Source organism: Dapis purpurea BLCC-M126 (genome assembly GCF_050015975.1).
Lineage (GTDB): Bacteria > Cyanobacteriota > Cyanobacteriia > Cyanobacteriales > Microcoleaceae > Trichodesmium.
This window is the reverse complement of record NZ_JBNHER010000272.1, coordinates 17705-75375: the sequence shown is the minus strand read 5'-3', so window position 1 is coordinate 75375 and position 57671 is coordinate 17705. Positions and strand designations below refer to the sequence as shown.

Here is a 57671-nt window from a genome sequence, read left to right as displayed (position 1 = left end):
GGAAAAATCTTAATATATTCTAAAACTTACCCACATGACAGAGCTTTTTCCTGTTTTTCAGTAATATTACAGATATATTAACTAATTGGGTACATAACTACTATTCAGATCGATCATTTTATTGTTCAATCCAATAGGAGACTCTGTAAAGTATGCTTTCTAAGTTTTTATTGAATACTTTCTACCAGTTGAACAAATTTAGCTTCAATTCATTTTTCCGGGAAAAAAAGAGGAAAATACAAAATTGGACGGCAAGTTTGAAAAAAAGAACTGTAGGTATCATTTCGTTAGGAACGGAAACTGAAACCCAACTCCCCTTATCACAGTCAAACTCAAAACTTCACAGCTAAGTCTAATAACAAAAACTGTTAGGATCAGCCAACCTTTTTGGTTCTCACTTATAATATCAAATCTGCTGAATTTAGTATCAAAAAATGTTTCATTCTCAGCTATTTGCAAATTTTTCTAAATTCTTTTCCCTCCTGACTTCTGACTCTTAATTAACTATCTACCGGATTTGATCTAATTAGGTTCATAGTTGTGCTTGAGCACGAGAAATATATTTGCTGCTAAAGTTTAACTACAAGGAAAGAGTATAGTAGGAATATTCCAGAGAATATCCCTACTCAACTAAATATCTACTTAAGTGACAACATCTGAGCCAATTCTGGATGACGACCAAATAAACCAGTCATCACCCGCAAAGACAAAGACTTAAGCATCGGAATAATTCCCATACCCCATAAACCTAAACGACGAACCGCCACTATCGGCAATAAAGTACCAGAAAACATTCTATCCAGAAAATCAGTAACTCCTAAAATTACTAAATTCTCCTTCCTTCGCCAACTTTCATAACGTTTCAATACCCTAATATCCCCAATATCCTCACCTTGTTGATGAGCAGCTTTAAGAATTTCAGCGATCGCCCCCACATCTCGAATACCCATATTCAAACCTTGACCACCCACCGGATGACAACAGTGAGCAGCATCCCCTATCAAAGCTAGACGATGTTGAACATAGCGATCGCTCTGCATCAACTGTACAGGAAAAACGTAGCGATCGCTCAACAACTCCACTTTACCCAATAAACCAGCAGTGCGATACTCCAATTTTGCCAAAAATTCGTCTTTATCCAACGCCTGTAAAGCCTTCGCCTCAGCGTGAGGAGCTGTCCACACTACCTGACATCGATTTCCCGGCAATGGCAAAACCCCCATTGGACCACTTGGCCAAAATCTCTCAAAGGCAATATTATTGTGAGACTTTTCTGTTTTTATTGTCATTGCCACGCAAGACTGCCAATATTTCCAACCATGAGTACCAATACCAGCAGTTTCACGAATGGGAGACCTAGCTCCATCTGCTCCTACCACTAATTTAGACCGAACAGTAAAAGTTTCTTTTTCCTTGCCTCTTAGTTCAACTTCGACAAAATCTGATTGATAATTTACCTGCAAAACTTCTGCCGGACATAACCAGGTAAGTTGCTCAGAGTCCGCCAAAAATTCTTGCATTGCTGTCAGTATAACTTGATGTTCTCCCACATAACCCAGTCCTTCTTTTGAGGTTGGTTTTTTACCAGTAATAGCCAAATCATCAGGATAAAATTGGACAGTGCGGGGATAGTTACCATCAGAAAGACTAATTTGCCGATATGTAGTGATTTTGGGCAAAATTTCTTGCCAGACTCCAATTCCATCTAATATTCTGCCAGATATTAGGGAAAGATTATAAGCAAGTTTTTTAGCTGCAACTACAGATTTAGGCTTGGTTTCCACTAATGCCACTTTTAAGCCAGAATTTTTTAGGGTGCAAGCTAAGGCAGTTCCAGCGATACCCCCACCAACAATAACTAAGTCATAATCCAATTTTCGGGTAGTGGTTGTTTCAGACAGAGAATTTTGGGAAAGTTGTTCCATTACCATATTTATCAAAAATAGTCAAGTATTTGCCTAGTAATTTGTACTCTCTTATATTGTGGCGCAACTTTTCAGAAAAATCTGAGCGATTAGTGACTGAAGAAGGAGTCAGGAGGACTGAATCAGAATATTAACTAAAAAAATGTTTTCTAATTGTTTATCTATTTATGACTTATTAAAATGCTAGTGCTATATTATAGTAAAAAGTCGTAAAAACTCAAATATAAATGCCGTATTCAATAATGCTGTCTAGAATTTCCCAATTAGAATTTTTTACTATCAACTTAGTTAATAAATCAAATATTAGCAAAGCTCAAAAAATCAGTTAATTATATACAAGCGTTAATACAAAATGATAGGTAAGTTTATAGTATTTGAAGGTGTAGAAGGAGGGGGTAAAACCACTCAAATTCAACTTTTAAGAAATTGGTTATTAGAAAAATTGCAGTCCGGTCAACCTTTATCAAAATCTCCAGATTTAGAAGTAATTATCACACGAGAACCTGGAGGAACAAAAGTTGGTAAGACTATACGAGAGTTACTTTTAAATGCAGATTTATCTGGAGAACAAATTCAAGAAAGGGCTGAGTTATTATTATATGCAGCAGACAGAGCACAGCACATTGAAACTTTAGTTAAGCCCTGTTTAGAAAGAGGTGCTATAGTTTTGTGCGATCGCTTTATTGACTCGACTATTGCTTATCAAGGATATGGCCGTGGTTTAGATTTGGCATTAATTCAACAACTTAATCATATCGCAACAGGTGGTTTAAAAAGTGATTTGACTTTCTGGTTAGATATTGATGTAGAAATTGGTTTAACTAGAGCTAAAAATAGAGGCAAAATTGACAGAATGGAACAAGCTGATATTCAGTTTCATCAACGGGTAAAAAAAGGTTATCAAGAATTAGCTAAAAATAATCCTTTAATAGTACAAATAGACGCTAATTTAACTATAGAAAAAGTGCAACAGCAAATCCAAGAAATTATCATACAAAAATTAGTAAAATGGAAGTATATTTGATTGTAATAAAGATTAAAAATTGCTCCAAAAGATTGACGACTTGATTTAAGTATCCAAACGCAATTCAATACCATTATCTGATGGTGAAGTGGTACTGAACGGTATAAAAAAAGAATATTCCGTATTTCAAGCCTCCCTATTACGCAGGTACTGTTCCGCTCCACGACATGAAAAACGAAGTTCCGACCTAGTAAACTAACTGATAATTGATAACTGAAATGTTCAAACTATACGAATTTTCCTCCTCTGGTAACTGTTATAAAATACGTCTACTATTAACCCAGTTAGAAATACCCTTTGCCAGAATAGAAATTGATATAACAAAGGGAGAAAGTCGCAGCTCAGAATTTTTACAAAAAAATCCTAACGGTAGAATTCCTGTATTAGAAATAGAACCAGATAAATTTTTATCTGAATCCAATGCAATTCTTTTTTATCTCAGTGCCGGAACAAAATTTTTTCCCACTAATCAATGGGAACAAGCCCAAGTAATGCAGTGGTTATTCTTTGAACAATATAGCCATGAACCCTATATTGCTACCTCTCGTTATTGGATAAGTATTTTGGGAAAAGCAGAGGAATATAAAGCAGAAATAAAACAAAAACAATCAGGAGGTTATGCAGCTTTGGGTGTAATGGAAAAACACTTAGAAAAACATCAATTTTTTGTAGGGGATCGCTATACTATTGCTGATATTTGTTTGTTTGCTTATACTCATGTTGCTGATGAAGGAGGATTTGATTTAAACCAGTTTTCAGCCATCCAAAATTGGATAGAAAGAGTCAAAAATCAACCTCTCTATTTGAAAATTAGGGACTATAGAGTAGGGAGTATAATTTAGATATAATAGCAATTATCAATAATTTATTGAAATTTTAACTTAAAAATTCTAACTTTTGACTTTTGACTTTTGAATTTTGAATTTATTCACCCCTATTATTGGACAAAACCAAGCCATAGAATTATTAACCCAAGCAGTAGCGCATCAACGCATTGCCCCCGCTTATCTATTTGCAGGACCTTCAGGAATAGGGCGAGGTTTAACTGCCCAATGTTTTATCGAACTCCTATTCTCTAATACCCCCTCCCCCAAAACTAACAGTTCATCCCTACAAAGTCGCATCCACAAAAGAAACCATCCAGACTTATTGTGGGTAGAACCAACATATTTACATCAAGGAAAACTACTATCAGCAGCAGAAGCAACAGAAGCAGGAGTCAAACGGAAGTCACCGCCTCAAATACGTTTGGAACAAGTACGCGATATTAGTCAATTTCTCGGTCGCCCTCCCCTAGAAGCAGCAAGGTCAGTTGTAGTATTGCAGCAAGCCGAAACAATGAGAGAAAGTGCAGCAAATGGTTTATTGAAGACTTTGGAAGAACCAGGGAAACGAGCGACTTTAATTTTAATTGCTCCTGGGGTTGACTCCTTGTTGCCAACTTTGGTGTCGCGCTGTCAACGTATTCCCTTTTATCGGTTGACTCAGGAGAATATGCAGTTAGTATTAGAAAAGGCTGGTTATGGGGAAATTTTGACTAACCCAGAAGTAATGTCAATGGCTCAAGGAAGTCCGGGAGAGGCGATCGCTTGTTGGCAGCAACTCCAACAAATTCCGGCGGATATTCTGGAAGTTGCAACTCAGGGTATTCGGGATACTCGTCAAGCATTGACAGTGGCGCGGGATATTAGTAAAAGTATGGATACAGAAGCACAGTTATGGTTGATAGATTATTTACAGCATTATTATTGGAGGGAACAGCAACTTTACGGAGCAGAGTTTCTCCAGCATTTGGAGGCAGCAAGAAAATATTTGCTTTCCTATGTACAACCGAGGTTAGTTTGGGAATGTACGTTGATGGCTATTATAGATGAAGTCAGAAATCAGAAGTCAGAAGTCAGAAGTTAAATTTGCAGCACGAACTAAATTTGAGAGTAGCGAAAATGTCTTGATATTCATGATTAGGAGAGGCGGTTTTCATTTCAGGAGACGACAGTAGGGGCGATTCGCGTTTGCGGAGCATTCCGTAGGAAATCGCCCCTACAGAGTTTTGGTTATGACGATGTGCTTTATCGATCTGAAAAGCGCTGTAATTAATTATCAATTATCCATTGCTTAAAGAAATGAGATAATAACAAATATTCTGAGTTTTAACTTTTGACTTTTGATCTCGTGTCCGTTTGTATCGTTTATGTAAAAGTTGGGGAAATATCTACCGCCATATATATAAGGCTTTTCCTTCTCTTAAAACTTCTTCCTTATTCCTTCTTACTTCTTCCTTACCTTTAACTTTTGACTTAATCAATGATATTATACTAAATGGCCAAAAAATAGAAAAATAAATGACAGCAGTAAACACCCAAAAATTAGACGTATTTGGTGTCGGTAACGCCCTAGTTGACATCCTCGCACTTGTAGAAGAAGACTTTATCACGAAATATTCTCTGCAAAAAAGTGGAATGACTCTGATGGATGCTCCAACACAAGGAGGAATTTTGGCAGGACTCGAAAACATCTCCTTAAAAAAGCGTTCCGGAGGTTCCGCTGCAAATTCCATGATAGCGATCGCTCAAAGTGGAGGAACTGGTATTTTTGTGGCAAAAGTTGCCAGTGATCCTAATGGAGAACTCTATCGCCAAGATATGCTCGACTTGAAAATAGAGTTTAATGTAGCTCCTGCACCTACAGCAGATAACCCCACTGGTACCTGTGTCGTACTGACAACCCCTGATGCTGAACGTACCATGTGTACAAACTTGGGAGTATCTGTAAATCTCAGTGCTAGTGATATTGATGCAGAGCAAATTAGGCGTTGCAAATATAGTTATGTAGAAGGTTATTTGTGGACTGGAGATAGTACAAAGCAAGCTTGTATTCAAGCTATGGAAGATTCTAAGCGCCAAGAAGTGGGAGTTTGTTTTACCTTCTCAGACCAGTTTTTAGTAGATATGTTCGCTGATGACTTCCGCCAGGTACTTTCAAATTATTGTGATGTATTATTCTGCAATGCTGATGAAGCGCGTAATTTTTGTGGAATAGAGTCTTTAGAAGAATCTGCAATGAAAATTGGGGAGTTAGTAGAAACAGCCTTTATTACTGATGGAAAGGAAGGTTGTTTAGTAGTTAAGGATAAACAAATTATTTCTGTACCTGGGTTTCCTGTAACAGCGATCGATACTGTTGGTGCTGGAGACGCTTTTGCTGGAGGTGTGTTATATGGTCTTACCCATGGTTATCAGCCTGCTCAAGCTGCACGTTGGGGAAATTATCTAGCTTCTAATGTTGTACAAATTCAAGGTCCCCGTTTAGAAGGATCTTGGGCAGATAAAGTTGAGCAAATAATTAAGTAGTTATTAGGAGTTCAGTAGGGTGCGTTAATGAAATGTAACGCACTGCTGGACTACTAGATAACTGATTCAAGGACTGCTTATCCCAAATATTTCTACTGGACTACTGATAACTGAATTTATTTAGGGTTTGCGCTCAAAAGTCTTATGCGTGGGGGTAGGAGTCAGGAGTCAGGAGTCAGGAGACAGGAGACAGGAGACAGGAGGAGTAAGGAATTTAGAAAAGATAGGAGGAAGAATTATCCCTCAATTTCTCTGTCCAAATCTTGCTGTTAATACTAACTTTTTGAGGCTTTTCAACTCAAATAAGTGCACTTTTTCCAGATTTAAAAATGCCAAAAGCTTTATCTGTAAACACTTTCATTCTTTTTCAGCAAACCCTATTTAGCCACCTGGAGAATAGTAATGACAACGATCATATTCAATTGTGTAATCCCTCGGTTGAGAATTTTTGATGTTGATAAGGCTAAGGAATTTTACCTCAAATTTCTTGGCTTTGAACTCCAATGGGAATATCGTCACGATGAAAAAAGCCCTGTATATATGGAAGTCTCAAGAGGAAACTTTGCTATACATCTTACAGAACACCATGGTGATTGTTGTCCTGGAGCATCAATTTTTGTTTGGATGAAAGGGATAGATAATTATTATCAAGAAATCTCAAATTGTGACTATCCCTTTATGAATCCTCGTATAGAAAATGCTTTCTGGGACTCTCGGTTAATGACTGTAATCGATCCATTTGGAAATACAATATTGTTTAATGAACCAATCAATGAAGAACAAGATAACTAACTAAAAAGTGTCTCTGAGATTCCCTGTGGAAATGCTCCCCCCTTACAAAAGATTTCTATACCACTCAAGCTTGTATATAAGCTGACACCTAAACTTATACAACATATTTCGGAGTAATGATGTACAAGTTGAAATGGTAAAATTCTCGTAGGACAGGTATCTTGTCTGTTAGTTGTATACCTCAGAACGACATGAAGTGATGTAAAATCCACAATCAGCAATTGCAATTGCTAGTTTATGATTTTTGACCATTCCACTCACATTCAAATCTTCAATTACTATAGTGCTATGTTCTGAGCTGATTATTTACTAAAACAATCTTATAGGGTGCATTAATGAGATGTAGCGCACCCTACTGGACTTTTTTCGCCTACTCCCGTGCTCCTGACGAACTAGGGCTTGATAACGAAATCCCTACGAAATAAGCTTAGGCATCAATACTTCCGCGATCATTGATTTACAGAGAAAAAGCTCAAGTGATAAATCTCAGATTTATAGGGATGATATTGAACTTCCCTAATAACAGTTTTACCATTCCAGGAAATCTCAGGAACTTTAAGGTCAATAATTGTCTTATTAGCAGAGGCATTTTTTAACAACTGCTTTGCTTCTTTAACATTAATTGTTAATTCAACTGATTCTGTAACCTGATGACCATATAATACTGCAGGAATTAATCCTTCCCGTCGTAGCGCTTTAGTTTTGCTACCTTCAGGTCTTTTTTGACATTCTACTGTAACTTCCATCTTGACTTTTTTCTCTTAATTTGCTTATTGATTATATCATGTCCAGTTGAACACTTTAGAGGAAGGAAGGCAGAAGCAGGGCAAAAAGGAATAAAACGCAGAAATGTAAAATTGTACTAGGCAAGATACCCGCCCTACAAAGGTTTTATCACTGCAAAAACTTAACTTCTAACTTCTGAATTCTAAATTCTAAATTCAATTTAGCTTCTGACTTCTAAGAAGATAACAACCCCCGCTTTGGTCCATGAATTGGGTCTTCCACCACAATAGTCTGGTCACGACTTGCCCCAAGAGACACAATAGCAATAGGTACATTCATCAACTCTGCCAAAAACCTTAAATAATCCAAAGCCTGTTGTGGTAAATCTTCTAAAGTTCGACAATCCACAGTTGATTGCTCCCAACCAGGCAATGTTTCATAAATCGGCTTACACTTAGCTAATTGTATAGAACTACTGGGAAAATGTTCGCAACGCTTACCTTCCATATCATAAGCCACACAAACCTTAATCTCTGCCAACTCATCCAAAACATCCAACTTAGTAATCGCCATACAGTCCATACCATTAATTCGCACTGCATAACGTCCAATAACTGCATCAAACCATCCACAACGACGTTTACGACCAGTTGTTGTCCCAAACTCCGCTCCGCGATCGCCCAATAATTCCCCAATATCATCTTTAGCTTCTGTCGGAAATGGTCCTTCTCCGACTCTAGTCGTATAAGCCTTAGCTACCCCAATCACTCGGTCAATCATTGTCGGTCCAACTCCAGTACCTACACAAGCTCCTCCTGCTACTGGATTTGAGGAAGTAACATAAGGATAAGTACCGTGGTCTAAATCTAATAAAGTACCTTGTGCTCCCTCAAATAAAATATTCCGTCGATCATGAATGGCATTGTAGATATTCAAAGACGCATCTATAACATGAGGTCTCAAGCGATCGGCAAACTCCAAATATTCACTTATAACCTGGTCTGGATCTAAGGGCGATAGATTATAAAGCTTCTCTAGAATTACATTCTTATAATTAACAGTCCAATGTACCTGCTCTTTCAATCTCTCTGGACTAATTAAATCAATCATCCGAATCCCTGTCCGCTCAGACTTATCGGCATAAGTTGGACCAATACCCCTGCCTGTCGTCCCAATTTTTTGATTGCCCCGACGTTCTTCCGATGCCTTGTCTATCAGTCGATGATAAGGCATTGTTACATGAGCAGCCTCAGAAATCATCAACTTTGCCGTGGAAATGCCTAAAGCCTCTACCTGATCTAGTTCCTCAATCAGAACCTTGGGGTCTATAACTGTTCCTGAACCAATGATACACTCAGTATCAGGATACAGAATACCTGAAGGAATTAAGTGTAGTTTAAATGTTTGGCCATCAACAACTACTGTATGACCAGCATTTACACCCCCTTGGTAGCGTACAACTACATCTGCTGATTTGCTTAGTAAATCAGTAATTTTTCCTTTTCCTTCATCGCCCCACTGGGCACCTATCACAATTACGTTAGCCAAGGGTCTTCTCTACGGATAGTTAACACGATTTGTAATTGTTACATTAACTTAAGACTATGTCAATTCATCTTTGTTAATTTTTGTTACAATAAATCTGCTAAATTTGTATATACGGGAGGAGGCCAACCTGATTTTTTCAAGATTAGGTGTGGTTGATAGCTAGGCAGAAAAGTGTAGAAAGTTTTGGGTTAAGTGATGGGGTGTATTGGACTAATTTTTTAATCTTTTTCCTGTATTACCAATTGATAATTAATCAATTCAGTTTAAAGCCTCTCTTTACCAATGGATAATTGACAATTGATAATTAGAGATAGTTTTTATTATCCACTAATAAGATTTCTTTAGATTCAATTCCGTTACGCTTTTAACGAGAGGTAACCATTCATTATCTATTAATGAAACCTTGACTGCCCAAATATATAGAGCTAGCAAGCTCAGATTTTAATCATATTTCTCACAGACTAAAATATTAAGGATAAATCAGATTACTATGGCTTTACATGCAGAGTTACATCGACACTTAGGAGGCTCCGTAGTTCCTAGAGTTTTATGGAGATATTTTCAACGTCAAAACCAGGAACTAGCAACTCGTTTTCCCGAATATCAACAATTTGAAGAATTTTATACCAAACCACGGAACACTTTAGATGAATATTTAGAACTACATACTTTAGTAGAACAAGTTCAAACTATAGAGACCTTACCATACTTTATTTATCGCTTAATTCGTGGTGCTTATACATTTGAAAATTTAGCATATTTAGAGTTACGTTATACACCTTACTTGAGAACTCCAGAGAATTTACCCCAGTCTCAACGTATAGATTTAATGTCAGAAATAGTTGCGACTGTAGGTAAAGCAACTCAACAGAATGAGTATCCAATTGTTACTAGCCAAATTTTATGTACTCATACTCGTTTACCTAATGAAGTCAATCAAGCAATTGTTGATTTAGCAGTGCAAATGCCAGAATATGTGTGTGCCATAGATGTAGCAGGAGGAGATAATAATTACAAAGAACGCATAGATGAATTTATCAAACTCTATAAATATGCTCATGAACAGGGTGTAAAAACAACGGGACATCTTTATGAAACTCCCAATGGTTGTCATCCAGAATTACTGCCTTATTTAATGCGAATTGGTCATGGAATTCAAATCCCTTTAAAATATCCAGAATTATTAAAAGAAGTAGCAAACCGGGGGCAATGTTTAGAGGTTTGTCCTACTACTTATTTCAAAACAGGTACTATGGATGAGATGAGTCAATTAAAGACAGTATTTGATAAATGTTTTGATGCTGGAGTAGATATTGCTATTTGTACAGATAATGCTGGTTTACATAATGTACGTTTGCCATTTGAATATGAGAATTTATTGACACTTGATGTGATAGATTTTCGACAATTACAAGCTTGTCAAGATGCAGCTTTTCGTCATGCTTTTGCTTGGCCTTATGGTAAACGACCAGAGGAAATGTTAACAGGATTATTACAGCCAGAACCTTTAGTAGCAGGAGTCTTAATTAATTGATAATGGATAATGAATAATGGATAATTACCTCTTTAACAATTGATAATGAACAAAAGTGAATTATTTTTGACCGCAATTATTAATTATTAATTATTAGGAGAGGCTTTAAACCGAATTGATTAATTATCAATTATCCATTGGTGAGTGCCAATTAGCATTAAAAGTCAACTATAATACTAAATCTGGTTTATATAGAAAGACAACAAAGAAAAATTCTAATTCGACTGAGATTTACCAGACTTAGTATAAATATATGAAGCAGTTTCACTCTATAGTGGACTGTTTTTTTTTATTAAAGTCAGGAAAAATATTGCCTATTTTCTATTATTTGCCCTCACACCTATGACTTTTTCGGCATTAAATCCCACCTACTTAGTAATCCAATTGTTATAACTGAACAAGATCGCAGATTTAGAGTTAATCTAATTTAACAATTAAAGTTAAGATTTATTCGGTTTTCTCGACGTTTCATAAAGGGCGTTATTACTATGTAGTATATACGTCTCATAAAAAGGAAGGGTTAAGTTATGAAACCTATGATTTGGCATCCTGAACCGAACGACGAAAAAGTTAATCAGTACCTTGATAGCAGCAATAAAGAACCATGGTTAGCTATCTTGGCAATTGGAGTGATAATTGTTTGTGTTTCTACACTCTTGATTTTGTTAGGAACTGTTTAAGTGCGGGGGTTTCTGCTGCGATAGTCGTGGAAGTTGTTAGTCAACCGTTGTCATTAAAATACTTTAAAAATCGAATTTAATATTAGAGGATCTGCCTCTTGCCTCCTCCGAAGGAGCTAAGACTAACAGAGTATCTGCCTTTTGCAGAGAAACTACTTTTTTCAGCAGAGCTCGCTCTTTGTTAAATTAATAGGAATTCAACAAAATCAAATGAACCTGCCCCCATTCCACCGGGCGCGGGGCGGGTTTTAATCAATTAATATCATGTATCAAAGTTTTCGGCTGAACCCGCCCCTACAAATCGCACTGATAACTGATAACTGATAACTGAAAAACCCGCTCCCACATATATCATGCAATACCGGGCGCGGGGCGGGTTTATTTAACTAACGTCTTGATATGAATGTTTTTGGCTGAACCCGCCCCTACAAATCGCACTGATAACTGATAACTGATAACTGAAATGGTATCGTTGAGAAAAAAAGAGAAGGGTAAACTTCCTTCTCTTCTTGTTTTTAGCCATTGGTCTTTCTTTTGCTACCTAGCATTAAACCGCCTAGTGTGATAAAACCTAAAATTAGGCTGGGTTCGGGAGTTGAGGCCGAGGCATCTGCTCCTCGCGGATCGCTCACCGCCGCCGGGTTCTCCTTTCTAATCCATTTAGCCCAAATACCAAACGCCACCTCACCTGGCGCAGTCACTTCAACTTCTTGTAAGTCGGGAAAACTCGTCTGTGTAAAGGTCACCACAGGCCCCCTGTGATCAAAGTCTCGCTCCACAAGTTGCTGAATAGTTGAAAACACAAAACCCTCGGTGGCGGTCTCAAATGCACGATCAGAATGCAGAGATAAAAAATCCACCAATACATTATTCAAGGATGGAATATTGCTATGGCCGAAATCGAAATGGTTCGCGTCACCAACAGTATCGGCGGAACCAAACACGAATTCCACATCATAGCTCAATCCGTCCGCTTCCGAGCTCAAGAGGTCATTCACACCATCTATAATACCATCTTCATCGATGTCTCTTAGGGTTGCAGCCCCCGCAGCCTCTGGCGCAGGCGCAAACAGTGCGAAAGAAGAAGCTAACGAAATGGAACTCAGACAAAAGAGCAGTTGATTGAAGAAAGATTTGCGATTTGTTGTAGATGGTTGTGTTTGTTGTTTGAGGAAAATGTTCTTCATGTTTTTGGCGAGAGTGGGTTTGTGGTTGTGCTTTACATTTCTAATCATAATTTCCCCCCCCTAGTGTCAAGAGCATTTCAGCAACTTCATCAAATCTTTTTGTTGAGGTTTTTACTCAATATATTTACATAAGAAGTATCTCGAAGGAAATACCTAACAGTTGCTCGGTTTTCCTTGTAAACCTTGCTGTTTGCTCAGTTTTCCTAGTTGCGATCGCCAATGGACTTGTATATTTTTTCATTATCATTTGCGAATATTTACAGTTTGTCCTCATCAATCAGACTTTAGTACTGGAAAAACAAGAACGAAAATCTAAAATCTAAAAGGTGGGACAGACTCCAGCTCATGGAGCATAAGATGAATTAATATCATGTATCAAGATTTTTGGTGAAACCCACCCCTACAATTTTACACGGTGATGTAGGGGCGGGTTTAGATAAATCAATCAGTTATATTATGTGCCCCCTCCGGGGGAGCTACGCTAACGGTTAAATAGTTAAATTAAAGTTCGTAGTAGGGCTTCAGCCCGAACTGTAGATAGGGCTGAAGCCCTACTACAAACAAAACATGATACTATAACAAGATTTTTGATGAAACCCGCCCCTACGATTTTTTTTAACCTTGATTCTCTCGAAACCAATTAACAGCATCCTGGAGCGCAACTCTAATTGAAGACTGAGGCAAACCTAATTCCTTCACCGCCTTAGCAGCATCATAAAACATCTTTTGTTGAGACATCCGCACACCATCCAAAGGAACAGAAGGTTGTTTTCCCAATGGTGCAAGAATTTTTTCATCAACCCACGCCACAGTCAAAGGCAACCATACAGGAATAGTTTGTCTCGGAGCAGGTAAACCTGTAATTTCTTCCAATAAATCAAGTAATTCCTTAAGTGTCAAATTTTGATTACCTAAAATATAGCGATCGCCACTTTTCCCCCTTTCCAAAGCCAACAAATGCCCCCATGCCACATCCCGAACATCTATAATATTTAAACCAGTATCCACATAAGCTGGCATTTGCCGACGCAAAAATCGTACAATAATATCACCAGTGGGAGTAGGTTTAATATCCCAAGCACCAACAGGAGCAGTAGGATTAACAATTACCACATCTTGACCAAGTTCAAACGCTCTCACTGCTTCTTGTTCCGCCAAAAACTTAGACTTTTTATAATCCCCTACCAACTTCTCCACTGGAGACTGATAAGTTTCATCAACAACTTCTCCAGAAATTCCTACCCCAATAGCAGCAACAGAACTTGTATAAACCGTCCTCTCAATTTTCGCCCGTCGCGCTGCCGCCAAAACATTGCGCGTACCCAACACATTATTTTTGTAAACCAACTCTTTATCTTTTTGCCACAAAGAATAATGAGCAGCGACATGAAATAAAACTTGACACCCCTCCATTAACTTAGACAAGTGGGAGTCATTTAAATCTCCCACTACAACTTCTACATCCAAACCCTGAAGGTTATCAAGACAACTTGTGCGGCGAACCAGCGATCGTACAGCATAACCCTGCTGTAATAACAACCGCACCAGGTTCGCCCCAATAAAACCACTTGCACCAGTAACAAAAGCTTTCAATTTCTAATAAACTATTTGTAAACTCATAAAAACCTCTCTCCAAACCTCTCTCCTACGAGGAGAGAGGCTTTGAAACCCCCATTCCCTCCTGCCCCCTTTCAAAGGAAGGGGGGCAGGAGGGTTAGGTTTTGAGGATTCATTGTAGCACTGTCAAACAATTTCTAAAATCCAGCAGCATCTACAATTACGCTATCGCAAGACCTTCCACTTGTCGGCACCAAAACATCCGCCAACTTTTCCCCAACTAGAGGTCTGCGCATTTTAATTTGAAGTTCACTAATTAACCCATTCTTACATCTAATCTTCACACTTTCACCTGCACCTTCTCCAAAGGAATTGTCAAAAGCTGTTTCAATTTGAGACCGAGTAACACTTTTACCAATATTTTCTGCAAATAAATCTTGTACTTCCGAAGCATTAACTTCATTCAATAAATCTATAGAAATATCGTAGTAAGTATCCTCATCTCGACCATCGCAAGTACCATGTTTAATCCACTCGTGTCGATGTAGGTAAGACTGTTTACCAGGCATAACTTTTGCTAATTCAGAGGTAGTCTCTTCATCCAAATCTAGGGCTGGTAAATCATCCCATTCTCTCTGCTTAGAATCATTTATATCTTCAGAAGAAACTCCACAATAGGCAAGTCTGTCAGGCCACAAACCATGTAAAGTAAAGTTAGTCGCATCATAGCGCTCTGCAGTTTGGGAGATACATTCAGGTTTGCGTTGCATTGTCTGACAAAAACTAGGTTGCCAGCTAATAGCAAGTACATATTTCTCTGCACAACCTTCATCAGGACAATTTGCCGTAGTTTTGTTTTCTTCTGGTTTACTTGCTATATTTTCATTGCTACTTTGTCCAGTAGAATCAAATTGACCACAGTTTTTGTTTACCCATTTACTTTGTCCATCTACTTTTAAATAGATATAGTCTCCAGATTCTTTATTGAGTCCTAAGACTTGGTAAACTTTTCCTCCTTCAAGGGTTACAGGTTCACTTTTCTTTTTGAAGCTTGTGTAAGCTTCACAACTATTGATTGTGAAATCTCCACTAACTTTATATAAGGCGAAAGCTGGATTTTGTCCAAGTAGGAAAAAACATAGTAAGAATGTGATGATTAGTCTCACGACATCTCCTTTATTATTGTTGTTGTACAACTATTTCAATATATCTGAATCAGTAACAGCATACAAGTATTAGTTTGAGAATATTCAAGACCTAACTAAGAGGATGAAGCTATTTAATTACAAACAAAAGGAGAGAAATTGAAGTATTGTCTACATTGGAATTATGCCAGATTTCTTAACTAAGCTACCGAACTAATTTTTTTACAAAAAGTTGGCGGTGGATATATTTTTATCCACCGACTTTTGTTAGAACATTTTGCCAACAAGATAAAAATTTAGTCTACAGGCTTTTGAGGATGCTTTTTTACCCGACGAGTTACAACCTGCTGTATATCATATCAAGTATTAAAGCAACGACAAAGACTTATCAACAGAAACCAAAGTATTCGCACAAATAACCCCAGAAGCAGCAACCGCAGGCACACCAATACCAGGCATCGTACTATCTCCCACCCGATATAAACCAGAAATAGGAGTTTGAGGTCCAGGAAAACTATCTTTACCAGCAACAATACCAGGTCCGTAAGTACCCTGATAACGACGCAAAAAGCGAGCATGAGTCAGAGGTGTACCAATTAACTCCAGAGTTATACGTTGGCGAATATCAGGAATTACCTTTTCCAAAGCTAGAAATAAAGATTCTGCTTTTTCCCGTTTACGTTGCTGATAAGATTCATCTTTTTGCCAACCAGAAAAAGACTCCAAAGTATAAGCATGAACAACATGATGATCTGGAGGAGCTAAAGTAGCATCCCAAACTGAAGGAATAGAAATCATACAAGTATTGCCAGGAACAGAAATATCAACATCTCCATCCAGAACAACTACATGATGTCCTGTCAACCCCTCTAAACCATCGGAACGAATACCTAAATGTAAGTGCATAAAACTTTCTACAGCAGGAGTCGCTAAAGCAGGTTCACGGAAAGAAGCAGGTAAATCTTCAGGTTGCAGCAACTTAGTATAGGTATCCCAAATAGTAGCATTGGAAATAACAATATTAGCTCTGATAACCTCGCCTCCTCTCAAGCGCACCCCTACAGCTTTGTCAGACTCTATCAATATTTGTTCGACATGAGCATTCAAACGTAATTCACCCCCCCAACGTTCTAAACCTCTAACCAAAGCATCAACTATTGCACCACTACCACCAATAGGATATTCAATAACCGAGTTAGAACGTTCGCCAAACATAAACGCCACTTCTGGAGCAACAGTACCATCAGCTTTTAACCCAGACAGCAGAAAACATTCCAAATCAATTAAACGGCGCACCCAAGGATCTTTTACCCATTTATCCATGATTTGTCCAACGGAACCTCCTATCTCTCCGAGGGAAGGTAACATCTTCAGTAAGGATAGTCCATATTTTCCTAACAAAATTGGTATTAACCAAAAATCAGCTCTTAAAGCTATAGGTGGAACTTCTTTAAGACCAGCATACAATTGTAAAAGATTATCTTGAAATAGTTTTAATTCCTTAGCGCCTTGAGGAGTGAACTTAGCAACCGCTTCTAGATAAGATGACCCATCAGCATAGACTGGCAGACTACCTTCAGGAAAATGGTAATGTCCAAAAGGGTCATAAACAACTGTCTCAATAGATTCGCCCAAAATGTTGAGGACTTTTTGTAAAGGATTAAGACTATTAGGGTCAGCCAATCCACAATAAAAAGATGGACCAGAATCAAAATGGAAGCCTTGGCGGGAGAAAGAGTGAGCTGCCCCTCCAGGAATACTATGGCTTTCACAAATTAATACCTTTTTGCCATAGTAGGCGAGCATTGCTCCAGCAACTAAGCCTCCTATACCACTACCAATTACAATTACATCTACCATATAAATTTATTTTTGACAATAGTATTTACAGTTATTATTGTTAAGTTAATTAATTTCGACTGTAGCAAAGTGACTGATTGATGACAAACCGACTTGCTCTTCTCAAGTAGGCGGTTATATTACTTTTATATTTTAAAACCTATGTAATCAGAGTTATATGATTTATAATAACTTGATTATGGTTTATGATTAAACTAAATCAAAGACAGCAATTAGAGCAGTTTGTATGGCTAAAACAGAGGTTAAAAAACTGACTATTATTAGTAAATAACCTTAAATTTAAATAATTAGAAAAATATTTTATAGATTATTCAGGGGAAAAATATGGAATCATTTTCAATGATAGATACAATAGCTAAAGAATTAGAAAAAGATGCAAATTTAACTAGGATAAAAAAAGTAATTTATTGTGCTTGTGAAGGGAGATGGGAGAATGATGAAACTAAATTATCAGAAATTAACCTGAAGGAATTAATAGAAGAATTATATAACAAGACGGGGAATATAGAAACCTTAGACCATCGATTATCTCGCATAGTTTCTAAAGTCAATAAAAAAACAGAATATAGTTTATTAGCACAGAAAATTATTGGCAGTGTGGGGAGACTATATCCTGAAGAAGAAGAAGATATGACAGTTATGGAATCTAGTCCAAACTGGAGTCTTGATGGTTCAGATGAGCAAACGGTTTTAAAAGGGAAATTAGCAGTAGAAGAATCTTATTCAAGAGACCCTGGAAAGTTATTTGATGTCCGGGAAAAAATCATGCAAGGCACTAATCCATTAAAAGCAAAAGTTCTGATTTTTTCTACCGTAGAACATCAATTTAATTTTAGTGAAAGGGATTGGTTATTACTGAAAACAAAAAACTTAGATAGTTTACTCAGACAAATATTTAATTCATGCACATCTATAACAGATTTAGAATCTTCTTTATATATCACGGCTAATAATTTTGAGGAACCGGATGAATATACCCAAATAGCTAATGTAATTATTAATGCTTTAACTCCTTGCTATTCAGAAGAAATTAGCGTTCCGGAAAGTGAAGCACAAGCCGAAAAATCTGAGGTATCACCATCAGAGACAAAAAGAACTGATATAGATAGTAATAATTATTTTCAGCAAGGTAGTATTAGTCTGGTAGGTCAAAAAGAGCCAGAAATTACGAATGAAGAAAACGAAGAACAATCTATAAGTTCATCTGAACCTTCCACAGCAGAAATCATCGACGAGAGTACAAATCAAACGGAAGAAAAAAATATTGCCTACTCAACCGATTCAACTGATTACCAACAAATCGTCAATCCTATTCCTACAATATTAACTCAAGCTAATAATCAAAAATCTCCTCTAGGAGGGAAAAATATCCTAGATTCAATCAAACAGAAATTAGAGATAGAAAATGAAATTTCGGCCTTAGTAAATCAAAAAGTTGATGCTGTTATGGATGCTATGGAAGCACAATTTATTTCCCTAGAAGAAAGCTTAAATAACCTTTTACAAAATGAGCCTGAAGAAAAACGTTTATCATTAAAATATACAGCTTTAGGAGATTTAATTAGTAATATCCAGGATAAATCTACAAAATTTAGAGAAATTCTCAGGCAATTAGAATTAGAAGAAAGAAAAACACTAAACCCCAATAACTCTGGGAATACTATCAATACAGGATTGGAGCAAGAACAAGAAATTTATGATGAAAACCAACAAAAAATTATTGAATTAGCAACTCAAGGAAATCCCAAGGCAGTTGCAATAATAATTAATCAATCACTTCAGCAACAAGGCATTACTGTTATAGCTGGGAGAAAAAATGGTTATCTACATATTGTTGTAGAATCAGAACAAGTTCCTAATCAAGAAATTGTCACTCCATTAGTCCAAAAACGAATCGCTCATTTACAATCAGAATGCCTCAAAAATGTCAAAATTCATGGCAGACAATTAGGCAATAAATCAATTATTTGGACGCAGACAATTTCGTTTTAGAGAGATGGGAGATGGGGAGATGGGGAGCTGGGGAGCTGGGGAGATGGGGAGCTGGGGAGCTGGGGAGATGGGGTGATGGGGAGTAGAAAAACGAAGTTTTCTCTGTAACTGAAGAAACTCTATAATTTAGAAATTCATAATTTTTAATCTGATAATTATTACTTTTTTAAACACTTTAAGCAAAGGAAAATCATAATGAGCAGTCGTGAAATTCTCAGGAAATATGCAGCAGGAGAAACCGATTTTCGAGGTATTAATCTCAAAGGTATTCAATTAAATGGAGCAGATTTAATTGGTGCAAATTTCTCTGAGGCCGATCTTCAGGGAGCAGACTTAGTGCTGGCATTTCTGAATCGAGTCAATTTCCAACGGGCTAATTTAATTACAGCTAAACTTAGTGGTGCATATCTCACTCAGGCTAATTTGGAAGCTGTTAATATGGCGGATGTCGATCTTCATGGGGCAAATTTACAGAATGCAGATTTTCGACTGGCCAATTTAGAGTTAGCAACTTTGATTGATGCTAATCTGAGTGGGGCAGATATGCGAGGAATTAATCTCCAGGGTGCTGACTTACGCGGTGCTTATATGCGTGGGGCAAATCTCCGCTTTGAAAAACGAGCTTATGACATAGCTAATCTTAAGGGGGTAAATCTGCGGGGTGCCGATCTGCGTGGTGTTGATTTGACTGGAGCTGATTTAACTAAGGCTGATTTGAGAGGAGCAAACCTCAGTGAAGTTTTGCTGAGAGGGGCTAAGTTAACTAAAGCAAATTTATCTCAAGTAATTTTAGATGGTGCATTTTTAACGGAAGCTAATTTGGCAGGGGTTAATTTATCTGGGGCGAGTTTAATTAATGCTAAATTTGAAAGAGCTGGATTAATGGATACACGTCTGAATGAGGCTAACTTAACTGGGGCAGTTATGGCAGATGTAAAGTTGGGTAAAGCTCAGTTAGTAGGAGCTAACCTAACTCAAGTAAATTTAGTCAGGGCTGATCTTAGTCGAGCTAATTTAAGTAAGGCCAATCTCACTAAAGCTGACTTAACTGATGCCTACCTAGCAAAAGCAAATTTCCGTAATTCTAATCTGAATGACTCTATCTTAACTAGGGTTGAATTAAGCACTGCTAATTTAAGTGGCGCTCAGATGCAAGGTGCTTCCATGCCTAATGGGGATATTCACGGGTAAATCAGGAGTCAGGAGTCAATCCAACCCTACGTCATCAACGAAAAAAATTGAAAAATTGGTTCGCAGTTATCAGCATATTAATGGGAATATGTATTAATTATGATGAATGGAACTCGCCCGCCCTGCTTTCAACCTGAATATGTAGGTCTTTGGATATTGATAACTATGGTTCATGGGGGCGGGTTTATTTGATTTTTGGGCTGAGTAATTAACGTGGGAACCCGCCCCTACATCCTCTATCAAGAAAACTGATACGAAAACGTAATGCCAGGCATAAGATGTTGTTTCATTGAAGTTTGATATGATAATGCGCGATTTTCACAGTTATATGAAGTTCTGATGAAGATTGGCGAAATGCTCTTGACACTAGGGGGTCGATTATGATTCCTTTTAACGTGTAGATATGATTTCCACGGAGCTATCATCAAGCAAACAAGCAAGCACGCTTCGCGATTTTGATTCCCTCAAATAAATACTAAACAAAACAGATGAACCAAATCCGAACAACTCCTTTTCCACATCAGTTATCAGTAATTAGGAGACAGGAGTCAGGAGTCAGGAGTCAGGAGTCAGGAGTCAGAATGAAGAAGTTGGGATTTCCATAAATGTTCCTTAACAACTATGAAACTCTGGAAACTGGTAATTCAGGAGTCAGTAGTCAGGAGTCAGGAGACAGAATTAAGAAATTGGGAGTAATTAAAAGCTGAAAAATGATAACTGTGATAACTAATATCATGTCCGGTTGAATAGTTATAATTAAAGCTTCTAGTTGGGCTTCAGCCCTATCTACAGTTCGGGCTGAAGCCCAACTACAAACCATATACTTTTTTATCACTTAACACCCTGGGGGGAACCCGCCCCTACGTCATTAACGTATGAAAAATTATCTTGACTTTTGGCTTTTGAATTTTGACTCCCGTCAAACAATTGACATATCAAATTTTTTTGTTATATTAAACTTATTCAATATATCAAATTTTTTTGGAATGACAGCATGAAAGAAAACCTAAAAGTGCTGGTAAGCGGTCTCAAGAAAAAGACCCTAACTATTGGGGTAGCAGTAATGCTGGGTGCTTGTGGTTCCACTCAGGTAAAACAACAACCGATAAAAATTGATGGCTCCAGCACTGTATACCCTATCACCCAAAAACTTGTTGAAAAATTCAATGCCACCGACAAACCTGATGTAGAAGTCAGTGCCAGTTTTTCTGGTACAGGTGGAGGGTTTAAAAAGTTCTGTGCTGGAGAAACCGACATTAATAATGCTTCGCGTCCCATACTTCAAGATGAGATGGAAGCTTGCAAGCAAAATCAAATTTCCTATATAGAACTACCTATTGGCTTCGACGCTCTAACCATCGTCGTTAACCAGGCAAATACCTGGGCAGAAGACATTACTGTGGCTGAGTTAGAAAAAATGTGGGCATCTGAAGCGCAACGAAAAATCACCAAATGGAACCAAGTGCGCTCTTCATGGCCAGATAGACCATTACAGCTATTTGGTCCTGGTGCTGACTCTGGAACTTATGACTATTTCAGTGAAGCTATCGTCGGAAAAGATAAAGCTACTCGTAGCGACTACATAGCTAGTGAAGACGACGAGGTGCTAGCACAAGGAGTTAGCAATGATCCCAATGCTTTAGGTTATTTTGGTTACGCTTATTATGTCGAACATCAAGACAAACTAAAAGCTCTAGCTGTTGATAGTGGTAATGGGGCAATAATGCCGACTAAAACAGCAGTAGAACAAGCCAAATATCAACCCTTAGCTAGACCACTATTTATTTATGTAAATGCAGTATCAGCACAAAATAACCCATTAATGAATGAATTCATTGACTTTTACATGAAAAATGCTCAAGCAGCAGTAAATTCTGTAGGTTACGTTGCTTTTGGGGAAGAGAGCTATATGAAACTTTACCGCAACTATCATAAAACAAAAGTAGGAACTGTGTTTGGTGGGGAAGCACAGCTCAACTTAACTATTTATGAAGTTCTCACGAAACGAACAGAATATTAATTGTACAAATTATGACTACAAATTCACCCCAAGTTAATACATCTGCTGTGCAAGCAGGTGGTCAACTTAGTTTCTTTGAAAAATATCTGACTATTTGGGTAGCATTGTGCATTTTTGCAGGTATAGCTTTGGGGAAAACATTTCCTGGTGTAGCAAAAACATTAGATGCTATGAGCATTTATCAAGTATCTATCCCCATTGCTATCTGTCTATTTTTTATGATGTATCCCATCATGGTCAAAATAGATTTTACTCAAGCCAAAAATGCTGCTCGTGCTCCTAAACCTGTAATCTTAACATTAGTCGTAAATTGGGCAATTAAACCTTTCACAATGGTAGCATTTGCCCAATTTTTTATTGGTTGGTTATTCCGCTCGCTACTAACAGGCACGGAAATATTGCGGGGTACAGAAGTCGCTATCGCCGACTCTTACATCGCTGGCACAATATTACTCGGTATTGCACCTTGTACGGCCATGGTATTAATGTGGGGTTATCTTTCTTATAGTAACCAGGGGCACACATTAGTAATGGTGGCGATTAATTCTTTGACAATGTTGTTTTTGTATGCTCCACTTGGGCGATGGTTATTATCAGCAAATAATTTAACAGTACCTTGGGAAACTATTGTTTTATCAGTGCTAATTTATGTAGGTTTACCTCTGGCTGCTGGAATGTATAGTCGTTACTGGATTTTTAAATATAAAGGTAAAGCTTGGTTTGAACGTAAGTTTCTTAAGTATTTAAGTCCTATTTCTACTGCTGCATTATTGATAACTTTAGTTTTGTTATTTGCTTTTAAGGGAGAATTAATTGTCGAAAATCCATTTCACATATTATTAATAGCAGTACCACTTTTTATCCAGACTAATTTTATTTTCTTGATTACTTATGTAGCAGCTTTGAAAATGAATATACATTATGAAGATGCTGCACCTGCTGCTTTAATTGGAGCGAGTAATCATTTCGAAGTAGCGATCGCTACTGCGGTTACTCTATTTGGCTTAAATTCTGGAGCTGCTTTGGCAACGGTAGTGGGAGTATTAATTGAAGTGCCAGTAATGTTAATGTTGGTAAAAGTATGTCAACGTACAGCTTTTTGGTTTCCTCGCGAACCAGAAAAAGCAACATTGATTGACCCCCGTTGTTGTAAATTCGAGTAGCGCAAGTATCTTGCTTGCTGATTTTTCCTAAGTCAATATCAAGAAAAGGAAAACTAACAATGGAACAAGAAACAACTCAACCGATAGCAGAAAATTTGTGGTGGGTGATTCCAGGTAAACTAGCAGGAGTGCGGAAACCAATAGCAGAAGAGTTACCAGAATTACATAAATTAGGTATTGGAGCAATAGTCTCTGTAATGGATGATCCATCTAATTTAGAACTTTATCAGCAAGCTAACTTACCTCACCTGTGGTTACCAATTAAAGGAGGAACTGCACCAACTCAAGAACAAGTTCAACAATTACAGGATTTTATTGATAGTCAAAATAATGCAGTTGCAATTCATTGCACCAATGGCAGAAGGCGAACAGCTACTGCTCTTGCCGGGTATTTGATTAATTCTGGATCGTCTTACGATGAAGCAATGGAGATTATTTTAACAGCAAATCCAGAAATTGATTTACGGGAATCTCAAAGTAGCTTTTTACAAGATTTAGCCAAAAATTAAGTTGTTTAAATTGTTAAATTTGAGGAATCACAAATATGTCTATTCTCAAAACTCATATTGCTCTAAGAGCATCTAACCTAGAAAAATCTGTTGAATTTTATCAAGCTTTGTTTGGTGTTGCACCAGTTAAGTATAAATCTGATTACGCAAAATTTGATATTGCTAACCCACCTCTGAATCTTACCCTTAACTTAGTGGAAAATGTGCATTCAGGTGGAAACTTAGACCACTTGGGAATACAGGTAGAGACTTCCCAGGAAGTAACAGCAGCAATTGAGAGATTTAAGATTGGTGGATTATCAATATTTGAAGAACATAATACAGACTGCTGTTATGCACTTCAAGATAAAGTTTGGGTTACAGATCCCGATGGCAACCGTTGGGAGGTGTTTGTAGTCAAAGTTGCGGATACTACACCAGAAAAAAATCTAGTTGTTAGCATTGAGTCAAATTCAGCAAAATCTACTTGTTGTCAATAACTTGTTGTCAATAAAATTAATCGTTATGAAACAAGAAAATGAAACGAGTAATGTTTGTGTGTCATAAAAATTCTGCCCGTTCCCAAATGGCAGAAGGATTTGCTCATTCTCTAGATCCAGATGGAAAATTTACTTTTATTAGTGCAGGGTTAGAAAAGAGTTCAGTTCATCCACTCACCATTCAGGTTATGTCTGAAGTTGGAATTGATATTTGTCAGCAAACTTCTAAAAGAATAGATAATTTCAACTCTCAAGATTTTGATGTTGTTGCTTCTATGTGTGGTTGTGGAAATATGTTACCTGTAGAATGGCTAATGGTTGAAGAATTCCAGGAGTGGCAAATTCCCGATCCTGAAGGCAATTCTGTTGAGATATTTCGTCAAGCTCGAGAGCAAGTAAAACAACAGGTAGAATATTTATTGATATTTCTGCGCCTCAAATCAAGATGAGTAGAAATGTTTGAACAAAACTTCAATGGAACAGTCTCAAGAAAAACCGCAAATTTTTCTGCAACTGCAGGCAGATTTAGTCCAGTAGTGGACCGTTTCAACTAAAATAGTGCATTAGATTTGTCATTGCGAACGACAGTGAAGCAATCTCTAGACACTTTTCTATTGCAACATTTAAGATGAAACGTTCCAGTAGGGTGCGTTAGACGGCGAAAATCTAGACTGTGCAAAGCATTTAACAAACCTTCGTAACGCACCAATTTAGATTTGTCAATCCAGTAGGTTATTTTCATAAATTTTAGTTGTTAAAACACCCTTTAAAGGAGGAAAAAATATGGCAATACGCATTGGAATTAATGGATTTGGTCGTATGGGAAGGTTAGGACTCCGTGCAGCTTGGGGATGGCCGGAACTAGAATTTGTTCACATTAATGAAATTAAAGGAGGAACGACAGCAGCAGCACATTTACTTAAGTTTGATTCTGTACATGGCAGGTGGTCCCCGGAAGTAGAAGCAGCAGGTGACCAAGTAATAATTGATGGTACACCTCTGAGTTTCAGTGAATATTCCCAACCAGGTGAAGTACCTTGGGAAAAATTTGGTGTTGATATTGTATTGGAATGTTCTGGCAAATTTAGGACTAAAAGCACCCTCGAACCTTACTTTGAGCATGGTGTAAAAAAGGTGATTGTTGCGGCACCAGTCAAGGAAGAAGCTTTAAATGTTGTCATGGGTGTAAATGATCATCTCTATGAACCTGAAAAACATCACTTACTTACGGCAGCTTCTTGTACTACCAACTGTTTAGCTCCAGTGGTGAAGGTAATTCACGAAGGATTAGGAATTAAACATGGAGTTATTACCACTATCCATGACAATACTAATACTCAGATTATTGTTGATGCACCTCATAAAGATTTACGTCGTGCCAGAGCTACAAGTCTTTCACTAATTCCTACCACAACCGGATCGGCAACAGCGATCGGATTAATTTATCCAGAACTTAATGGTAAGTTGAATGGTTTAGCAGTACGAGTTCCTTTGTTAAATGCTTCTTTGACAGACTGTGTATTTGAGGTAGTTCGCCCTACCACAGTAGGAGAAATTAACAGTTTATTGGAAACTGCATCACAACAACCACCACTCAAAGGAATTTTGGGTTATGAAGAACGTCCTTTAGTTTCCGTTGACTATAAAGATGACCCCCGATCTTCTATTATTGATGCTCTCTCAACAATGGTAGTAGACGAAACTCAAGTTAAAATTTTGGCTTGGTATGACAATGAATGGGGTTATGCTAACCGCATGGCAGAGTTAGCTCGAAAAGTTGCTCTAAGTTTGAAGTAGTTATTCTCAGCATTCACCTTTTCGTGTGGAATGCTACGCCAATAACTTTTGAATATCTTCAAGTAACTACTTGTTTGTAGTTGCGCTTTAGCGCCTTCCAAATATTTCCCTAGCACTAAAGAGCAACTACCAGCCTAATTATTAAGTATTCAAAAGAACGTAATATAACTACCTTTCTTGAATATGACTTAGGCAGTACAAGGTATTTTCGTCATTGCGACTTATAGGGAAGCAATCTCATATAGAATCCCGTTGAATAGTCGTCATTGCAACCGAGAAGGAAGCAATCTCAGTGCATCCCTGAGATTGCTTCCTTCCACTCGGTTCCAGTCGCAATGACTTGGCTATATTAATTATCCGGATTTTATATCATATCATGTCCGTTGGTATCGTTTGTGTAAAAGCCGTGGAAATATCTACTTTATGTCAGATTTTTCCTTTTATTAAAGCTTCTTTCTTCTTCCTTCTTCCTTCTTCCTTACCTTTCCTATACAATACCGATGCTACCGGACATGATATCAAACCCTAGTTTTTCCTACCTAATGCCTAAGTCCTGTTGAATTTAGTATTATTTTGGAATAATTAAAATCTATGGCTTCTACCACAAGTGCTAGTTTAAGAAATTATGCCCTAGTCACGCTTGCCTACTGGGGCTTCACCATTACTGATGGTGCTTTGCGAATGTTGGTGCTACTCTACTTCTACAAAATTGGCTATACTCCCATAGAAATCGCCTCTTTGTTCTTATTTTATGAAGTTTTTGGCATCTTCACTAATTTTTTCGGCGGTTGGATCGGTTCTCAGTTTGGATTAAGAGTGACTCTCTACAGTGGTATTGGGTTACAGGTTTTGTCCCTGATTATGCTTTCTTATGTAGACCAAAATTGGGCGCAGTGGTTGGCTGTGTTTTATGTGATGGTAGCACAAGCATTTTCTGGAGTTGCCAAAGACCTAACGAAAATGAGTTCTAAAAGTGCTATTAGGTTAGTAGTTCCCCAAGATGCTCAATCATCTCTATTTAAGTGGGTGGCAGTGTTAACTGGTTCTAAGAATGCTCTTAAAGGAGTTGGTTTTTTTGTAGGTAGTGCGCTGCTGTCATTATTTGGATTTGTTAATGCTCTGTGGATAATGGCGGGGGGACTCTTTTTGATTATGTTCACTGGTTTAATGTTGCCAAAGGGGATGGGTAAAATTAAGCAGAAGGTGAAATTTAAACAACTTTTTTCTAAAAGTCAGGAAATTAATATTCTTTCTGCTGCCCGCTTCTTTTTATTTGGTTCGCGAGATGTCTGGTTTGTAGTAGGATTACCCGTTTTCTTACAAGGTGTTTTGGGTTGGTCGTTTTATCAAGTTGGTGGATTTATGGCTTGTTGGGTAATTGGCTATGGTATTATTCAATCTTTAGCACCAACACTTATACAAAAATTTGGGTCTGGTGAGCCACCACAATCACAAACTATCCAGTTTTGGACATTTACATTAACTGGTATTCCCTGCGCGATCGCTATGGCGCTACAATTCGGTTTACCTGCTAATTTGGTTATTGTTGGTGGGTTGATGTTATTTGGTGTAGTGTTTGCTTTTAACTCTGCCGTTCATTCCTACCTGGTATTGGCATTTACTGATGATGACAAAGTAGCTTTAAATGTTGGCTTCTATTATATGGCTAATTCTGGTGGTCGTCTTGCAGGTACAGTTTTATCTGGGTTAGTTTATCAGATATTTGGTTTAGTTGGTTGTCTGTGGGTATCGACGTTGTTTGTTTTAGCAGCAGCTTTAGTTTCTCTGAAGTTACCCGATCCTCAACCGAGTCAAGCTATTGCTTGGAAAGCTGGATCTGGGGATTGATAAGTTAGATTAGGCCGAGTAGTAGTAACTAAACAAAATTGTACAATTAGCATTGGTGTAATATGATGTCCGAATAATCAGTGATAAAAAAGTATATGGTTTGTAGTTGGGCTTTAGCCCGAACTGTAGATAGGGCTAAAGCCCAACTACAAGCTTTAATTATAACTATTCAACCGGACATGATATAATTAGATGTTATAGGGACGAATGGCCATTCGTCCCAGGAGTTAGGAGGAAAGAGAATTGAGAAAGATTTGGCAATGATTGAAGATAGAACATTTTTTTATCAGGAATTAAATGGATTTGAGATTACATATCGTATGGATGTCTTCTATGAATCCATTTTTCTTTGTCTCTAAATATGTGGCTAGTTTCTTCATTTTTCAGTAAATAAATAAATGTACCATTGGCATATTCTATATCAAGCACCACTGCTAGTATAGGTCTACCTGGATTATAAACTTTTACTTTTTGTCCTCTTGTAAAAGATGGTGTCATCTACTTTCCCTAATATTTTTCTCATTTTAGTATAAAGAAGCTTAAATCTTTAAAACCTTACATCATCAGCTAGATACTTAGGAATTTACTGAATAACAATCGCGCCCCCGATCTTTTGCTTGATACAAGGCTTGATCTGCCATCTCAATTAAGGTATTAGGGGAACTTTCTAATGTAGGTATCATACTAGCAATTCCCAAACTGAGAGAAACAACAGCACTAACTTCCGATTTTTCATGAGGAATAGCTTGTAAGCGAATTGCTTTTTGGATATTTTCTACTAAAGCAATCGCTCCTTCTCGATTTGTATGCGGTAAAATCACTACAAATTCTTCTCCTCCATAACGGGCAACTAAATCTGACGATCTTTTGAGGGCATCATTGATAGTTTTAGCTATTTGTTTTAAACAATTATCACCTCCTTGATGTCCATAAAAATCATTGTAAAGTTTAAAGTAATCTACGTCACATAAAATTAAGGATAAAAATTGTTTTTCCCTTTGACAACGGCCCCATTCTCTGACTAGAATTTCATCAAAACTGCGACGATTATAAATTCCTGTTAGTCCGTCTCTAGTTGCCAAAGAATTTAATTCTAATTCTACCTTTTTTCTAGCGGTAATATCTCTGACTGTAATTGTCAATCCATCTGCTAATTTAACAGCACTAAAATTATACCATTTTTGTACTTTTTCATACTCATAAGTCAAGTCTCTGTTTAAAGGTATTCCTGTTTCTACAATTCTAACAAATAAGTCAAATAAATTTGTGTCTATTTGATTAATAAGTTTTTGGGAGATTAATTTCCCCGTTAAATTTTCTACATTTTGATAAAATACTTTTGCCAGAATAGGATTTATGACTAGACAACGAAAACTCTCAATTTTTGATGTTTTGGGATTTCTTACTGCTTCTAAAGCAGCAATTCCATCAAGGGAATTAGTTAAAATACTAGAAATTAATGCTTTTTCTTTTTGTAAAAGTATTTTCTGATTTTGAATCGTCAATTGACTCTTGATTCTTGCTAGAACTTCTTCTTGTTGGAAAGGTTTAGTAATATAGTCTATTCCCCCCACTTCAAATGCCTTAACTTTATCAAATACTTCACTTAAAGCACTAATGAAAATAATAGGAATATCTTTGGTTTCCTTATCTGATTTTAATTTTTGACAAACTTCATAGCCATCCATATCTGGCATTTTTATATCTAATAAAATCAGATCAGGAAGTTCTTTTTTTACTGCTTTTATAGCACTTTGACCATTAGTTACTTTTCTAATTTTATAATCTTGATTTTTTAGGATATTGACTAAAACTTTCAGATTTGCTGGAAGATCGTCAACTACTAAAATATTTGCTAGTTTTGGGCGTTGCATTGTTTATTAAAAAAAAATTACATATTAAATATAGTTTGCCGAAAAAGTCTTATGGGTTAGGGCAGGAGTCATTTCAGTTATCAGTTATCATGAGGAATAAGCAATTACAAAGGATATAGTCGGAAGAATTATCCCTCAAAATTATAGGTTTTAGGGAACAGGGAATAAAAGAGAAATAAAGATAGGTTGACCTCATTAGTCTGAGAAACGCTATCGTTAGACAAAATTAATTACATAAACTGGTTGTGCATAAAGAAAATTTTGGAGTTTTTTTGGCTTTTTCACATATTCTTATTATCAGTTGATTTCTGGATGAATAGCGATAATGTGCATGAATTGTCACAAGAAATTATGCTGCTGTTATGGACGTGCAAAAAAATACATAATTTGATTCAAAATACCATGTTCATGCATATCGAAACCTAGCATAGCTACATCGCTTATTGGAACTCGAACTACTTGATTAGTTATCCCACACTTTACTAATGTACTACCCATAGACTTAAAGCAGAAACCCTTATCTAGTCTTAATACTAATATGTAAATATTTCTGTCCGATTACTTACTTATTTTGTATCTAAATTTTCTATGATCTTTGTAATATTATCAAGTTGAAAATCTTCAACAAAAGTCATTAATTTCTCTGCTAATAAATAATATTCTTGAGGAATTTCTTCTATTAATTCTAAAACTAACTCATCATCTAAAGATTCAGTTGCATCATATAATCTATCTAACCATTCTTGAGGCATCAAAGTCAAATCCTCTGGACTGAGAATTTCTGATTTAGTTTGCTTCCGATCTTGTTCTTCTTCATAAATATATTCAACCCCTAAGTGTTTTTCTAGAGCTTCAAATATTTGGGATTGTCGAAATGGTTTTCTAATAAAATCATTACATCCTGCTGATAATACTATTGCTTTTTCTTCCTCTAATATACTTGCAGTTAAAGCAATAATTGCTGTAGCATTTCCTTTAACCGTACCTTTTATATATTGGGTTGCTTCATAACCATCCATAACTGGCATTCTCATATCCATAAAAATTAAATGAGGTTCCCATTCTTCCCATTTTTGGATTGCTTCTTGACCATTAATTCCTTCTTGGATTTCAAAACCTAATGGTTGTAGTAATTTGATTAACAGTAAACGATTGTTTGAGCGATCGTCAACAATCAGAATTTTATAGCGATTTTGCCCTGGTTTTAAAGCAATAACATGATGAGTAGGTTGTTTCGTTTCTACATCAACATCACTAACAATAGTAGGTTGAATATTAAAAGTAAAAGTTGTACCTTTTCCTAGTTGACTTTTGACAGTAATATCGCCCCCCATTAACTCTACAAATTTACGACTAATTGGTAATCCCAAACCTGTACCTTCTTGACTTTGTTTCCCACTTTCTGTTTGTACAAATGGTTCAAATATTTGAGCTAATTCTGATTCTGCTATCCCAACTCCTGTATCTTCTATAGTGAAAAGTAACGAGCAAATATTTGATGGTTGTTGGGAAGTTTCAATTATTCTATCTTCCTGATTCTTCAAAGCAGATTGAACATGATTTTTTAAGCATTCACTGATAACTGGTGACTGATAATTGTTAACTGAGACAGAAACTCCTCCTTCAGATGTAAATTTAATCCCATTATTAATGAGATTGATTAAAACTTGACGTAACTTGGTTTCATCGGTACTAATATATCGAGGCAAATTTTCGTGATAATCGAATAATAGTTGTAATCCCTTATTTTCTGCTTTGAAATGTAATAAATCTTCTACCTCTTCTAATAATGAATAAAAGTCAAAATTAGAGATATTAAGAGTCATTTTTCCGGCTTCGATTTTAGATAGGTCTAAAATATTGTTGATTAAGGTTAATAAGTAATCTCCACTATTATTAATAATACCAATATTTCCTTTATCTTCCTGAGATAATGTTTGAGAGCGCATCATAATTTGAGAAAATCCTAAAATAGCATTTAAAGGAGTGCGTAATTCGTGACTCATATTGGCAATAAAACTACTTTTGGCTTGGTTGGCAACTTCGGCTTTTTCTTTAGCTATTTCTAATTCTGCTGTTCTTTCAGTCACTTTTTCTTCCAAACTATTAGCATAGTCTTCAACTTGAGCATAAAGTTTGGCATTACTTAAAGCGATCGCTGCTTGTCCGCTAATTAATTGCAAAAATTCAATCCGATCGCTGGTAAAAGCTCCAATGGTAATTTTATTTTCTAAATAAACTATACCAACAAGTTGACCTCGATCGAGTAAAGGATAACATAGGATCGAAAATGGTTTTACAGCTTGAATATAGGCATCTTTACCAAATTTCTCTGATGAACTGGCATCATCAATAACTATGCTTTTACGAGTGCGTTCCACATAAAGGATAATCATCTCTGGTAAAAGTTCAGAGATAACTTGGTTAGGTGAGATATTGGTAGTATTATCCTTGCTATAAATAGCGATAGAGAGATTTCCCGATCCTGGGGATGTTGTCGGAAGTAGCAAACAACCTATTTGTGCCCCCGCATTTTCGAGGAGAATTTTCATCAATGTTTGTAACAAATTTTCTTGCTTAATCTCGGAAGCTATTGCTTCGGAGGATTTCATTACTGTACTCAGATCGAGTTCTTCCCCACTACTGCTATTGCTTTGAGAAATGTCAGACTTTTCCTCTTGGAGAGAGCGCAATAACTGAGGATATTTCTTCTCCAAGTGTTTGACTTTGGCTTTTGCTCCCCAATGCTGATAACAATAACGAGCTTCTAACATATATGTTCGGGCAATTTGCTCTTTGCCCCAATTTAGGTAAAATTTAGCTGCTAGTTCGTTGGCAAGAGCTTCTTCTTGGATAAATTTCTGCTCCTTAGCTCCAGCGATCGCCAAATCGTAGAATTCTATTGCTTCCGACTTTTTTCCTTCAATTCGCGCTCTTTCTGCTGTTACCAGAAAATATTTATGCTCGAAATTTTCTGGGCAATTTTCCGACCAATTTTTGAGTCGTGCTTGATTCCGTTCGACTTCAGACAAACTTAAATCTAAACTGAGTAAAATCAGAGAACTATAGAAATAATAAAGGCTAGAAATTGTAAAACCCTGACAAGCATCTAAAAATTTACCAGCTTTTTCCATCTGTAATAGACTTAGCTCAAAATTGTGCTCTAAATAAGATGCTTGCATTTGTAGAATATAGTAAACGCTCAGTGGCATATATGTTTGAGAAACTTCTTGAGAGCGAATCCAATCTTGAGCTTCCTGATTTAAGCGATCGTTCTCCGAATTATCTAAAGCTTCAGACAATTGGTTGGCAAAAAATCTACCTGCGCCCAGTAAACTTTGTAATATATCATTCTTCAGTTTTTTGGCAGTTGTTAAATGTTTTTCAATATCTGCTGCAATATTGTCTAGGCGATCTCCTGCAAATATTCGATTGCAAATGTGACAGTATAAATTGTATGAAGCAAATTGAACTTCTCCGGAGTCCATACCTGCTACAAATCCTTCATAGTTAATGTTAGCCGCTCCTTGGATTGATTTTGCCCATACTTGAATCCACCCTCCCGTTACTGCCGAAACTCTACATTTTTGAGATTTGTTATTGAGTTTATGACTCAGTTGAATAGCAAAACTAGCAAATTCAAATCCTTTTTTATACTGATTTTTTAATCCTAAAATAAAACCATAATTACCATAAGCTTTAATTGATTCAGGAATATTTCCATATTCTACTGATAAGTTAGCTGCTCTTAAACTAACAAAACTATATAAATCCAGATCTGGAATTAAATATGTTGGTGCATCTAAACTCAATAATAACTTAATTGTCGAACAAATCTCTGGATTAGTTGCTATTGGTAAATCTAGTAAAGAAAGAATCGAACGATTTTGTATTTTCTCCTGAATGTTCCGTTCAAGAGTTACTAATTCGTCTTGAATTAAATTTTCTAAATTATTTCGATTTACATAAATCCCAATTTTTTCTAAACCTTCTAAACCCACTTGAATAGCTTCTTGATATTGACCTTGTAAACTATATCGATCAACTTTTATTTCATAAACTTTAGTAGTATCTAAAGAAGATTTTACAAAGTTGAGCAAAATATCTATTGTCCGATCTAATGAATCAAAATCAACACTCATTAATTGTACTTCAGCCAGAGCTAAATGAATTTGAAATACCAAGTTATAGGATTCTTTCCATGCCCGGTAGCCACCAAGTAATTTAATTCCCAGATTAAAGTAACCTTTTGCCGCTTCATAAGCAGTAGATAATTTTGCTTTTTGTCCGGCAATCAAATTAAGTTTTGATATTTGTTCTTTTTCTAGATCATCATTAATTAAATCTTCAGCAATATTAATTTGATTAACAATTTTAAAAATATTCTCATTGAGTTGAGATTCAGATGTATTTGCCAGAATAATTTTGCCAATTTGATAGTGAATGTTTTGTTTTTGGGATAGAGGAATTAAAGAGTAAGCCGCTTGTTGAATGCGGTCGTGCCCAAACTGATAGTCTTGAATTAAAAGATTCTCGTCTAAAGTAGATTTGGTAATAACAAAACCTTGGTCTATTGCTATTTTTAGTTCCTCAAAAATAATTGAATAAGTTTTTTGACTTATCGAGGAAAGTATTTTTAAATCAAATTCTGTTCCTAAACAAGCTGCCGTTGATAAAATATCCTGTACTGATAGGGGTAACTTATTTAACTGCCCTACCATTAATTCCACCACATTATCTGTAAATTCTAGCCTTTCAATTTCCTCTAAATTCCATTGCCATTGACTCAGATTATAATTAAATTTTAATAAATTTTCGTTGTAGAGATTTTTGAGAAACTGATTGGTAAAAAATGGATTTCCTTGAGTTTTCCGGTTGACTAATTCCACTAAATCTTCAACATTATTTTTTTCTAGATGTAATGTGTCAGCAATCATTTCTCCTACTTGCTCCAACAATAAAGGAGTTAAAATAATTTGTTCTAGATTAGTTCCTTTTTCTTGGAGCTTGTTGATAGTTAAAATTAGCGGATGAGTATCATCTACTTCATTATCCCGATAAGCAAATATCAACAATAAATACTTAATTTTACTGTCTCCCAATAAAGATTCCAATAAATTTAAAGTTGCCGAGTCTGCCCACTGTAAATCATCTAAAAATATTACTAAAGGATGTTCAGAGTCACAAAATACCTGGATAAATTTTTGAAAAACTAGATTGAAACGGTTCGTTACCTCAATTCCAACAAATTCTGGTACTTGAGGTTGAGTACCAATAATTAATTCCAAATCTGGGATAACATCAATTACAACTTGACCATTATCTCCTAATGCTTTGAGTATTTTATTTTGCCATTCTTGCAGAATATTATCTGATTCCCCTAACAATTGCTTCACTAAATCTGTAAAAGCATTTACCAAAGCAGAATAAGGAATATTCCTTTGAAATTGATCGAATTTACCCGAAATAAAATAACCTCGTTTTTCCGTAATAGGTTTGTAGAGCGATCGTACTAAAGCTGTTTTGCCAATACCAGAATAACCACTTACCAATATCAGTTCAGAGGTAAAATTATTATTGCTCTCTACTCCTTGGTTAGCTTCGGCAACACGATCAAATGCTGCAAGTAATCTAGAAATTTCTCCTTCTCTACCATAAAGCTTTTGGGGAATATCAAAGCAATCGGACACATCATTCTGATCCAAAGTAAACTGAGTAATATTACTACTTTTGCTCCACTGTCTCTCACATTCTTCTAAATCTACCTTCAATCTCCATGTACTTTGATAACGATCTTCTGCATTTTTCGCCATCAATTTAGTCACAATATCTGCAACAACTTGTGGGATTTTTCTTTTGTTGCCTAATGCCGGAGGAACCTTAGCAATATGACAATAAACTAACTCTATAGGATCGTTACTCGTAAAAGGTAATTTCCCCGCTAATAACTCATAAAATGTTACCCCTAAAGAATAAAAATCACTACGATAGTCAAGTATCCGGTTCATTCGTCCAGTTTGCTCCGGGGAAATATAAGCAAGAGTTCCTTCTAAAGTATTTGGAGATTCTAAAATAGGATTTTCTCTACTTAGTTGAGTCGAAATTCCTAAATCAATCAATTTTAATTCCATCGTCTCTGGGTTGAGGACAATGTTCGCTGGATTAATATCTTTATGAATTACATTCTGACTGTGAAGTTGCCCTAATGCCTCAGTAATTTTTATTGCCACAGATAAGAATAAATCTATAGTCAATCCTTCAGAATATTCTGTTAACCATTGTTTAAGAGAAATCCCCCCAAAATCTTCAAATACAATTACAAATTTTCGGTTCCATTCTTGCGAACTATAAGCTTTAACAACATTGGATAATTTCAAAGTATTAGTAAGGTAATATTCCTGTTTGTAGCGCCTTAGTTGTTCCGGGGTAGGATAGTCAGCTTTAAGTATTTTCAGAATGACTGAAAGCTTATCTTTAATTTGTGTTGCTCGATAAACCTCAGAATTTTCTCCATGATGAATGGATATTAAATTTTCATATCCTGTAAGATTGAATGTCATCTTTTTTTTGAGATTTTTTTTAGGTCATAATTATTTTACTAAAAATTGCTTTTTTGAATAGATTTATTATTATATTATGTCCGATTGAATAGTTATAAATAACGAGGGAGGAGCCAGGATTCAGGAGTCAGGAGTCAGGAGGGAAGAGGATAAAAATCAACTATAAAAAGGAGAAAGTTTTTTTATCACTAATTATCTGGACATGATATTAGAAATATCGAGAAAAGAGGGAACAGGGAACAGGAAGAAATAATTGATAATTTATAGATAAGAATTGATTTTATTTTTGATTTTCGGAGATGTTTATTTAAACTCCTACACAAACCAACCAAGAAACCAGGTTTATTACCTTAATTATTGTCTTTCAAACGAGGAAATTTCTTTGGGCAACCCGGTTTCTGCATAAGATTATGTCCCTTTGAATAGCGATCGTCAAAGCTCGTAGTAGGGCTTTAGCCTTAGAAATATCCATCTGATGGGCTAAAGCCCTACTACAAACAAAAACTTTACACAAAAGCACCACTTCTCTGTGTAGGTTTCTAATATTTTTGTAAATAGATATTACAGCAGTTTCCAAAGCTATGAGGTACAGTTGTTTTTATTCTTTTCTGTTCCCTGTTCCCTGTTCCCTCAAACCTAAAATTTTGTACCTTATCACAACGGAAAGCGCTGTATGTTAAATATATTAGCGATCGCATATCATCAAAATTCCTTTTTCTGAACCAATAGGAGATATGAACTTATTTCCTCCTAATGCTGTTTTGCCAAGAACTTTACCAGAAGCAGTTACTCGTCTGATTACTATAGGCAGATATTTGCGAGTGTTACAATCAATTTGCACACCCATATAGACTTCTCTCATCCCATCATCATCTTCCCGATCGTATTGCTTTAATATTTCTGCGCCCCACAAATTATCGCCCAGGTATTCAATAGTGTTCATGTTGATTGATGTTGTTACTACACGGTTAGCACCTATGGGATACCAATCTAACATCCGTTGTGTTATCAGCAGACTTGCAAAAAGTTCAAACATAATTAATTCCTTAATAACTGTTGTTAGTTTAACTGACTTTGAACTTTCCTGTACAATTTATTCTAGAATTGCCCTACATAACAACATATATGTGTAGGGGCGGGTTTTTAATAGGTTTTAGGCAAAATTGTCGAAATTTTGCTAAACCCGCCCCCTGGCAATATCATGCACCACCAGGCGCGGGGCGGGTTTAGATGAATTAATATCATGTATCAAAGTTTTCGGCTAAACTCGCCCCTAGCAACTCACAGAATAATAGGGAAAACGATTCGCTTTTATAAAATTTATCGCTGTCTCAGCTATTGCTGGAATTTCTATCAAGACTATTTTTTCTATCAAAAATGGTAAGGGAATTTGTCCAGGGGATACTTTCGTTTTGGGAACTTTGCTCAATATTCCTCTCAATATTCTCTTTCCCCAATCATTTTTCTTGGTTGGTTTTTTCCTGGATGTATAACGCCGACAGAAACCTTTGTATTTGTTGGCGCATTTTTCTAATGATGTACCTAACTCAAAGAAAGCTGGATGCCATTGAGTAATGCCATCCGTTGTTAGTTGTTCATAAGTGCCATAGTTAGAAAAGTCGTAGAAAAAGCCTTCTCTCATTCCTGCTGCTTTGGGGTTAGCATGAATATAACGGATGGTGTTTAATGCTCTTTCTTTATCAGAGTTGGGGAACCCATGACAGATGTATCTTTGTTCCCAAAAGTGTCCTTTGCGGTTAAGGAGAGCGTTGAAAGACATGGCAGAATACCAATTTATCCAGTGCATTTACTACAAAGTCATTGCGAATGGAGCGTCAGCGTAATGAAGCAATCTCTAGGTTTGAGATTGCTTTCCCTTCAGGAATGCTCCGCAAACGCTTCACTCCGTTATGCTCGCAATGACACATGGTTTTCAGCTTCCATCAAGTAGTGAACATGATTGAGCATGATGCACAAGGCGTAAAGTTTTAATGGGTATTTTTCCTGTGCTTGTTTGATGATATGTAGTAGAATTTCCCTGGTTTCCCTACGGGTGAGGTTGAAGTCTCTGTTATTGCACCGAGTCGTAATGTGGTAGGAGTACCCTGATTTAAATTCTCTTTTTGGTCTGCCCATGTCTTTTCAGTTAACTGTTTTTAGTTTTAAGTTGCTCTTTACCAGTTAGTTATCACAGTTATCATTTTTTAGCTTTTAATTACTCCCAACTTCTTCATTCTGTCTCCTGACTCCTTCTTCCCTCTTCATTCTGACTCCTGACTCCTGACTCCTCTCCAAAACAAAATCCCACAAACGATGCGCCATCTCTAATTTACTACAAGACGGAATATCCAACTGACGACCTTCCGCATCCAGAAAAATTCCCTGATTCGTATTACTACCAAAACCCGCACCTTCGCGATCTACAGGATTAGCAACAATAGCATCTAAATTTTTAACCCGCAATTTCTCCAACGCAGGGGCAACAATATCTCCAGTCTGTGCCGCAAAACCAATTAAATATTGGTGAGACTGTTTTAATTTTCCCAACTCTGCCACAATATCAGGTACTGCTGCTAAAGGTAATGAATTTGGTAGCGATCGCTTGGGCAATTTCTCACTACTATATTCAGCAGGCTTTACATCTGCCACTGCAGCAGTCATTACAGTTATATCTGCTTCTGGAAAATTAGCTAACATTGCTTGCTGCATCTGAGCAGCACTCACTACTTCTATAATTTTTACCCCCGACAAGTGCAACTCTCCCACAATACTATGCACCAAAGTTACATTTGCTCCCCGATGCAATGCTGCCTGAACCAAAGCTATTCCCATTTTACCTGTAGAAGGATTACCAATAAATCTCACAGGATCTAAATGTTCCCGCGTTCCCCCTGCACTAATTAATATTTTCTTACCTGCTAAATCTCTTTTACCTGCTGTGTATAATAAAGATTCTATTTTGGTTACTATTTCCCTAGGTTCCGCCATTCGACCTTGACCAATGCGATCGCAAGCTAAAATTCCAGCACCAGGATACATACCATGAAATCGTTTTTCTGTCAATATTTGTTGCCAATTTCGTTGTACTGCTGTTTGTTCCCACATATCAGTATTCATCGCCGGAGCTAATAAAATGGGGCAACTAGAAGCTAAAACAGTATTAGTCAGCAAATTATCAGCAAAACCATAGACTAATTTTGCCAAAGTATTTGCTGTAAGGGGAGCAATAACTATTATTTCTGCCCATTCTCCTAACTGAATATGCAGCGGGCGTCCGTGAGAAGGTTGCCAAAAATCTTGGTCTGTATAAGCAGGATAACGACAGAGAGTAGATAAAGTCAGAGGTGTAATAAATTGTTGAGCAGCATCCGTCAAAATTGCTCTAACTTCAACTCCAGATTTTACTAAAGTAGAAACTACTTCACAAACTTTATAAGCTGCGATACCACCACAAATACCAATTAAAACCTTTCTACCCATAATATAGTAATCTGCGCTTATGTTGTAATGTTTTAAAACTTATTTAGAAAACTATATTCCTGAAACTATAAGTAATCATTTTTGAAAAATTTATAGTAATCAAGAATGATTTATAGCGTTTCCCAACCTCGTGAAGTAAAGTTATCTTTTTATCTTTTTATTATTCCCTATTCCCTTAAAGCTAGAATTTTGTACCTCACCATTATGGGAATTGGTATATGAGATATTTAATAATATTTAAGAGCAATCAAAATCGTTTTATATCCTGACTCCTGACTCCTGTACTTCGCCAATCCGACATTTACCCTATCTGACTCCTAATGAGCACTAAAATCTTACGATTGAAATATGATTACTATAAATAAATAAGGAGTGTTAGATAAAGAATACCCAAAGTAAAAAATCTCCTGGTTATTCTCTGAGAAAACTAACACTCCCACATAAACAAATGATTAAATTATTAACTGACTATTTCCCAAATTTTCCTCAAGCCTCATCACAAGGCTCTAGATCCAATAAATGGATATAAGGTTCAATTAACTCTGGACGTTGAAAGGCGATCGCTCGTAGCAGGTGCCAATCTTTTAACCCGTCAAAAGGATTTTTATAGTCATCTTCTTCCAGACGAAAAGCCAACTTAGCTACATCATCTACAGTAAGATTAGAAACTTCGTTTAAAGAACGGGTTACAGTTTGCATCAAAACCAACCTCCCTGAAATGGCATCTGCTGAAAGTATTAATCAAGATAGAGTGCTATTAACATATCTATAATATAATAGTCCTTCTAAGCTTTTGCTATAACATCTATAACAAAATTTCGCATTAACTTCAAAATTTCTGGGCGAATTTCATGCCCCATATCAAATTCTTGATATTGTATATTTGCCCCTAAATTTGTAAAAGAATCACGTGATCGCCTCCCTTGTTCAATAGGTACAACTGGGTCTTCTATACCATGTACAATTAAAACGGGCGCTAATTTTTCTACAGATGGTTGAAGTGGGGAATGTAAATAGCCACTTAAAATAATTAAACCTGCTAATGGCAGTGTTATCCCCACATCCATAGCCATTGCTCCTCCCTGAGAAAAACCACATAGAATAGTTTTGGATAAAGGTATACCTGTTTTACTTTCCAGAGAAACTAGCCAATCAATCAACATTTGCCGACTTTCGACTAAACCTTGGTATTCTTGGTTGGACAAGTCGTACCACATTTTTCCTCCAGGAACTTCAGGATGAGGTAGTGGAGCATCTGGGAATTCAAACCAATAATCAGGGAGATTTAACTCTTGTACAAAAGGTGTTAAATCATTACAGTTAGCTCCCCATCCATGCAAAGCAACAAACAGAGAATTAGGTTCAGTTTTAGGTGCAACGGGAATTGAATTTAATAGTGTCATTTCAGTTATAAATTATCAGTTATCAGTATCTCCCGCTGAATTAGGAGGCAAGAAAACTCGAAATTTCCTCTTTTATCACCTTGAAAGGGTTATTTATTGGTCATTGTGGCCATTTAAGAGAAAAAAATTATTTACCAAATAAAAATCTTGCAGGAATTACGATTTAGAGACTATAGCAATTCTAAATAAGTTGTCATATTTTATCGTAGGGTTTTGGTCTCAAAAGCAAAGCAAATAAGGGATTTAGAAACCAAACGCCTACAGTTTTTTTCTGACAAATCATTTGCGATTAGTATAATACAAATTACTATAAAAATACTTATAAAGTTTTACGTTAATATAATTATTTTTATTGACAGATAATTTTGAGATTAAATTTATAAGTCATATCTCCAAAAAACAATTTTATTTGAGATAGCGATCTCTAGCATTTTTCCATTTTTTTCAAAATTTACTCGTTCTTCCTTCCTGTTACCAAGGATATAGAGACCTTGTATACAAAGTCCCTACCTTATACAACATACAACAAACATTTGTCACACTTGGTATAAAAGATTTTAATTTTATCAATTTCCTAAAATAATGGTTAACAAACGCAAATCACTTCCACCCTCTCTCACAATTAAATTAGGAAAATGGGTTTGGACAACCCTATGGCAAATAATGATGTCAAAACTTGCTCCTAGAAATAATTCAGGAGAATACATTCGTCCAGCTAGTCTCTTTAGAGAAACAGTAAATACACAAACAGAAAATAAATATCAACCAGCTAGTAAACGCTACCGTCTATTTGTTGGACTAGGCTGTCCTTGGGCACACCGAACTCTTGTTGTTCGAGCGCTGAAAGGTTTGGAAGATGTTATATCAATAACTATTGCTTCTCCAGCAGGGGATAAGGGTATTTGGGTATTTGAAGATGAACAAGAAGGATGCGGTACTTTACCAGAACTATATAAGTTAGGACAACCTGGTTATAATGGGCGTGCCACTGTACCTGTATTGTGGGATGAGGAAACAAAAACTATCGTTAATAATGAAAGTGCAGATATTATTGTTATTCTCAATGGTGAATTTAATCAGTTTGCCAAAAATCCAGATATTGACCTTTATCCAGAACAATTAAAAGCCAAAATAGATGAGTGGAATAAAAAGATTTACCACACAGTAAATAATGGAGTTTATCGTTGTGGCTTTGCTCAAAGTCAGGAGGCTTATGAAAAAGCTTGTCGGGAACTATTTAATACTTTAGATGAAATTGACAATACTCTTTCTAAAAGTCGATATCTTTGTGGTGAGTTAGTAACATTAGCAGATGTACGTTTATTTACTACTTTATTCCGTTTTGATGTTGTTTATTATGGATTATTTAAGTGCAACTTACGGAGAATTAAAGATTATAAATATTTGAGTGTTTATCTACAAGATTTATATCAACTTCCAGGAATAGCAGATACTTGTAATTTAGAGGCAGTGAAAAAAGATTATTATGGGAACCTTTTTCCTCTTAACCCTGGTGGAATTATTCCTTTGGGTCCAGATATGGTATCAATTGAGAATTGAGAATTGAGAATTGAGAATTGAGAAGTTAAATTTTGGCCGGGATTAAATTTGACAGTAGCAAAAATATTCTATAGTGACGACTACTGCTATATAAGTGGCTTTTTGAAATTATGCAATTACAAGGATTAATTTTTTTTCACTTAGAAGGTATTTTTCAATAATTAATAATTAATAATTACCTCTCCTTAAAAGAAGAGGATTCAGTAAAATGATTTTTTCCTTAAGAGAAGAGGCTTTAGACCTTAATTATTCGGTAAAATAAATCTAAATAAACACCTCAAATATCTAGTATTTATGGGTTACGGCTACCAGAGAAAATTGTTTAATTTTGTGAGATTATTCCCTCCTAACCCACTCTACATCAAGGCTTAATTTTTTATTTATAGATACCCTTTCAGGGATTTATGTCTAATTGTTGGAAATAGTAAATCTCCCAATTCTCAATTCTCAATTCCCTGACAATATTATTTTTTCTCAAGAGATTTTAACAAGGGTTCCTCTAATTTTTGCCCACTGCCCGCTACTAGCTTACTTAAATATTCCCGTACATATTCTGCTTGTTCATAATTCAATTCATATCTATTACTACCAGTTTCTCGATCAAAAAGAGGTTTTTCTTTTAAATTTTGATAGTCATTATTTTGTTGAGAAACTTCACTTAAGAGCATTATATCTTCTTCAGAAGGGATTAGACCAGGAGGTAATTTACCTCCTAAAATAGTCTGGATTTTTTCTTGGCAAACACGAGTATTTATGCCTCGTTTCTCTAATAATTGAAAAACTTCTTTGGTAGATAAAGGATAATCTGAAAAAACTTGCAATATCTCCCAAAGTAGAAAATAATCATTGTATTGTTGCTGAGGTATATCTACAATTTGTGGATAGAGAGGTAAGATTGCTAAACCATAAGCAACTCGACCAATAGTTAGTTTAATATCTTCTATCTGAGATAAAGAATTATCCGATTCCCAATCATTTTCTTGGCCTAAATCTACATTTTCTGACTCAAACTTTGCATCTTGCACGATAATTGCATTGGGTAATTTTTGACGTAACCAACGAGCGATCGCCTTCCAAGAACCACTACCTCCTGTACAAATAGCGCGGTTAATTCCAACAGGAGATATTCCTACCTTACTTAAAAAACTATTTAACTCCTGATTTAATTGTTTTACAAAAGGCTCCAATACCTTAGTTTCTAAATCTTTTTGTTGTAAATACTTGATATTATCTCCTATATTCAAAGTAAATTCTTTTTCCGATGGCAGAATTACCTTTAAATTACGAGCTGTTACTAATAATTCTTGTCTATAGGATGAACTTTTTAACCACTGCTGTAGTTGATACCTGATTGACAAATCTGGATAACCTGGACGAGGCCATAATTGACCCGATTTTTGCTGATTTTTTTGATTCTTGGCTAAATTCCCCACATCATCATCTTTTAGTAATAGTTGACAAATAATATCTTGATCTAAAGCATGACCTCCATAAGCAAAACTATGACAATGGAAGTGAGAATATGTTAAATTTTGCCCATTTTCCGGTAAATTCACCAAGGCCAATTCTGTTGTACTTGCCCCCACATTCACAATTAAAATTCCACCCCGTCTAAACTCTGAGATGGCATGATTTTCTGTATCTTCTGCTACTGAAGTTAATTCTGATAAAGCTGTAGCGATCGCATCTTCAATCACAACTACTTGATTGACATTTTTGACTAAACCTGCTTTTAAAACTGCCTCCCGAAGATTAAAGCGATAAGCTTCTGGCCAACTTGCGGGAGAACCCATAATTACAGATTTTAATTGTGCCAAAGCTGAGACAAAAGCTTCATCTTCTAATCCCACTGCACGACAAACATAGTCATTGGTAATAACTGCCGTTTGAGTTTCTTTCTCAATCAGAGAAATGGTATTTTCGACATTACCTCGAGGCTGAAGACTCGTTAATAAAGTCACTAACCCCTGTTTAACTAAGCTTAGAGGAATTTGATGTTTTTCAGACCACTGTAAAACAGGTTCGTGGGAAGTTGTAGCAGAAAAATTAGGAGCTAAGAGAAAAGACTCTTCTAGCTTCTCTTGTAATTTTTGCTTTTCAAATTTAATTGAAATGTAAGGGATAGTAACTTTTAAAGTAGGCTTAAAATCGTCTAGTAATAAAGATTTTTCTTCAATAGTTTCATCTCTATCATTATCAGCTTTTTCTAATTTTTGAGCTATGTAAACAATTGATGGTAGCCTATATATTTTCTGAGTAGAATTAAAATCTGTTTTATTTTTTTTTGTTGATAGAGTAAATTCTCGATTAGTCTTAGGAACATCTAATTCTACTTTAGCTCCTACCAGCTCCCAATATATAGGATAAATTTCGCCACTTCTGCGATTTAATAATGCTGCAGAAATACCAGTAGTACCAAAGTCAATTCCTAAATACCATGGTGAAGTTGTTTGATCTGGTCTTATGTCTGGTTCCATTTCTAATGAACTCAATTTTTTTTTTCTAAATTTTGAGAGTCTTCAAGTAGAGTTTCTAGAGCTAAAAATTCCTGATTATCTGTTTCTATTATTTCTTCTTCATCTGTTGTAGGTTTTAAGCTATCTAAAATATTTTCTAGAATTAGTTCATTGTCTGTATTTTCTGCTGAATTGTAGATATTTTCCTGAGTACTTGCCGTTAATTTGTGAGAAATATCATCAATATTCACAAATAAATCCTCTAATTTAGCAACTTCTACTTCTGAAGCAGTAACCAAACTATTCTCTACCAAATTAGGACTATTTTCTTTTGAATCTGTATCTATATTTTCTCCTAATTGTAATTGAGTTTGTCCTGGATCATCTATTAATTCATCTACATCTATTTCCTCTAAACTTTCCAAATCAGAACGCAAATATTCTAGGGTATTACTGTCTAATAATAATTCCTCTGGTTTTTCATCTGGTTTTTGTAAAGGTAAGAGACTTTCACTTATAGGTGCTTGAATATATGTTTCTTCTTCTAATTCATCTGTAAAATCATTTATATTTTCTTGAGTTTCTTGAGTTTCTTGAGTTTCTTGAGTTTCTTGAGTTTCTCTAGAACCAATTAAGTTGTTAGTTTCTACTTCATTAACCTCTAGCTTTCCAAATAGATTACTAAGAGATTCAAGTATTTCTGTATTGTCTAAATTTCCTCTATTTTCCGATCCGTCTAATTTTAATTCTGGAGTTACTTGTACATTATCTTTAATTGAGACCGCTTTATTTTGATACTTTTGTCGTTCTTGATAATTCTCTTCAAAACTAGGAGGTGCTAGTTGATCTGAAATTTCATTTTCCTGCTTGTTACTTTTAAATGTTTCTAAATCTTGCTTTTCATCACTAGATTGATAGTGGAGCCAGGATTCTTGATTATTTAAACTATCTAATTGTATATTTTTTTTTTCTGTTTCTATTTTTTTTGATTCTGGATCTAGTATTTTTACAAACTCATAACCAGGATAAGGCAAGACTGATTTATTTACCGGCTCATTTAATTCATCTATTTCCGGAGATAGGTTTTTCATTTCAATATTTTCAGTCGCAATATTGACTTCTACATAATTTTCTTCAGTTAGATTTTTTTGCTCATTATCATCAATGTTTGAATCATAAACAAATGAGTTTTCAAAGTTAGAAACTTCCTCTAATTTATCCTCTGGAATTTTCATCACCTCTGAGGCTTTAATATCCTTAATAGTCTGTGGATAAATATTTTGGCTAGATTCTAAAGCATTCTGAGTAGGAGCTGGATGCTGAGTTGCTAACTGAGACAAATGTTCTAGTAATGTTTCTTTAACTGGGCCAAGTAAAGCCTGAGAAAACTCAGAAATAATTTGCTCCTGTTTAGCGTATTGTTGAGCTAGGGCATAATTTTCTTGTCTTTGCTGTTCAAGTTGTCTAATTTCTTCTCGTAGAGCTTGTCGTTGTTGTTTAAGTATTGTGAAATCTTCTTGTAGATACTGGTTAATAGGGGTAAAAAACTCTTCTATTTGCTGTGGATGTTGTTTAATATCAAAGTCAATAGTACTTTCTGGAGTTAAAGATGGGTCAAGAGATAGTAACTGTAGATTGGATCTGTTATCTACATCCTGAGTCAGATAATCCAGCATTTCTTGTAGTATTTTGTGGGTTTTTCTCAGTGTTTCTACGAGAATTTCAGGAGAAATTTGGCTGCTAGACTGATTTAGCACCTCATCTATCTCCGTGATTATTGCTTGGATTTTATTATTCTGCTTCTTCAAGAGTACCACCTCTTTTAATCACCTTCAGTAAGAATTATAGAACTTCTAAGAGTCTAATCCGGTCAAATTTCTCCTTTCTTTATCCCTACTAGATCTAGAAATTTGAGATAAATTTAACTATAGGCAGTGAGTTATTTGATTCTTTCTATAGTTAAAGTATTAAGATTTAGGTGACAATAACACGGTATTATTACAGTTATAGCTGAAATTCTATTCCTTATAATCCAAATACTTATCATTTAATATCAGCAGATTTTGTATACCATATATATCATTTATAGTCAAGGTTATTTATAAAATGATAATTATGGTAAACTCCACGGCTGTATTTAGCTAAAAAATGGCCTTTCTCATTGTTTCTAGTTATAGATTTGCGGAGTATTGCTAGTCATACACAGCAATTACTCAAGCAAAAATCTACAATCATCTATTGTGACCCTATGGCTTTCAAATTATTGAAATTAGCCAATTTTCTAGCAAAATATATTGATTTTCATTATTAATTTATAATTTACTACTGGGCTAAATCTCCTGCCCTAATTAATGGAACAGATAACCTCATGGAAGATAGGCACAGTCGCGATCCCCAGTCAAATGTTAAACAATTAATGCTGTCCACCCCATTTTTTGAGGGCTTACCAGAAGAGGCATTAGAAAAAGCAGTAATTCATGTAGTTAGTCGTCAACATCCACCAAATCAGGTAATCTTGTTGGAGAACGATTGGGGAACTTCAGTATACTTTATTTTGGATGGGTGGGTAAAGATTCGCACCTATAATTTAGATGGTAAAGAAGTAACACTAAATATTTTGGGCAAAGGAGAATTATTCGGAGAGATGGCAGCTTTAGATGAAGTGCCTCGGTCCACTGATGTAATTACTTTAGCTCCTACATTAATCGGCAATATGCCAGCTCAGGATTTTGCCCATCTCATTCATACTGAACCCATAGCAGGAATCCGATTAGCCCAATTAATGGCCAGACGTTTACGACAAGTAAATCGAAGACTAAGATTACGAGAAGCAGATGCTCAGGCAAGGGTAGCAGATATTTTGCTGTTTCTAGCAGAAGGCCAAGGTACACATTCCCAAGAAGGAGTAGAAATTCCTAATTTGCCTCACAGAGAACTAAGTAGTTTGAGTGGTTTGGCCAGAGAGACAGTAACTAGAGTTTTAAGTAAGTTAGAGAAAAAGTTATTAATTAAGCGCGATCGCGATACGTTATGTATTCCTGATGTTCACGCTTTGGAACGTACACTTGTTTAATTGAACAAAATAGTTTTGTAAAATGTAAGTCGATTAAAAGTTAGAAACCAAAAATCACCCATCAAGTCTGTGAAAACAACTTCAGATCAAAAACAACCATCAACCCACAGAGAAGATAAACCTTTAATTCTAGTAGAAACAGCTTTTCTGGCCAGTACCGCCAGCTTGATTTGGTTCATCAACTATTATTTTCCGATGGGGCCTTTATTAAAGGTTTTTTTTCCCATACCAATTGCTTTACTTTACTTGCGGTGGGGAAATCGTGCATCTTGGATGGGCGCAACAGTATCAGGATTACTTTTATCTGTGCTTATGGGGCCAACTCGCAGCATTTTATTTGTAATTCCTTTTGCTTTGATGGGAGTAATGTTAGGAGCAGTGTGGAAGCGAGGCGGAAATTGGTTAATTTCTATTAGTTTAGGTTCTATACTTGGCTCTATTGGTTTCTTTTTTCGGCTTTGGTTACTTTCAATTTTGTTGGGGCAAGACCTCTGGATATACTTAACCACACAAGTTACGGAATTAGTAGAATGGGGATTTGTCAAATTAGGATTATTAGCTCAACCAAGTTTGCTATTAATTCAACTGATGGCTTTAATCGTAGTTTTTGTGAATAATATTATCTATTTATTTGTTGTACATTTGGTGGCTTTATTATTACTAGATCGGATCGGAAATTCTATTCCAAGACCTCCTAAATGGGTACAAATTTTGCTGGACTATGATTAGAAGGAAGAAGGAAGAAGGAAGAAGGAAGAAGGAAGGAGGAAAGGGCAAGGAATAAAAAGGAAGGAGGAAGGAGGAGCATATTTTGGGCAAATGATATACAGGGTAAATGGTGAAAATATTGTAGTGCCCCTATCTTGCCCGCTTCGGGGTGTACCTCACGGGCAACCGGAAGCATAGTTATCTCTGTTGTTTTTCCCTTTTTTTTACTATTTACCAAAAAATGAGGTCTAAAGCCTCCCCTTTTAAGAGGATGAACTGAAATGACCCCTTCTTGCTTCTTCCTTCTTCCTTAACTGATAACTGATAACTGATAACTGATAACTGAATAATGATTCGTGTTTATACTCAGGTACAACAGGGAAAAAATTGGCTCCAAAAGTATCAAGGCCACAAACCAATTTTTGCTTGTATTTTAGGATTTACTAATACAGGTCTAATTCCGGGGATTTCGGCAGCAGGAGCAACACCAAAAGACCGCGAATATACCTGTTTAGCAGATGTGGAATTTCTATATAATGGTCTAAAACCAAAACCCCAATATCCATTACCTCCCCTGGATGCCGGCGCTTCCCCAGTTTTAATTACAAAAGCAATTATTGATGCTCTGAATATCCCTCTTCATTTATTTAATGCTGGCTTAATTCATCAACCAACTGTACCAACAATTGATTTGGGAGGCACTCCTGCTCGTTGTTTAACTTCTGGTCATGCTTTAGATATCGCAACAGTTAAAAATTTATTGGAAGCAGGTGGTTATTGGGGTGAGAAGTTAGCTGATGAAACAAAAGATAGCTATTTAATTTTGGGAGAATGTGTAGTTGGAGGAACAACTACTGCTTTAGCCGTTTTATTAGGTTTGGGTATTGCTGCTATTGGTAAGGTAAATAGCAGTCATCCTGAATGTAATCATGGTCAAAAATTGGCTGTAGTACGTCAGGGTTTGCAGGTTGCTGGTTTTAATTTGGCACTTCCAGTCTCACAACCTCTAAAACTAATCGCTGCAGTGGGAGATCCGATGCAAATAGTAGTAGCAGGAATGGCAATGACAGCAAGTCTTAAGGTTGGGGTAATGTTAGCTGGTGGAACGCAAATGCTCGCTGTTTATGCTTTGATGCAAGCATTGGCAGCAAAATTTTCTTTGCCTTGGAGACCTGAGAATATTGTGGTGGGAACAACTCGTTGGGTTGCTGAAGATCCAACTGGAGATACTATTGGGTTAGCAAGAGAAATTGGTTGTGTACCTTTGATAGCCACACAACTTAGTTTTGCTGAGTCTTGTTATCCTCAGTTTCAGGCTTATGAAAGGGGATATGTTAAGGAAGGAGTTGGTTGTGGGGGCTGTGCGATCGCTGCTCATTTATATAGAAATTGGAATCAAACTCAATTACTGAAAGCTGTTGAAGATTTGTTTGCGCCTTTTATATTTCTTGAATAAAATATTTCCAATATTAATATAATATTCATCTACATATATTCTTTGGATGTTTGAAGATTGAGGGTTAAGGGTATTTTTTTAAATCTATTTAGGAATAAGGATTTTATTATCTACAGAAGTTAAATTGCCTAAACTTCATATCATTTGAGTTATTTACAAAAAAATTCTGGACTTTATTTAGTTCTCATTCCTTAACATTCAGAATATATCACGCTGATTGAGCGCAAAAGTCATTTGTAACCCTCTTTATATACCCTATCTGTAATCTCTAAGATTTAATTCTTTTTGAGAGTAATTGTTCTTCTAAAGCAGCAATTCGATTATAAGCTGCTGTTAACTGAGCTGTTAGCCTTTGAATTTGAATTTCTGATGTTAATTCTCCATCAATATTTTGACTATTCTTATTCAAATGATTATCATCTACTAGCACATCCTTGTGTTCTAACTCTGGATCAAAATAGTTATATCTTTGTTTAAGTTCAAGTGCTTGCTGCAGATTAGAGTCAGTTTCTGTACCTTGGTATATATTTGCTTTCTCAACAATTATGTAATTTGACACTTTGTCATTGAGTTGCTCAATAATGATGTGTATTGCTTCAACTTTTTTACTTAAAGCAATAATTTGTTCTTGCAATAGTTCCATATATTTCTTCAGTACCAGAAAATTAAATTTACATTATTCAATCTTAATCAACATCTAGACATATTGGTTATTATTTCTAATTTCTTAATTTTATAATAAGAATTGATTTCTAAAAAAAATATTAAATCTTCAGATTGCTGAATATTATGTCAAACTCAAAAAACAAAAGGTATTTTCTACGGTTGTAGTGGAAATTAGTGCTGTAAAATTTCTTTTAAATAACTTGATTAACACTGAAAAACTCTGAGACAATTCTGAGTATATATGTAAAATTTTGTAAATAAAACCACCAAATACTTTGATAGCAAAGTAATTAAGTAATTACCGTTATTTTTATATTTATTAACACAGGGCTATTTATATATCCAAAGACTTATCAGAAAGATAAACCAATATTTTTGTTGATAAATCATCATCAAATTGACCATTAAATAAGTTATTTTTTAGATACTATACCCAGGGACAATACATGATAGTGGTTAGCTATTTTATACAAGTTTTTATACTTTTGACTGGGAAGGAATATTGATACCAGTGTTTGATGCTAGATCAATGACAGTTGGCAAAGCAACTCCAAAGCATTTTCCGCACATTGTCAATCCCACAGTTACTCCTGACCAAAAAATAAGGTCAAATCAATTCAAAATTAAAAATTATTAATTCAAAGTTATAATCTCTGCTTGAAGTCAGAGGCTTGGGCATTGCTGAGTGACTGGATAAATATAATTGGGGTGGGCATCCTGTCCGCCCGCCTAAAAATATAAGGAACGGGCAAGATGCCCCCAAAGACAAAACTCTTAAAATCCCAAGTGCATTTATGCAACGCCGAGGCTTGAAATAAGGAAAATATTTTTTACTTTTTCGTTCTGGATGAAGTAAGGAGGCTTGAATCTTTAATTAAACAATTATTGAAATTAAGGAACGAACCAAAATTTTTGAACTTTGAATTCCAAAAATGGTCAATAGCCTTGACTTTGAAGGAGATAAAAAAATAAACTTCAGGATTTTCTGGCCTCTAGCTTCAACGGTCGATACTGTTAACTTAGTTCCAACCCAGGAGGCTAACTGATAACTTATAACTGATAACTGAATAACTGATAACTGAAATGACAGTAGAGATTCTCTTATTGCCTTTAGGCTTTCAATTTACTTCTCCTGGCCCAATTATTTTTCAATTGGGGCCTTTGGCAATTCGTTGGTATGGACTGTTAATTGCAACTGCAGTATTAATCGGAGTTACCCTTTCTCAATACTTAGCCAAACTTCGTCATGTTAACCCTGATTTATTGGGCGATTTAGTGGTTTGGTTAGTATTGGCTGCGATTCCTGGAGCGCGTTTATACTATGTTTTATTTGAGTGGGAAGAGTATCAACAAAATCCTATAGATATGATTGCCATTTGGAAAGGAGGAATTGCCATTCATGGAGCAATTATTGGTGGGGCGATCGCTGCTTTGATTTTTTCCAGACTCAATAAGATCTCCTTCTGGCAGTTGGCAGATTTAGTCGCTCCTTCTTTAATTTTAGGACAAGCCATAGGGCGGTGGGGTAATTTTTTCAATTCTGAGGCTTTTGGCAGTCCTACTGATTTACCTTGGAAGTTGTATATTCCGCCAGAAAATCGTCCGCCGGAATTAGTAAATTTTGATTATTTTCATCCCACTTTTTTATATGAGTCTTTATGGAACTTGATGGTATTTGGATTATTAATATTTCTTTTTTTTAGGGGGTTGCGAGGTAAACCTCAACTTAAAATTGGCACTTTATCTCTAGTTTATATGGCTGCTTATAGTAGTGGACGAATTTGGATTGAGGGATTACGGACTGATAGTTTAATGTTAGGGCCATTACGGATTGCCCAATTTGTTAGTTTAACTGGTATTTTGTTGGGGTTAGCGGGTTTAGCATGGCTATATTTGTTGAAGCGATCTTTGCCAGATGTTTTCCCCCCAGAAGTCAAAGAAACAAATTAAACTCATAGACTCTGAAAAATGAAAAAAGCTCTAGGCATAAAGTCTAGAGCTAAACCAGGGTGCATCTACCATTCTATTTATCTGAACATAGATACTCATATCCGGAAACAAAAAAAAGTCAAAAGTCAAAAGTAAGAAAAAAAGAATTTCAGCAAAGAAAATGTTTAAGAGTTTGTAAGTTTATAGACAAATATCTATCTATAAAACTCAAATTCACTTTTGGATGAGTAAATTTTACCTTGCATGCAACACTACACTACTACAAATTTTTTGATTAATTAGAAATGAACAATACTGAAAGTCTTACACCAGCAGTTTACATTGTAGGAGCAGGTCCGGGAGACCCAGACTTATTAACGGTGAAGGCTGAAAAAATCTTAGCTACAGCAAATGTAATTCTATATGCAGATTCTTTGGTACCCAAGCAAATGTTACGGAATGTGCGTCCTGATACTGAGGTTATCAGAACGGCTAATAAAACTTTAGAAGAAATTTTACCTCTAATGATTGACCGAGTGAGAAAAGGTCTTTCTGTGGTGCGTCTTCATTCTGGAGACCCTAGTTTGTATGGGGCGGTTTATGAACAAATGCAACTTTTGGGCGAAGCGGGAATTGATTTTGAAATTGTACCGGGAATTAGTGCATTTCAGGATGCAGCAGCTAAGTTAAAGGTGGAGTTAACTGTGCCTGGGTTGGTACAGACGATTATTTTGACGAGAATTAGTGGGAAGGCAACAGGAGTTCCTTCACGAGAAGAGTTGGGTAGTTTAGCAGCTCATGGGGCAAGTTTATGTTTATATTTGAGCGCTCGTCATGTCTGGGAAGCACAGGAAAAGTTGATGGAACATTATTCGGCTCAGATACCTGTGGCAATATGTTATCGGTTGGGATGGCCTGATGAGGAAATTTGGGTTGTACCTTTGGAGAAAATGGCTGTTGTAACTGAGGAAAAAGAGTTAGTTAGAACAACACTTTATGTGATTAGTCCTGCTTTGGAGAAGGTGGAAAAAGTAGGACGTTCTGGTCTTTATAATCCCCAACATAGTCATTTATTCAGAAGTCAGAATTTAGGAGGCAAGAAAGGAGAAGAGTAGAGATGATTTTTATAATTAAAATATTTTAATTTTCTACTCCTTCCAAAATACCTACTAAAACTTTACCTAAATCTTTTAGATCATCTGGTATTTTAAATAAATTAATATCTTGTGTAATTTGTTTATCGGTTTTATTTAATTTACCAAAACGCCACACATCTCGCATTGTTACTGCGCCATATAAAATATTATTTTCTTCAACTTCAGCTAATGCAATTAACTCTACCGCTAACTGAGTAAATCCTCTAGTTAAATCGTCATTTTTTGCTTCAATAACTAATAAATTATTTGTAGAACCTAATAAATAATCTAAACTACCTTTTAACCAATCGTTGACTTTTAAAGGGTATTCAATTCTTAACTGACAATGACAATAATGAACAATTTCTAATAAAATTGGAGAAACTAAAATTTCTCGTCTAGCAGTTTCATTACTTAAATTCACAAAAGGTAAAATATCCTCTAGTTTATTCTGTATATCCGATAAATTCTCTAATGCTTTTGTTGTCTTTGGCAAAGATAAACGAGATTTAACTAATGAGTAATTTAACTCTGCTAGAATTTCATCAGCTTCATAAGGTAACTCAAAATAAGACCGAAAAGTATAAGATTTACCCTCCTGTAGTATTTTTATTTTAGGCATCATGATACTCCATTAATATTGATTCTTATATAATAGTAAAGAAGCAGTGATAATTATGAGGATAAGTCCTCAAAGAGAAACTTATGTCTAATAAACTATTGGAAATTGAACAAGCAATTAATTCTTTATCTTTAGATGAACAAAAATGGCTACTTGACCGTTTAACTGAAAAAATCAAGCAAAAGTCTACTCAAATACTTGCAGAATGTAACAGAGAAAATCAGATTGAACTAATGGGAAATGATCCAGATATCCAAAGAGAAATAGCTTTAATTGACCAAGAATTTCTAATTACTGAAATGGATGGAATTGATTAATTATGACTATTCAAAGAGGAGGCATTTATTGTGTAAATCTTAATCCTGTAAAAGGTAGAGAACAATCTGGTGCTAGACCTGTTCTAGTTTTATCTATTGATACTATTAATAAGTTACCATTAGTTGTAACGGTAGTTGTAGGAACAAAAAGCGAAAATATTCAACGGGATTTTCCAACTAATGTTAGAGTTTCATCCGATGAAAGTGGATTATCTTCAGAGACAGTCTTTCTTTGTTTTCAAATTCGTTCTTTAGATGCAAGTAGGTTTTCTGAACAACCAGTAGGAAAATTATCTGATAATAAGATGAAAGAAATTGAAACAGCAGTACGCTATTGTTTAGGACTATAAATAAAGTGGAATTGCAATCCCTAATTCTACTACCCAGAAGTTAAAATTCAAAAGCTAAAAGTAATAAAATATCAAATGAGAAGCTACAGTCAATTAGCCGATCTAGGAGCACTTTTACTAGAAATTGAAGATGAGAATATTCGTGCCTATGCAGGTGAAGCTATTGCTTCTTATTCTGCTGGAGCTTATCGTTCTGCTATTGTTTCAATTTGGATTGCTATTGTATATGATTTGTACCGAAAATTTCGGATTCTTTCTGAAACTTATCACGATAAAGCAGCCAAACAAAATATAAAAGAAATAGATAACAAAAGAAAGAATAAAGATGCAAGTTGGGAAAGAGAAATTTTAAAATATGCTTGTGAGAAAGTGAAAATGATTACTAATTTAGAGTATGAACATTTAGATAGAGTTCAAAAAGATAGACATCGTTGTGCCCATCCTGTTTTAGATTCTGAAGGACTACTATTTCAACCAACTCCTGAATTAGCTCGGACACATATTAGAAGCGCAATAGAAGTTTTACTTAGTCAACCTCCTATTATTGGAAAAGCTTTAGAGGAAGCTTTAAAAAGAGATGTGGAAGGTCAATATTTTCCTGACGATCTAGAGGGAGTTAGAAATTTCTTAAGTGGTAGACATTTCTTAGTAGGTTCCGAAAAATATTTGGTTAATCTTATTAAGCTTTCTCTTAAAAAAGTTCTCTGCCCAGATACTCCTTCTAATGAGTCGAGGATAACAAAAAATTATCTATTGGTTATAGAGTGCTTAGTGAAAGATTACAGAAATGTTTTTGAATCTTTAGAAAGAAAAAGACTTAGTGATATTCTAGGTAAAACTGATGATAATAGGTTACAAAACTTAGCACTTCTATTTAATATAGATAATAAATTTTGGGATGACTGTCCTGAAAATGTAAAAGAAAAGTTTAAGTGTCTCCTGAAAGAAGAAAAAGCTGATTTAATATTTTATAGAATTTTTGTGGTTCATTTATTACCAGACATTAAAAAAGACATTATAACTACTTATAAAAATATTTATCAATTTAGCGATAAAAATTATTCAATTTTTATTAGAGGATTAAAGAGAGCAAAAGCTAACAGAAAAGAAAGTGCTATTTTGGCCAAGGAAATAGTTCAGCTTAATATGAATATATTTACTAATTCTAATTCTTTTAAGTCTGGCAGAGAAAATGCAGAAAGACATATTAGACCTATTGTTCCAATAATGACAGATGAGGATATTAAATATTTGCTTGAGCAAACAGTAACAAATAACCAGCTTATAGACTGTATATTTATACTGAAAGAGTTATTTCAAGAAACTATAAATACTTATCCTGATACTTTGCCTCTTTGGAAAAATTTCTATGAATCAATATCAACAATATATAAAAATCAAAATGCTTGGTCTGGAAAAGAAGAATTAAAAGAAATGATTGATAATTTTCCAGAGTCAAAACAGTTAAAAACAGAACCTTTTTAGAAAGCAGAGAGCGATTTAGAAATATCTAACTACTTAATAGGATTTTATAAATAAATTTTGATATATTCCCCAGGTGCTTACGTCTAGGGATTCTTAATTTGAAAAATGATTATTGGTTTTGCACTGTTTAAGTTTCCGAAGTATAAGCAAAAATTCCTATTGCGTATATCACAATAAAAGTTTCCGACCCTCACAGGCGAAATTTATCTTGAGTAAAAATTCCTATTGCGTATATCACAATAAAAGTTTCCGACCCTCACAGGCGAAAT

46 protein-coding genes are annotated in these 57671 nt (G+C 35.7%); 25 read left to right on the top strand and 21 right to left on the bottom strand.

All coding sequences use genetic code 11. The annotated features are described in order from the left end of the window. Positions 1-638: 638 nt before the first annotated feature. Positions 639-1931: an FAD-dependent hydroxylase gene (locus ACP6PL_RS25195; RefSeq protein WP_426548076.1), complete on the bottom strand. Its 1293-nt coding sequence runs from the start codon at positions 1929-1931 to the stop codon at positions 639-641. Positions 1932-2277: 346 nt separating this feature from the next. Between ACP6PL_RS25195 and tmk the strand changes: the two genes are divergently transcribed. The 5 genes from tmk (at position 2278) to ACP6PL_RS25170 (ending at position 7091) form a co-directional block, all read left to right on the top strand. Continuing rightward, positions 2278-2949, top strand: coding sequence for a dTMP kinase (gene tmk / locus ACP6PL_RS25190; protein WP_426548075.1), 672 nt, complete (start codon positions 2278-2280; stop codon positions 2947-2949). 218 nt (positions 2950-3167) lie between these two features. Continuing rightward, a complete protein-coding gene (locus ACP6PL_RS25185; RefSeq protein ID WP_426548074.1) occupies positions 3168-3791 on the top strand; it encodes a glutathione S-transferase family protein in 624 nt (207 codons plus the stop codon). A 76-nt stretch (positions 3792-3867) separates the two neighbouring features. Continuing rightward, positions 3868-4857 carry a DNA polymerase III subunit delta' gene (locus ACP6PL_RS25180; protein ID WP_426548073.1) on the top strand — a complete coding sequence of 330 codons (990 nt, stop codon included), beginning with the start codon at positions 3868-3870 and terminating at the stop codon, positions 4855-4857. Positions 4858-5291: 434 nt separating this feature from the next. Then, the gene (locus ACP6PL_RS25175; RefSeq protein ID WP_426548072.1) at positions 5292-6299 is read left to right on the top strand and encodes an adenosine kinase; all 1008 of its coding nucleotides are present in this window, start codon (positions 5292-5294) and stop codon (positions 6297-6299) included. A gap of 402 nt (positions 6300-6701) precedes the next feature. Beyond that, the gene (locus ACP6PL_RS25170; RefSeq protein WP_426548071.1) at positions 6702-7091 is read left to right on the top strand and encodes a glyoxalase superfamily protein; all 390 of its coding nucleotides are present in this window, start codon (positions 6702-6704) and stop codon (positions 7089-7091) included. Positions 7092-7540: 449 nt separating this feature from the next. Here the strand turns inward: ACP6PL_RS25170 and rplY are convergent, their stop codons facing one another. Together rplY and ACP6PL_RS25160 are read right to left on the bottom strand one after the other, a co-directional pair. Continuing rightward, complete coding sequence (gene rplY / locus ACP6PL_RS25165) at positions 7541-7837, bottom strand: 50S ribosomal protein L25 (RefSeq protein WP_426548070.1); 297 nt, start codon at positions 7835-7837, stop codon at positions 7541-7543. A gap of 214 nt (positions 7838-8051) precedes the next feature. Further along, the gene (locus tag ACP6PL_RS25160) at positions 8052-9365 is read right to left on the bottom strand and encodes an adenylosuccinate synthase (RefSeq protein WP_426548069.1); all 1314 of its coding nucleotides are present in this window, start codon (positions 9363-9365) and stop codon (positions 8052-8054) included. 490 nt (positions 9366-9855) lie between these two features. Here ACP6PL_RS25160 and ACP6PL_RS25155 point away from each other — a divergent pair, with 490 nt between their 5' ends. Both ACP6PL_RS25155 and ACP6PL_RS25150 read left to right on the top strand, forming a co-directional pair. Continuing rightward, positions 9856-10899, top strand: coding sequence for an amidohydrolase family protein (locus tag ACP6PL_RS25155; protein WP_426548068.1), 1044 nt, complete (start codon positions 9856-9858; stop codon positions 10897-10899). 527 nt (positions 10900-11426) lie between these two features. Continuing rightward, positions 11427-11579: a hypothetical protein gene (locus ACP6PL_RS25150; RefSeq protein ID WP_426548067.1), complete on the top strand. Its 153-nt coding sequence runs from the start codon at positions 11427-11429 to the stop codon at positions 11577-11579. A gap of 515 nt (positions 11580-12094) precedes the next feature. Here ACP6PL_RS25150 and ACP6PL_RS25145 read toward each other — a convergent pair. The 4 genes from ACP6PL_RS25145 to ACP6PL_RS25130 all read right to left on the bottom strand — a co-directional run bounded on the left by ACP6PL_RS25145 (position 12095) and on the right by ACP6PL_RS25130 (position 17328). Then, positions 12095-12814 carry a PEP-CTERM sorting domain-containing protein gene (locus ACP6PL_RS25145; RefSeq protein ID WP_426548066.1) on the bottom strand — a complete coding sequence of 240 codons (720 nt, stop codon included), beginning with the start codon at positions 12812-12814 and terminating at the stop codon, positions 12095-12097. Between the two features lie 567 nt (positions 12815-13381). Continuing rightward, entirely contained in the window at positions 13382-14359 is a 978-nt protein-coding gene (gene hpnA, locus ACP6PL_RS25140; protein WP_426548065.1) for a hopanoid-associated sugar epimerase, read from the bottom strand. A 161-nt stretch (positions 14360-14520) separates the two neighbouring features. Next, positions 14521-15489, bottom strand: coding sequence for a ribonuclease T2 (locus ACP6PL_RS25135; protein ID WP_426548064.1), 969 nt, complete (start codon positions 15487-15489; stop codon positions 14521-14523). A gap of 345 nt (positions 15490-15834) precedes the next feature. Continuing rightward, complete coding sequence (locus tag ACP6PL_RS25130; RefSeq protein WP_426548063.1) at positions 15835-17328, bottom strand: phytoene desaturase family protein; 1494 nt, start codon at positions 17326-17328, stop codon at positions 15835-15837. Positions 17329-17652: 324 nt separating this feature from the next. On the opposite strand from ACP6PL_RS25130, the gene ACP6PL_RS25125 reads away from it, so the two are divergent. The 7 genes from ACP6PL_RS25125 (at position 17653) to arsC (ending at position 25131) form a co-directional block, all read left to right on the top strand. Then, positions 17653-19320, top strand: a complete 1668-nt coding sequence (locus ACP6PL_RS25125) for a hypothetical protein (protein ID WP_426548062.1) — start codon at positions 17653-17655, stop codon at positions 19318-19320. Positions 19321-19515: 195 nt separating this feature from the next. Continuing rightward, positions 19516-20511 (top strand): pentapeptide repeat-containing protein, encoded by a 996-nt coding sequence (locus ACP6PL_RS25120; RefSeq protein ID WP_426548061.1) that lies wholly within the window; start codon positions 19516-19518, stop codon positions 20509-20511. 994 nt (positions 20512-21505) lie between these two features. Further along, positions 21506-22531 carry a PstS family phosphate ABC transporter substrate-binding protein gene (locus tag ACP6PL_RS25115; protein WP_426548060.1) on the top strand — a complete coding sequence of 342 codons (1026 nt, stop codon included), beginning with the start codon at positions 21506-21508 and terminating at the stop codon, positions 22529-22531. A gap of 11 nt (positions 22532-22542) precedes the next feature. Next, positions 22543-23694 (top strand): ACR3 family arsenite efflux transporter, encoded by a 1152-nt coding sequence (gene arsB / locus ACP6PL_RS25110; RefSeq protein WP_426548059.1) that lies wholly within the window; start codon positions 22543-22545, stop codon positions 23692-23694. Positions 23695-23753: 59 nt separating this feature from the next. Continuing rightward, the gene (locus tag ACP6PL_RS25105) at positions 23754-24203 is read left to right on the top strand and encodes a phosphatase domain-containing putative toxin (protein WP_426548058.1); all 450 of its coding nucleotides are present in this window, start codon (positions 23754-23756) and stop codon (positions 24201-24203) included. Positions 24204-24238: 35 nt separating this feature from the next. Further along, on the top strand, positions 24239-24682 hold the full coding sequence (locus tag ACP6PL_RS25100) for an ArsI/CadI family heavy metal resistance metalloenzyme (protein ID WP_426548057.1): 444 nt from the start codon (positions 24239-24241) through the stop codon (positions 24680-24682). 38 nt (positions 24683-24720) lie between these two features. Further along, entirely contained in the window at positions 24721-25131 is a 411-nt protein-coding gene (arsC, locus tag ACP6PL_RS25095) for an arsenate reductase, glutathione/glutaredoxin type (RefSeq protein ID WP_426548056.1), read from the top strand. A gap of 101 nt (positions 25132-25232) precedes the next feature. On the opposite strand, the gene ACP6PL_RS25090 is transcribed toward arsC, so the two are convergent. Then, the gene (locus tag ACP6PL_RS25090) at positions 25233-25424 is read right to left on the bottom strand and encodes a hypothetical protein (RefSeq protein ID WP_426548055.1); all 192 of its coding nucleotides are present in this window, start codon (positions 25422-25424) and stop codon (positions 25233-25235) included. Positions 25425-25465: 41 nt separating this feature from the next. Here ACP6PL_RS25090 and ACP6PL_RS25085 point away from each other — a divergent pair, with 41 nt between their 5' ends. Next, a complete protein-coding gene (locus ACP6PL_RS25085) occupies positions 25466-26479 on the top strand; it encodes an ArsJ-associated glyceraldehyde-3-phosphate dehydrogenase (protein WP_426548054.1) in 1014 nt (337 codons plus the stop codon). Between the two features lie 591 nt (positions 26480-27070). Further along, complete coding sequence (arsJ, locus tag ACP6PL_RS25080) at positions 27071-28327, top strand: organoarsenical effux MFS transporter ArsJ (protein ID WP_426548053.1); 1257 nt, start codon at positions 27071-27073, stop codon at positions 28325-28327. A gap of 309 nt (positions 28328-28636) precedes the next feature. Here the strand turns inward: arsJ and ACP6PL_RS25075 are convergent, their stop codons facing one another. From ACP6PL_RS25075 to ACP6PL_RS25035, 9 genes are all read right to left on the bottom strand, one after another. Next, complete coding sequence (locus ACP6PL_RS25075; RefSeq protein ID WP_426548052.1) at positions 28637-28825, bottom strand: hypothetical protein; 189 nt, start codon at positions 28823-28825, stop codon at positions 28637-28639. Between the two features lie 77 nt (positions 28826-28902). Then, positions 28903-30201 (bottom strand): diguanylate cyclase, encoded by a 1299-nt coding sequence (locus ACP6PL_RS25070; protein ID WP_426548051.1) that lies wholly within the window; start codon positions 30199-30201, stop codon positions 28903-28905. 566 nt (positions 30202-30767) lie between these two features. Beyond that, entirely contained in the window at positions 30768-36761 is a 5994-nt protein-coding gene (locus ACP6PL_RS25065) for an AAA family ATPase (RefSeq protein ID WP_426548050.1), read from the bottom strand. A gap of 685 nt (positions 36762-37446) precedes the next feature. Next, positions 37447-37797, bottom strand: coding sequence for a hypothetical protein (locus ACP6PL_RS25060; RefSeq protein WP_426548049.1), 351 nt, complete (start codon positions 37795-37797; stop codon positions 37447-37449). A gap of 237 nt (positions 37798-38034) precedes the next feature. Beyond that, entirely contained in the window at positions 38035-38541 is a 507-nt protein-coding gene (locus ACP6PL_RS25055) for a transposase (protein WP_426548048.1), read from the bottom strand. A 128-nt stretch (positions 38542-38669) separates the two neighbouring features. Then, positions 38670-38897, bottom strand: a complete 228-nt coding sequence (locus ACP6PL_RS25050) for a transposase (RefSeq protein WP_426548047.1) — start codon at positions 38895-38897, stop codon at positions 38670-38672. Between the two features lie 75 nt (positions 38898-38972). After that, entirely contained in the window at positions 38973-40241 is a 1269-nt protein-coding gene (coaBC, locus tag ACP6PL_RS25045; RefSeq protein ID WP_426548046.1) for a bifunctional phosphopantothenoylcysteine decarboxylase/phosphopantothenate--cysteine ligase CoaBC, read from the bottom strand. Positions 40242-40727: 486 nt separating this feature from the next. Next, positions 40728-40940: a protein IsiD gene (isiD, locus tag ACP6PL_RS25040; protein ID WP_426548045.1), complete on the bottom strand. Its 213-nt coding sequence runs from the start codon at positions 40938-40940 to the stop codon at positions 40728-40730. 86 nt (positions 40941-41026) lie between these two features. Beyond that, positions 41027-41644 (bottom strand): alpha/beta hydrolase, encoded by a 618-nt coding sequence (locus ACP6PL_RS25035; RefSeq protein ID WP_426548044.1) that lies wholly within the window; start codon positions 41642-41644, stop codon positions 41027-41029. A 582-nt stretch (positions 41645-42226) separates the two neighbouring features. On the opposite strand from ACP6PL_RS25035, the gene ACP6PL_RS25030 reads away from it, so the two are divergent. After that, positions 42227-43204 carry a glutathione S-transferase family protein gene (locus ACP6PL_RS25030; protein ID WP_426548043.1) on the top strand — a complete coding sequence of 326 codons (978 nt, stop codon included), beginning with the start codon at positions 42227-42229 and terminating at the stop codon, positions 43202-43204. Between the two features lie 464 nt (positions 43205-43668). Here ACP6PL_RS25030 and ACP6PL_RS25025 read toward each other — a convergent pair whose 3' ends face one another. Beyond that, entirely contained in the window at positions 43669-45696 is a 2028-nt protein-coding gene (locus tag ACP6PL_RS25025) for a hypothetical protein (RefSeq protein ID WP_426548042.1), read from the bottom strand. Then, the gene (locus ACP6PL_RS25020; protein WP_426548041.1) at positions 45693-47468 is read right to left on the bottom strand and encodes a hypothetical protein; all 1776 of its coding nucleotides are present in this window, start codon (positions 47466-47468) and stop codon (positions 45693-45695) included. The genes ACP6PL_RS25025 and ACP6PL_RS25020 overlap by 4 nt, the downstream gene beginning before the upstream one ends. Before the next feature lie 560 nt (positions 47469-48028). Between ACP6PL_RS25020 and ACP6PL_RS25015 the strand changes: the two genes are divergently transcribed. The 3 genes from ACP6PL_RS25015 (at position 48029) to cobT (ending at position 50897) form a co-directional block, all read left to right on the top strand. Continuing rightward, complete coding sequence (locus ACP6PL_RS25015) at positions 48029-48733, top strand: Crp/Fnr family transcriptional regulator (RefSeq protein ID WP_426548040.1); 705 nt, start codon at positions 48029-48031, stop codon at positions 48731-48733. Positions 48734-48802: 69 nt separating this feature from the next. After that, positions 48803-49462 (top strand): DUF2232 domain-containing protein, encoded by a 660-nt coding sequence (locus ACP6PL_RS25010; RefSeq protein WP_426548039.1) that lies wholly within the window; start codon positions 48803-48805, stop codon positions 49460-49462. 328 nt (positions 49463-49790) lie between these two features. Next, entirely contained in the window at positions 49791-50897 is a 1107-nt protein-coding gene (gene cobT, locus ACP6PL_RS25005; RefSeq protein ID WP_426548038.1) for a nicotinate mononucleotide-dependent phosphoribosyltransferase CobT, read from the top strand. Positions 50898-51165: 268 nt separating this feature from the next. Here the strand turns inward: cobT and ACP6PL_RS25000 are convergent, their stop codons facing one another. Further along, positions 51166-51540 (bottom strand): hypothetical protein, encoded by a 375-nt coding sequence (locus ACP6PL_RS25000; RefSeq protein WP_426548037.1) that lies wholly within the window; start codon positions 51538-51540, stop codon positions 51166-51168. A gap of 1106 nt (positions 51541-52646) precedes the next feature. Between ACP6PL_RS25000 and lgt the strand changes: the two genes are divergently transcribed. Both lgt and cobM read left to right on the top strand, forming a co-directional pair. Next, a complete protein-coding gene (lgt, locus tag ACP6PL_RS24995) occupies positions 52647-53513 on the top strand; it encodes a prolipoprotein diacylglyceryl transferase (protein WP_426548036.1) in 867 nt (288 codons plus the stop codon). 284 nt (positions 53514-53797) lie between these two features. Then, positions 53798-54607, top strand: coding sequence for a precorrin-4 C(11)-methyltransferase (gene cobM, locus ACP6PL_RS24990; protein WP_426548035.1), 810 nt, complete (start codon positions 53798-53800; stop codon positions 54605-54607). 25 nt (positions 54608-54632) lie between these two features. On the opposite strand, the gene ACP6PL_RS24985 is transcribed toward cobM, so the two are convergent. After that, positions 54633-55253, bottom strand: coding sequence for a hypothetical protein (locus ACP6PL_RS24985; RefSeq protein WP_426548034.1), 621 nt, complete (start codon positions 55251-55253; stop codon positions 54633-54635). Positions 55254-55333: 80 nt separating this feature from the next. On the opposite strand from ACP6PL_RS24985, the gene ACP6PL_RS24980 reads away from it, so the two are divergent. The 3 genes from ACP6PL_RS24980 (at position 55334) to ACP6PL_RS24970 (ending at position 57402) form a co-directional block, all read left to right on the top strand. After that, on the top strand, positions 55334-55567 hold the full coding sequence (locus tag ACP6PL_RS24980; RefSeq protein WP_426548033.1) for a hypothetical protein: 234 nt from the start codon (positions 55334-55336) through the stop codon (positions 55565-55567). Positions 55568-55569: 2 nt separating this feature from the next. After that, entirely contained in the window at positions 55570-55917 is a 348-nt protein-coding gene (locus ACP6PL_RS24975; protein WP_426548032.1) for a type II toxin-antitoxin system PemK/MazF family toxin, read from the top strand. 75 nt (positions 55918-55992) lie between these two features. Further along, entirely contained in the window at positions 55993-57402 is a 1410-nt protein-coding gene (locus ACP6PL_RS24970; RefSeq protein ID WP_426548031.1) for a hypothetical protein, read from the top strand. Positions 57403-57671: the final 269 nt, after the last annotated feature.

Excerpts from the sequence above, each read along its gene's own strand:
- ACP6PL_RS25195 (WP_426548076.1), bottom strand. The coding sequence starts at position 1,931 with ATGGTAATGGAACAACTTTCCCAAAATTCTCTGTCTGAAACAACCACT.
- tmk (WP_426548075.1), top strand. The coding sequence starts at position 2,278 with ATGATAGGTAAGTTTATAGTATTTGAAGGTGTAGAAGGAGGGGGTAAA.
- ACP6PL_RS25185 (WP_426548074.1), top strand. The coding sequence starts at position 3,168 with ATGTTCAAACTATACGAATTTTCCTCCTCTGGTAACTGTTATAAAATA.
- ACP6PL_RS25175 (WP_426548072.1), top strand. The coding sequence starts at position 5,292 with ATGACAGCAGTAAACACCCAAAAATTAGACGTATTTGGTGTCGGTAAC.
- ACP6PL_RS25170 (WP_426548071.1), top strand. The coding sequence starts at position 6,702 with ATGACAACGATCATATTCAATTGTGTAATCCCTCGGTTGAGAATTTTT.
- rplY (WP_426548070.1), bottom strand. The coding sequence starts at position 7,837 with ATGGAAGTTACAGTAGAATGTCAAAAAAGACCTGAAGGTAGCAAAACT.
- ACP6PL_RS25155 (WP_426548068.1), top strand. The coding sequence starts at position 9,856 with ATGGCTTTACATGCAGAGTTACATCGACACTTAGGAGGCTCCGTAGTT.
- ACP6PL_RS25150 (WP_426548067.1), top strand. The coding sequence starts at position 11,427 with ATGAAACCTATGATTTGGCATCCTGAACCGAACGACGAAAAAGTTAAT.
- ACP6PL_RS25145 (WP_426548066.1), bottom strand. The coding sequence starts at position 12,814 with ATGATTAGAAATGTAAAGCACAACCACAAACCCACTCTCGCCAAAAAC.
- ACP6PL_RS25130 (WP_426548063.1), bottom strand. The coding sequence starts at position 17,328 with ATGGTAGATGTAATTGTAATTGGTAGTGGTATAGGAGGCTTAGTTGCT.
- ACP6PL_RS25125 (WP_426548062.1), top strand. The coding sequence starts at position 17,653 with ATGGAATCATTTTCAATGATAGATACAATAGCTAAAGAATTAGAAAAA.
- ACP6PL_RS25120 (WP_426548061.1), top strand. The coding sequence starts at position 19,516 with ATGAGCAGTCGTGAAATTCTCAGGAAATATGCAGCAGGAGAAACCGAT.
- ACP6PL_RS25115 (WP_426548060.1), top strand. The coding sequence starts at position 21,506 with ATGAAAGAAAACCTAAAAGTGCTGGTAAGCGGTCTCAAGAAAAAGACC.
- arsB (WP_426548059.1), top strand. The coding sequence starts at position 22,543 with ATGACTACAAATTCACCCCAAGTTAATACATCTGCTGTGCAAGCAGGT.
- ACP6PL_RS25105 (WP_426548058.1), top strand. The coding sequence starts at position 23,754 with ATGGAACAAGAAACAACTCAACCGATAGCAGAAAATTTGTGGTGGGTG.
- ACP6PL_RS25100 (WP_426548057.1), top strand. The coding sequence starts at position 24,239 with ATGTCTATTCTCAAAACTCATATTGCTCTAAGAGCATCTAACCTAGAA.
- arsC (WP_426548056.1), top strand. The coding sequence starts at position 24,721 with ATGAAACGAGTAATGTTTGTGTGTCATAAAAATTCTGCCCGTTCCCAA.
- ACP6PL_RS25090 (WP_426548055.1), bottom strand. The coding sequence starts at position 25,424 with ATGAAAATAACCTACTGGATTGACAAATCTAAATTGGTGCGTTACGAA.
- ACP6PL_RS25085 (WP_426548054.1), top strand. The coding sequence starts at position 25,466 with ATGGCAATACGCATTGGAATTAATGGATTTGGTCGTATGGGAAGGTTA.
- arsJ (WP_426548053.1), top strand. The coding sequence starts at position 27,071 with ATGGCTTCTACCACAAGTGCTAGTTTAAGAAATTATGCCCTAGTCACG.
- ACP6PL_RS25075 (WP_426548052.1), bottom strand. The coding sequence starts at position 28,825 with ATGACACCATCTTTTACAAGAGGACAAAAAGTAAAAGTTTATAATCCA.
- ACP6PL_RS25070 (WP_426548051.1), bottom strand. The coding sequence starts at position 30,201 with ATGCAACGCCCAAAACTAGCAAATATTTTAGTAGTTGACGATCTTCCA.
- ACP6PL_RS25065 (WP_426548050.1), bottom strand. The coding sequence starts at position 36,761 with ATGACATTCAATCTTACAGGATATGAAAATTTAATATCCATTCATCAT.
- ACP6PL_RS25060 (WP_426548049.1), bottom strand. The coding sequence starts at position 37,797 with ATGTTTGAACTTTTTGCAAGTCTGCTGATAACACAACGGATGTTAGAT.
- ACP6PL_RS25055 (WP_426548048.1), bottom strand. The coding sequence starts at position 38,541 with ATGTCTTTCAACGCTCTCCTTAACCGCAAAGGACACTTTTGGGAACAA.
- ACP6PL_RS25050 (WP_426548047.1), bottom strand. The coding sequence starts at position 38,897 with ATGGGCAGACCAAAAAGAGAATTTAAATCAGGGTACTCCTACCACATT.
- coaBC (WP_426548046.1), bottom strand. The coding sequence starts at position 40,241 with ATGGGTAGAAAGGTTTTAATTGGTATTTGTGGTGGTATCGCAGCTTAT.
- isiD (WP_426548045.1), bottom strand. The coding sequence starts at position 40,940 with ATGCAAACTGTAACCCGTTCTTTAAACGAAGTTTCTAATCTTACTGTA.
- ACP6PL_RS25035 (WP_426548044.1), bottom strand. The coding sequence starts at position 41,644 with ATGACACTATTAAATTCAATTCCCGTTGCACCTAAAACTGAACCTAAT.
- ACP6PL_RS25030 (WP_426548043.1), top strand. The coding sequence starts at position 42,227 with ATGGTTAACAAACGCAAATCACTTCCACCCTCTCTCACAATTAAATTA.
- ACP6PL_RS25015 (WP_426548040.1), top strand. The coding sequence starts at position 48,029 with ATGGAAGATAGGCACAGTCGCGATCCCCAGTCAAATGTTAAACAATTA.
- cobT (WP_426548038.1), top strand. The coding sequence starts at position 49,791 with ATGATTCGTGTTTATACTCAGGTACAACAGGGAAAAAATTGGCTCCAA.
- ACP6PL_RS25000 (WP_426548037.1), bottom strand. The coding sequence starts at position 51,540 with ATGGAACTATTGCAAGAACAAATTATTGCTTTAAGTAAAAAAGTTGAA.
- lgt (WP_426548036.1), top strand. The coding sequence starts at position 52,647 with ATGACAGTAGAGATTCTCTTATTGCCTTTAGGCTTTCAATTTACTTCT.
- cobM (WP_426548035.1), top strand. The coding sequence starts at position 53,798 with ATGAACAATACTGAAAGTCTTACACCAGCAGTTTACATTGTAGGAGCA.
- ACP6PL_RS24985 (WP_426548034.1), bottom strand. The coding sequence starts at position 55,253 with ATGATGCCTAAAATAAAAATACTACAGGAGGGTAAATCTTATACTTTT.
- ACP6PL_RS24980 (WP_426548033.1), top strand. The coding sequence starts at position 55,334 with ATGTCTAATAAACTATTGGAAATTGAACAAGCAATTAATTCTTTATCT.
- ACP6PL_RS24975 (WP_426548032.1), top strand. The coding sequence starts at position 55,570 with ATGACTATTCAAAGAGGAGGCATTTATTGTGTAAATCTTAATCCTGTA.
- ACP6PL_RS24970 (WP_426548031.1), top strand. The coding sequence starts at position 55,993 with ATGAGAAGCTACAGTCAATTAGCCGATCTAGGAGCACTTTTACTAGAA.